Source organism: Kitasatospora sp. NPDC101108, assembly GCF_055584725.1.
This window is the reverse complement of the sequence record NZ_JBVJLM010000012.1, coordinates 208,821-252,089: the sequence shown is the minus strand read 5'-3', so window position 1 is coordinate 252,089 and position 43,269 is coordinate 208,821. Positions and strand designations below refer to the sequence as shown.

The 43,269-nt window shown below is 73.1% G+C and carries 43 protein-coding genes, 1 pseudogene and 1 riboswitch (1 of these 45 cut by a window edge); of the genes and pseudogenes, 12 read left to right on the top strand and 32 right to left on the bottom strand.

Features of this window, described 5'->3' with window-relative positions; genetic code table 11:
- Nucleotides 1-159 precede the first annotated feature (159 nt).
- The 7 genes from ACZ6Z8_RS25735 to ACZ6Z8_RS25705 all read left to right on the top strand — a co-directional run bounded on the left by ACZ6Z8_RS25735 (nt 160) and on the right by ACZ6Z8_RS25705 (nt 4,528).
- The gene (locus ACZ6Z8_RS25735; protein ID WP_465612408.1) at nt 160-381 is read left to right on the top strand and encodes a hypothetical protein; all 222 of its coding nucleotides are present in this window, start codon (nt 160-162) and stop codon (nt 379-381) included.
- Nucleotides 382-543: 162 nt separating this feature from the next.
- Nucleotides 544-1,791, top strand: coding sequence for a serine hydrolase domain-containing protein (locus ACZ6Z8_RS25730; protein ID WP_465612407.1), 1,248 nt, complete (start codon nt 544-546; stop codon nt 1,789-1,791).
- Nucleotides 1,792-1,987: 196 nt separating this feature from the next.
- The gene (locus ACZ6Z8_RS25725) at nt 1,988-2,350 is read left to right on the top strand and encodes a DUF6204 family protein (protein WP_465612406.1); all 363 of its coding nucleotides are present in this window, start codon (nt 1,988-1,990) and stop codon (nt 2,348-2,350) included.
- 72 nt (nt 2,351-2,422) lie between these two features.
- Complete coding sequence (locus tag ACZ6Z8_RS25720) at nt 2,423-2,917, top strand: MarR family winged helix-turn-helix transcriptional regulator (RefSeq protein ID WP_465612405.1); 495 nt, start codon at nt 2,423-2,425, stop codon at nt 2,915-2,917.
- Between the two features lie 137 nt (nt 2,918-3,054).
- Entirely contained in the window at nt 3,055-3,303 is a 249-nt protein-coding gene (locus ACZ6Z8_RS25715; RefSeq protein WP_465612404.1) for a hypothetical protein, read from the top strand.
- Between the two features lie 65 nt (nt 3,304-3,368).
- Complete coding sequence (locus ACZ6Z8_RS25710) at nt 3,369-3,770, top strand: sulfurtransferase TusA family protein (protein WP_465612403.1); 402 nt, start codon at nt 3,369-3,371, stop codon at nt 3,768-3,770.
- 305 nt (nt 3,771-4,075) lie between these two features.
- Complete coding sequence (locus tag ACZ6Z8_RS25705; RefSeq protein ID WP_465612402.1) at nt 4,076-4,528, top strand: hypothetical protein; 453 nt, start codon at nt 4,076-4,078, stop codon at nt 4,526-4,528.
- Between the two features lie 28 nt (nt 4,529-4,556).
- On the opposite strand, the gene ACZ6Z8_RS25700 is transcribed toward ACZ6Z8_RS25705, so the two are convergent.
- From ACZ6Z8_RS25700 to def, 4 genes are all read right to left on the bottom strand, one after another.
- Nucleotides 4,557-5,564: a MerR family transcriptional regulator gene (locus ACZ6Z8_RS25700; RefSeq protein ID WP_465612401.1), complete on the bottom strand. Its 1,008-nt coding sequence runs from the start codon at nt 5,562-5,564 to the stop codon at nt 4,557-4,559.
- Between the two features lie 46 nt (nt 5,565-5,610).
- The gene (locus ACZ6Z8_RS25695) at nt 5,611-7,089 is read right to left on the bottom strand and encodes an RsmB/NOP family class I SAM-dependent RNA methyltransferase (protein WP_465612400.1); all 1,479 of its coding nucleotides are present in this window, start codon (nt 7,087-7,089) and stop codon (nt 5,611-5,613) included.
- A 108-nt stretch (nt 7,090-7,197) separates the two neighbouring features.
- The gene (gene fmt / locus ACZ6Z8_RS25690) at nt 7,198-8,136 is read right to left on the bottom strand and encodes a methionyl-tRNA formyltransferase (RefSeq protein WP_465612399.1); all 939 of its coding nucleotides are present in this window, start codon (nt 8,134-8,136) and stop codon (nt 7,198-7,200) included.
- Between the two features lie 138 nt (nt 8,137-8,274).
- Nucleotides 8,275-8,820 (bottom strand): peptide deformylase, encoded by a 546-nt coding sequence (gene def / locus ACZ6Z8_RS25685; protein WP_465612398.1) that lies wholly within the window; start codon nt 8,818-8,820, stop codon nt 8,275-8,277.
- Nucleotides 8,821-9,119: 299 nt separating this feature from the next.
- Here def and ACZ6Z8_RS25680 point away from each other — a divergent pair.
- A pseudogene (locus ACZ6Z8_RS25680) lies at nt 9,120-9,590 on the top strand (hypothetical protein); the annotation flags it as partial.
- A 252-nt stretch (nt 9,591-9,842) separates the two neighbouring features.
- On the opposite strand, the gene ACZ6Z8_RS25675 reads toward ACZ6Z8_RS25680, so the two are convergent.
- The 14 genes from ACZ6Z8_RS25675 to pyrR form a co-directional block, all read right to left on the bottom strand.
- Nucleotides 9,843-11,927, bottom strand: coding sequence for a primosomal protein N' (locus ACZ6Z8_RS25675; RefSeq protein ID WP_465612397.1), 2,085 nt, complete (start codon nt 11,925-11,927; stop codon nt 9,843-9,845).
- A 96-nt stretch (nt 11,928-12,023) separates the two neighbouring features.
- Entirely contained in the window at nt 12,024-13,232 is a 1,209-nt protein-coding gene (metK, locus tag ACZ6Z8_RS25670) for a methionine adenosyltransferase (protein WP_402816430.1), read from the bottom strand.
- A 150-nt stretch (nt 13,233-13,382) separates the two neighbouring features.
- On the bottom strand, nt 13,383-14,612 hold the full coding sequence (gene coaBC / locus ACZ6Z8_RS25665; protein WP_465612396.1) for a bifunctional phosphopantothenoylcysteine decarboxylase/phosphopantothenate--cysteine ligase CoaBC: 1,230 nt from the start codon (nt 14,610-14,612) through the stop codon (nt 13,383-13,385).
- Nucleotides 14,613-14,850: 238 nt separating this feature from the next.
- Nucleotides 14,851-15,117 carry a DNA-directed RNA polymerase subunit omega gene (rpoZ, locus tag ACZ6Z8_RS25660; RefSeq protein WP_030056185.1) on the bottom strand — a complete coding sequence of 89 codons (267 nt, stop codon included), beginning with the start codon at nt 15,115-15,117 and terminating at the stop codon, nt 14,851-14,853.
- 37 nt (nt 15,118-15,154) lie between these two features.
- Nucleotides 15,155-15,712, bottom strand: a complete 558-nt coding sequence (gene gmk, locus ACZ6Z8_RS25655; protein ID WP_402816428.1) for a guanylate kinase — start codon at nt 15,710-15,712, stop codon at nt 15,155-15,157.
- A gap of 49 nt (nt 15,713-15,761) precedes the next feature.
- Nucleotides 15,762-16,088: an integration host factor, actinobacterial type gene (gene mihF / locus ACZ6Z8_RS25650; RefSeq protein ID WP_030290269.1), complete on the bottom strand. Its 327-nt coding sequence runs from the start codon at nt 16,086-16,088 to the stop codon at nt 15,762-15,764.
- Nucleotides 16,089-16,449: 361 nt separating this feature from the next.
- Nucleotides 16,450-17,283 (bottom strand): orotidine-5'-phosphate decarboxylase, encoded by an 834-nt coding sequence (gene pyrF / locus ACZ6Z8_RS25645; RefSeq protein ID WP_465612419.1) that lies wholly within the window; start codon nt 17,281-17,283, stop codon nt 16,450-16,452.
- A gap of 112 nt (nt 17,284-17,395) precedes the next feature.
- A complete protein-coding gene (locus ACZ6Z8_RS25640) occupies nt 17,396-18,499 on the bottom strand; it encodes a quinone-dependent dihydroorotate dehydrogenase (RefSeq protein WP_465612395.1) in 1,104 nt (367 codons plus the stop codon).
- Nucleotides 18,500-18,637: 138 nt separating this feature from the next.
- Nucleotides 18,638-21,946: a carbamoyl-phosphate synthase large subunit gene (gene carB, locus ACZ6Z8_RS25635; RefSeq protein WP_465612394.1), complete on the bottom strand. Its 3,309-nt coding sequence runs from the start codon at nt 21,944-21,946 to the stop codon at nt 18,638-18,640.
- A complete protein-coding gene (carA, locus tag ACZ6Z8_RS25630; protein ID WP_465612393.1) occupies nt 21,939-23,096 on the bottom strand; it encodes a glutamine-hydrolyzing carbamoyl-phosphate synthase small subunit in 1,158 nt (385 codons plus the stop codon). The genes carB and carA overlap by 8 nt, the downstream gene beginning before the upstream one ends.
- Nucleotides 23,093-23,659 carry a PH-like domain-containing protein gene (locus ACZ6Z8_RS25625; protein WP_465612392.1) on the bottom strand — a complete coding sequence of 189 codons (567 nt, stop codon included), beginning with the start codon at nt 23,657-23,659 and terminating at the stop codon, nt 23,093-23,095. The genes carA and ACZ6Z8_RS25625 overlap by 4 nt, the downstream gene beginning before the upstream one ends.
- Nucleotides 23,659-24,963 (bottom strand): dihydroorotase, encoded by a 1,305-nt coding sequence (locus tag ACZ6Z8_RS25620; RefSeq protein ID WP_465612391.1) that lies wholly within the window; start codon nt 24,961-24,963, stop codon nt 23,659-23,661. Before ACZ6Z8_RS25620 ends, ACZ6Z8_RS25625 begins: the two co-directional genes overlap by 1 nt.
- Nucleotides 24,960-25,964: an aspartate carbamoyltransferase catalytic subunit gene (locus ACZ6Z8_RS25615; RefSeq protein ID WP_465612390.1), complete on the bottom strand. Its 1,005-nt coding sequence runs from the start codon at nt 25,962-25,964 to the stop codon at nt 24,960-24,962. The genes ACZ6Z8_RS25620 and ACZ6Z8_RS25615 overlap by 4 nt, the downstream gene beginning before the upstream one ends.
- A 5-nt stretch (nt 25,965-25,969) precedes the next feature.
- Nucleotides 25,970-26,593 carry a bifunctional pyr operon transcriptional regulator/uracil phosphoribosyltransferase PyrR gene (gene pyrR / locus ACZ6Z8_RS25610; protein ID WP_465612389.1) on the bottom strand — a complete coding sequence of 208 codons (624 nt, stop codon included), beginning with the start codon at nt 26,591-26,593 and terminating at the stop codon, nt 25,970-25,972.
- A gap of 333 nt (nt 26,594-26,926) precedes the next feature.
- Between pyrR and bldD the strand changes: the two genes are divergently transcribed.
- Nucleotides 26,927-27,430: a transcriptional regulator BldD gene (bldD, locus tag ACZ6Z8_RS25605; RefSeq protein WP_030056198.1), complete on the top strand. Its 504-nt coding sequence runs from the start codon at nt 26,927-26,929 to the stop codon at nt 27,428-27,430.
- Between the two features lie 90 nt (nt 27,431-27,520).
- Here bldD and ACZ6Z8_RS25600 read toward each other — a convergent pair whose 3' ends face one another.
- The 6 genes from ACZ6Z8_RS25600 to ACZ6Z8_RS25575 form a co-directional block, all read right to left on the bottom strand.
- Nucleotides 27,521-28,447 carry a hypothetical protein gene (locus ACZ6Z8_RS25600; RefSeq protein WP_465612388.1) on the bottom strand — a complete coding sequence of 309 codons (927 nt, stop codon included), beginning with the start codon at nt 28,445-28,447 and terminating at the stop codon, nt 27,521-27,523.
- 154 nt (nt 28,448-28,601) lie between these two features.
- A complete protein-coding gene (locus ACZ6Z8_RS25595; protein WP_465612387.1) occupies nt 28,602-29,423 on the bottom strand; it encodes a thioesterase family protein in 822 nt (273 codons plus the stop codon).
- 124 nt (nt 29,424-29,547) lie between these two features.
- Nucleotides 29,548-29,985, bottom strand: a complete 438-nt coding sequence (nusB, locus tag ACZ6Z8_RS25590; protein ID WP_350508646.1) for a transcription antitermination factor NusB — start codon at nt 29,983-29,985, stop codon at nt 29,548-29,550.
- A gap of 4 nt (nt 29,986-29,989) precedes the next feature.
- Complete coding sequence (efp, locus tag ACZ6Z8_RS25585; RefSeq protein WP_465612386.1) at nt 29,990-30,553, bottom strand: elongation factor P; 564 nt, start codon at nt 30,551-30,553, stop codon at nt 29,990-29,992.
- A 78-nt stretch (nt 30,554-30,631) separates the two neighbouring features.
- Nucleotides 30,632-31,738 (bottom strand): M24 family metallopeptidase, encoded by a 1,107-nt coding sequence (locus tag ACZ6Z8_RS25580; protein WP_465612385.1) that lies wholly within the window; start codon nt 31,736-31,738, stop codon nt 30,632-30,634.
- 86 nt (nt 31,739-31,824) lie between these two features.
- Nucleotides 31,825-32,397, bottom strand: coding sequence for a helix-turn-helix domain-containing protein (locus ACZ6Z8_RS25575; RefSeq protein ID WP_465612384.1), 573 nt, complete (start codon nt 32,395-32,397; stop codon nt 31,825-31,827).
- Nucleotides 32,398-32,560: 163 nt separating this feature from the next.
- On the opposite strand from ACZ6Z8_RS25575, the gene ACZ6Z8_RS25570 reads away from it, so the two are divergent.
- Nucleotides 32,561-33,412 carry an EamA family transporter gene (locus ACZ6Z8_RS25570; protein WP_465612383.1) on the top strand — a complete coding sequence of 284 codons (852 nt, stop codon included), beginning with the start codon at nt 32,561-32,563 and terminating at the stop codon, nt 33,410-33,412.
- Between the two features lie 3 nt (nt 33,413-33,415).
- Here ACZ6Z8_RS25570 and nicT read toward each other — a convergent pair whose 3' ends face one another.
- Nucleotides 33,416-34,534 carry a Nickel transporter NicT gene (nicT, locus tag ACZ6Z8_RS25565; RefSeq protein ID WP_465612382.1) on the bottom strand — a complete coding sequence of 373 codons (1,119 nt, stop codon included), beginning with the start codon at nt 34,532-34,534 and terminating at the stop codon, nt 33,416-33,418.
- 32 nt (nt 34,535-34,566) lie between these two features.
- Nucleotides 34,567-34,761: riboswitch (cobalamin riboswitch) on the bottom strand.
- 81 nt (nt 34,762-34,842) lie between these two features.
- On the opposite strand from nicT, the gene ACZ6Z8_RS25560 reads away from it, so the two are divergent.
- Both ACZ6Z8_RS25560 and ACZ6Z8_RS25555 read left to right on the top strand, forming a co-directional pair.
- Complete coding sequence (locus ACZ6Z8_RS25560) at nt 34,843-35,226, top strand: ArsR/SmtB family transcription factor (RefSeq protein ID WP_465612381.1); 384 nt, start codon at nt 34,843-34,845, stop codon at nt 35,224-35,226.
- A gap of 86 nt (nt 35,227-35,312) precedes the next feature.
- A complete protein-coding gene (locus ACZ6Z8_RS25555) occupies nt 35,313-36,983 on the top strand; it encodes a hypothetical protein (protein ID WP_465612380.1) in 1,671 nt (556 codons plus the stop codon).
- Here ACZ6Z8_RS25555 and ACZ6Z8_RS25550 read toward each other — a convergent pair.
- The 7 genes from ACZ6Z8_RS25550 to aroC all read right to left on the bottom strand — a co-directional run.
- Nucleotides 36,980-38,971 (bottom strand): AAA family ATPase, encoded by a 1,992-nt coding sequence (locus ACZ6Z8_RS25550; protein WP_465612379.1) that lies wholly within the window; start codon nt 38,969-38,971, stop codon nt 36,980-36,982. The genes ACZ6Z8_RS25555 and ACZ6Z8_RS25550 overlap by 4 nt on opposite strands.
- Before the next feature lie 70 nt (nt 38,972-39,041).
- On the bottom strand, nt 39,042-39,851 hold the full coding sequence (locus ACZ6Z8_RS25545) for an Fpg/Nei family DNA glycosylase (RefSeq protein ID WP_465612378.1): 810 nt from the start codon (nt 39,849-39,851) through the stop codon (nt 39,042-39,044).
- An 81-nt stretch (nt 39,852-39,932) separates the two neighbouring features.
- Nucleotides 39,933-40,874 carry an AAA family ATPase gene (locus ACZ6Z8_RS25540; RefSeq protein WP_465612418.1) on the bottom strand — a complete coding sequence of 314 codons (942 nt, stop codon included), beginning with the start codon at nt 40,872-40,874 and terminating at the stop codon, nt 39,933-39,935.
- A 141-nt stretch (nt 40,875-41,015) separates the two neighbouring features.
- Nucleotides 41,016-41,444, bottom strand: coding sequence for a type II 3-dehydroquinate dehydratase (gene aroQ, locus ACZ6Z8_RS25535; protein ID WP_380421788.1), 429 nt, complete (start codon nt 41,442-41,444; stop codon nt 41,016-41,018).
- A gap of 8 nt (nt 41,445-41,452) precedes the next feature.
- Nucleotides 41,453-42,544 carry a 3-dehydroquinate synthase gene (aroB, locus tag ACZ6Z8_RS25530; RefSeq protein WP_465612377.1) on the bottom strand — a complete coding sequence of 364 codons (1,092 nt, stop codon included), beginning with the start codon at nt 42,542-42,544 and terminating at the stop codon, nt 41,453-41,455.
- Nucleotides 42,537-43,058, bottom strand: a complete 522-nt coding sequence (locus ACZ6Z8_RS25525) for a shikimate kinase (protein WP_465612376.1) — start codon at nt 43,056-43,058, stop codon at nt 42,537-42,539. Before ACZ6Z8_RS25525 ends, aroB begins: the two co-directional genes overlap by 8 nt.
- Nucleotides 43,055-43,269, bottom strand: the final stretch of a protein-coding gene (aroC, locus tag ACZ6Z8_RS25520; protein ID WP_465612375.1) for a chorismate synthase. The gene runs 970 nt beyond the window's last position; only the last 215 of its 1,185 coding nucleotides appear in the window; its start codon lies off the right edge, out of view; it ends in the stop codon at nt 43,055-43,057. Before aroC ends, ACZ6Z8_RS25525 begins: the two co-directional genes overlap by 4 nt.

Genomic DNA, 43,269 nt, shown 5'->3' with positions numbered 1-43,269 from the left:
ACGCTGCGGCCCGAGGCCGGAACGCTCCGCGCCTCGGGCCGCACGGGCTATCCCGGCCCTGAAGGACCGGGCTTGCGCCCGAATCAGGTGGGTCAGCGATCAGCCTTGGAGTCACCGAGACGGCGGCCACCGGGGCCGCCGGAGAAGGGAGTCTCCACCATGTTCCGCATCGCCCGTACAGCCCGTGCCGGCCGCATCGCCCGTGGCACCCTGGACCGCCTGGGCTACTCCTGGGGCGTGGGCAACATGGACGTCGACAAGGACGGCAACCCCTACCAACCCGTCGTCGGCACCTGCATGGCGATAGCCCCCTTCGCTCCCGTCACCGCCGGTGGGTTCACCGTCAACCCCGTCGAACTGACGCCCCCGCCCACCCCCTGAGCGAACCCGAAACCGGTCATCAGCCCGGAACCCCGTGAGGTGAACCATGCTCCGCACCAGTCAACACGCCCGCCGCCGCCAGGGAACTGATTGAGCGTCATACATGTGTTCTCCAACGCGGCCCACTCCGCACCCGCCCGACCCACCCATCTCGGAGACCACATGGCCATCGCCAAGCCCGCCGCCCTCGCCCTCGCCGGACTGCTCCTCGCCGCCGCCTCCGCACCCGCCCTGGCCGCCGGCAGCGGCAGGCCGACCAGCGACCCCGACAAGGCCGCCCTGAACGCAGCCATAGCCTCCCGACCAGGCGACCCCACCGCGGGCGTCATCGCCCGAGTGACGGTCGACGGCCAGACCTGGCGAGGGTCCGACGACGACCCGGTCAGCGGTCAGCCGGTAGCGCCGAACGCCGCCTTCCGGATCGGCAGCATCAACAAGACCTTCGTGGCCGCCGTGCTGCTGCAACTCGCCGCCGAGCAGCGGGTCGACCTGGACGGCACCGTCCAGCAGTACCTGCCGGGCGTCCTGCCCAACGGCAGCGGCGGCAGCGGCGGCAGCGGCGGCAGCGGCGGCAGCGGCGGCAGCCCGGCCTACCAGCCGATCACCGTCCGCCAACTCCTCGACCACACCAGCGGGCTGCCGCCGGTCGTGGAAGGTCCGGGGAACGTCTCCAACAGCGAGCTGATCGCCCAGCGATTCGGCGTCGAGACCTTCGAGGAAGTCGTCCAGCGCACTCTTCGCCCCACCGGCAGCAGCCCGGACTCCTGGCCCAAGCCGGTCTTCGCACCCGGTACCGAGCAGCAGTACAACAACTTCAACTACCGCCTCGCCGGCCTGCTGATCGAACGCGTCACCGGCCACTCGCTCCAGCAGGAGGTGACAGCCCGCATCCTCGGACCGCTCCACCTCCGGCACACCGAACTGACCGACGGCGCCCCGAAGATGCCCGAACCCCACCTGACCGGCTACTTCCCCGACGACTCCAACACCCCGACCGACGTCTCCGAACAGGGCGGCAACCCCGAGTCGATGGTCTCCACCCCGGCCGACCTGGACCGCTTCCTGCGTGCCCTGCTCGACGGTGAACTCCTGCCGCCGCAGCAGCTGCACGACCTGCTCACCCTCCCGCGCGACACCTCAGGAGAGCTGCTGCCCTACCACGGCTCCGACGACTGCCAGTTGGGGCCCGACAAGGGCAAGGCCTGCTACAGCGTCGGACTGCTGGCCATCCCGCTGCAGGACGGCACGACGCTCTGGGGCAAGACCGGGCACGACCTCGGCTACTCCGACGGAATCTTCGCCACTGCGGACGGGCGCAAGCGCCTGGTCTACTCCGTCGGAATCGGCGCCGGAGCTCCGGCCCCAGCCCTCCGCCTGGCCGCGACCACCTTCGGACCCTTCGCCCGCTGAGGCCGACCACAAAGGGGCCGGCCCCCTCACCCCGCTCGCCCGGCGCCCGGCGCCCGGCCGTCGAGCCAGGGCGGGTCTTTCGGATCACGGCCGCCCGGCGTGATCCGGAAGACCCGTCCCACCCCCGTCCGCCGGGCGCGTCCCGCCCGCGAAATCGCATTGGCGGTCCACCGTCCCTCCTGCCTATCGTCTGAGCATGACCACCCGAACCTTCCGCATCATGGTGCGCGGCGTCTTCGACGGCCTCAACGACGAGCAGCGCGCCGAACTCCTCGCGGCCGCACCCGAACACGAGGTACTGCGCGCCGCCTTCACCCGCGAGGGCCACCTCAGCTACGACCTCAACGCCCGCGCCGCGTTCACTTTCCGCTTCCTCGACGAGGGCGAGGCGGAGGAGGACATCCTGGAGGCCACCGAGCGGGCCGAGCAGGCCGCTCAGTCCTGGCTGGCCGACCGTGGCTACGGCTACAAGAACCTCCGCTCCCAGGCCGAGGACCTCTCCCAGGCGCCCCTCGGCAAGCGGCAGCGCCGCGCCGCCAACGGCTCCGCCACCAACTGACCGACCCCCCTCCCCCGCCACCTCCTTGACGGCTCCGCCCGTGCATATACTTGAGCAGTCAAGGAGGTGGCAATGACAATCCCGGCGAACAGCCCCACGAGCGACTCCCGCCCCGACCCGCTCGACACCGCCCTGCGCCTGGTCCGAGCGCAGACGGCCGTGGTCAAGCGCTTCGACGCGGGCCTCAGCAGCCTGCACGGCGTGAGCCTGTCCGACTTCACCCTGCTCCTGCACCTCGCCCAGGCTCCCGGCGGCCGGATGCGCCGGGTCGACCTCGCCGAGGCCCTCGGCCTCACCGCCTCCGGCGTCACCCGAGGCCTCGCCCCGCTGGAGCGGATCGGCCTGGTGACCCGCGAGGCCGCCGCCCGCGACGCCCGGGTCGCCTACGCCGCCCTCACCCCGACCGGTCGCGACCGACTGGCCGAGATGCTGCGCACCGCCCGGCAGATCGCCGCCGACCACTTCGCCCGCGAGCAGTGGAGCAGCGAGGACCTCACCCAGCTGTCCGCCCTGCTCACCCGCCTCGGCGGCACCGCCCCCGAACACCGCCACCTCCCGAGGCCGTGACCGGTCCCACCCCACCCAACTCCTCGCGCCACCCCACCCCCTAGGCTGAACCCGCACCACCGCACCACCGGCACGCCCAGCATCACCGGCACCCCCAGCATCACCCGCACCACGGCACACCCCGCGAAGGCAGCACCATGACCCGCACCCCCGGCCCGACGCCCGCCGCGTCGCACCGCCGGGAGCCCGCCCTCGCGGACGTCCCGCACGCGCACCGGCCGCAACAGACCTACCGCGCCGACCCGGGCCTGTACGACGAGCAGCCGTCCGGCCCCGCGCGCCACGCCGTCCGGGCCTTCGCCACCGCCGACGCCGACCAGCTGCTGGAACTCGGCACCGGCGACGCCCGCTACGGCGCCGGCACCGGCCACGGGGGCGACATCTGAGCCCACCCCTTTGAGGAGGGCGAACTGCCCCGCCGCCTCCGGCGCATCACCCAGGAGACCCCCCGATGACCACCCCTGACAGCACCGCCCCCGACAGCACCGCCCCCGAGCCCACCGCCCCCGACCTCACCGTCGACGGCACCGGCCTGCTCTGCGTCCAACTCCTGCTCCGCCTGCGCGCGCAGATCGCCCACCTCCCGGCCGGCGCGGTGGTCCACATCCACACCACCGACCCCGCCGCCCCGCTCGACCTGCCCGCCTGGTGCCACCTGACCGGCCACGAGTACCTCGGCCCGGTCCCCTCCCCGGCGCCGGACCGCGAGGTCTACGCCCTGCGCCTCACCTCCGCCCCCGTCCGGACCCGCCCCGGCCGCCCGTGGCACCCGGCCCCCGCCGAGAGCACCCCCACCCCCGCCGAGAGCACGCCCGAAAGCACGCCCGACGGCACCTCCGAGCGCACCGACTGACTGACCCGCCCACCTGGGTATCCCCGCGCGCCCGCCGCGTCCCCCGGTGAAGACTGCCCCCCTGCCCCCTGCCCACCGCAGCAGCCCCACCCGTGACCGAGTGCCCTCCCTCCTCGCCCCCACCGGAGAGCTGTACGCCCACCCCCGTCCCTGGAGGACAAGCCGGCCCACCACGCCTATCCGCTCGCCGCCCTCCCACCGGGCTTGGCCGAGTGGGCGGTCCACGCCGGGCTCCCCGCGGCCACCGGGTGTGCCACGATGAGGAGAGAGCGTAACGGCCGGACTCCACAGGGAGGTTGACCACCATGGATCCGATCCTCAGTTGCCACTGGCGCGATCAGGACGGCGAGTGGGAACTGACCGTCCGCCACAACGGCTCCGACTGGGAACTGCTCGCCGCCGCACCGCTCTGGTCGGAGTCGCTGCCCTTCGCCGGCCCGGACGAGGTCCGCCGACTGGCCCAGGCCCTGCTCGACCTGCCCTCCGACCCCGAGCCGTACGAGTGCGAATGGGAACTCTCCCGGACGGAGTTCGCCCGCACCGAGAAGGAGCGCACCCACTTCGCGACCTTCGCCGTCGGGCTGGACCCCACCGACGACCACCGCCCGTACCTGGCCTACCAGTCGTACCACCACCTGGGCCAGGCCACCGGGCTCGGTCTGGAGGTGATCTGCGAGGACCCTCCGGTCGACCACCTCCGCGCCCAGGCCCACGCGTTCCTCACCAACTGCCCCGGCCCGCCGCCCCGCCGGCCGTAGACGCCCGACGGCAGGCCGCCGAGCCACCTCAGCCCACGGCTCGCACCGCCCACTCCAGCACCTCGGCCGAACTCTCCGGCGCCGCCCAGCCGTTGACCACCGCCAACGGCGTGAGGTACCGCTCCCGTCGGGGGTCCGCCATGGCCCTCAGCCGCCCCGCCAACCGAACCCGCAGCACCGCCCCGCCCACCCCGACCCCGGCCGCACCCAGCAGCCGGGCGTACCGCTCCAGCAGCACGTCGCCCACCCGCGCCGCCTCCGCCGATTCCGGCGCCACGCCGGACGCAACCGCCGGACCGGCCAACTCCCGGACCAGTGCGGCCAGTCCGGGCCGGGGAACAGAGCTCGCGCCGGCCGCCTCCCTGGCCTCGTCCTCCGCCAACCCCCGCAGCAACGCACGGAAGCCGGTGTCCTCGGCCAGTAGCGCCAGCTCCACCCAGGCCTCGACCTGTTCGCCCGACGGCTCCTCCGGAAGCTCCGGCGTCAGCGACCGGGCGACCCCTTCGAACCGATCGCCTCCTCCAACCCGGCCGCCCCTTCCGAACCGACCGTCCCCTCCGAACCGACCGTCCCCGGGAGCATCCGAGCCGAACACCTCCGCAAGGAACTCCCCGACCAGGCGCCCCCGTTCGTCCTCCGTCAAGCGGGCCAGGCGGTGCACGAGCGTCAGCTCCTCTGCGGTAGCCCCACGCGCGGCCACCGTCCGCAGCACCGCCTGCCGCAGCCGCAGCACCCGGATCCGGACGTCGAGCGCCGCGGCGTGCGCCGCCGCGATCTCGGACAGCCCGCTTTCGCGCTCCAGCACCTGCCGGACCTCGGGCAGTCCGAGGCCGAGTTCGCGCAGGGTGCGCACCAGTTCCAGGCGTGCGACGGCGTCCACGCCGTACTGCCGGTGGCCGGCCGGGTTGCGGTCGGCCGGCGACACGATCCCCTGGTCCGAGTAGAACCGGACGGTCTTCACCGTCAGCCCGGTCCGCCGGGCCAGCTCCCCGATGGTGAGGAGCGGACCGGTCGTGGGGAGCGCATCGCCGTTCATGCCCACCACCCTGCCGCCTCCCCCTACGGGAGGCGCAAACCCATCCTCAGGCCGTGCGCCGCAGCAGCGCCAGGTACATCGCGTCCGTGCCGTGCAGGTGCGGCCACAGCTGCACGTCCGGGCCGTCCCCGAGCGCGGGCACGCCGGGCAGCAGCGGCCGCGCGTCGATCCACTCGACCCGGCCGCCCTCGCCGCGCAGCACGTCGTCGACGACCGCCCGGGTCTCGGCGAGGTGCGGTGAGCAGGTCGCGTAGCCGACCACGCCGCCGACGCGGGTGGCCTCGATCGCCGAACGCAGCAGGTCGCGCTGGAGCGGCCCGAAGGCCGCGACGTCGGCCGGCCGGCGCCGCCAACGGGCCTCCGGACGGCGCCGCAGCGCGCCCAGGCCGGAGCACGGCACGTCCACCAGCACCCGGTCGAAGCCGCCGGAGCGCCAGGCCGGGCGCGTCCCGTCGGCCGCGATCACCGTGTAAGGGCCGGGGTTGCCCTCCAGCGCCCGCGCCACCAGCCGGGCCCGGTGCGGCTGCTTCTCGCTCGCGACCAGCCCCGCGCCGCGCTCGGCGGCCAGCGCGCCGAGCAGCGCGGCCTTGCCGCCCGGTCCGGCGCAGCCGTCCAGCCAGAGCCGGTCCGGGCCCTCCAGCGGCGCCGCGGCCAGGGCGAGCGCGACCAGCTGGCTGCCCTCGTCCTGCACGCCCGCCCGGTTCTCCCGGACGGCGGTCAGCGCGCCCGGGTCGCCGCCCTCGGCGAGCCGCAGCGCGAACGGGGACCAGCGCCCGGGCGCGGCCTCCGGCAGGGCGTCGGCCAGTTCGCCGACGGTGGCCCGGCCGGGCCGGGCGACCAGGGTGACCTCGGGCCGCTCGTTGTCGGCCCGCAGCAGTTCCTCCATCGCGGTGCGCCCGGAGGCGTCCGGCTGCCAGCGGCCGAGCGAGTCCCAGAGCGCGGAGACCACCCAGCGCGGGTGGGAGTGCACGACGGCCAGGTGGTCCTCGGCGTCCTTGTCGTACGGCGGGGCGACCTGCTCGATCCAGCCGTCCAGGTCGTGGGCGCTGATCCGGCGCAGCACGGCGTTGACGAACTTGGCCTTGCCGTCGCCGAGCACCACCCGGGCCAGCTCGACGGTCGCCGAGACGGCCGCGTGGCTGGGGATGCGGGTGGTGAGCAGCTGGTGGGCGCCGAGCGAGAGGACGTCCAGCACCGGCGGGTCGACCTTGCTCAGCGGCCGGTCGATGCAGGCCGCGATGATCGCGTCGTAGGTGCCCTGCAGGCGCAGAGTGCCGTAGACGAGCTCGGTGGCGAGGGCGGCGTCGCGCCGGTCCATGCCCTTCTGCTCGGCCTCGCGCAGCAGGGACGGCAGGATCAGGTTGGCGTACGCGTCCCGCTCGTCGACGGCGCGGAGGGCGCGGAACGCCACGATCCGCGCCGGGTCCTTCTTCGGCCGCCGGTGCGGACGCGGCGCACGCTTGGCGCCAGCCGCGCCGGAGTTGCCGGACGCGCCGGAGTTGCCACGGGTACTGGGGGTGCTCACAAGTGCCTCAAAGTGCTGCGATGGTTATCAGAAGATCTCGAACGAACAGTAACGCCAAACCCGGCGGTCAGCCCCATGGGGCCGTCCCGAACCTCCGCCGGGCGGCGCTCACGCCCCGAAGCGCTCCCCCGCCTCCAGCCGCGCCCCGCGCGCCCAGTCGGCCGCCCGCATCTCCTTCTTCCCCTGCGGACGCACCTCGCCCAGCTCGATGTCGTGGCTCCCGGTGCCGACCCGCACGCTGTTCTTGCCGACCATCGCGACCTCGCCCGGTGCCAGCTCGGCGGTGTCCGGCAGCAGCTTGACCGGCCCGGTGACCTTCAGCCGCTCGCCCCGGAACTCCGTCCACGCGCCCGGTGCCGGCGCGCAGCCGCGCACCACCCGGTCGATCCGCAGCGCCGGGTGGTTCCACTCGATCCGCGCGTCCTCGACGCTGATCTTCGGCGCGAGGGTGACGCCCTCGGTCGGCTGCGGCACGGCGTGCAGCGAGCCGTCCTCGATGCCGTCCATGGTGGCCACGAGCAGCCGGGCGCCCGAGAGCGAGAGCCGGGTGAGCAGTTCGCCGCTGGTGTCGCTCGGGCGGATCTCCTCGGTGATCACGCCGTAGACCGGGCCGGAGTCCAGGCCCTGTTCGATCAGGAAGGTGGACGCGCCGGTGACCTCGTCGCCGGCCAGCACCGAGTGCTGGACCGGGGCCGCGCCGCGCCAGGCGGGCAGCAGCGAGAAGTGCAGGTTGACCCAGCCGTGCACCGGGATCTCCAGGGTGCCGGGGCGCAGCAGCGCGCCGTAGGCGACCACCGGGCAGCAGTCGGGGGCGAGTTCGGTGAGCCGGGCGACGAAGTCCGGGTCGCTGGGCTTCGCCGGCTTGAGGACCTCGATCCCGGCCTCCTCGGCGCGCTGGGCGACGGGGCTGGCGACCAGCTTGCGCCCGCGCCCGGCGGGGGCGTCGGGGCGGGTGACCACCGCGACGACCTCGTGCCGGTCGGAGGCGATCAGCGCGTCCAGGGCGGGAACGGCGACCTCGGGGGTGCCGGCGAAGACGAGACGCATCAAGTGCCTTTCTGCAAACGAATCTGCGAACAAATCCGCAAACAAGTCGCGCGAACAAATCCGCGAACGAAGAACGAAGGAGCGGAGAGCGGAGAGCGGAGGAGCGGAGGACGGGGAGACGAGGACCGGAGGACGGACTCAGCGCGCCGAGCCGAAGGTGCTGTGCGGCGATATCTTGACGACCGGCGCCGGACCGGCGCCCCAGTCGCTCTCCCGGATCGCCTTCAGCGCGGCCTTGCGCTGCTCCCGGTCGAGCCGGTCGATGAAGATGATGCCGTCCAGGTGGTCGGTCTCGTGCTGGATGCACCGGGCGAGCAGTTGGGTGCCCTCCACCGTGACCGGATCGCCGTACATGTTGAAGCCCTTGGCCACCACGCCGTAGGCGCGCCTGGTGTCGTAACGCAGCCCGGGCAGCGAGAGGCAGCCCTCCGGGCCCTCCTGCTCGTCCTCGCTGAGCGACAGGTCCGGGTTGATCAGGTGCCCGGTGACGCCGTCCACGTGGTACGTGAACACCCGCAGCGAGACGCCGAGTTGGGGTGCGGCGAGGCCGGCGCCGGGGGCGTTCAGCATGGTGTCGGTGAGGTCGCTGACCAGGTTGCGCAGTTCCTTGTCGAAGGTGGTCACCGGCTGGGCGGTGGCCCGCAGGACGGGGTCTCCGAAGAGACGGATCGGCTGGATCGCCACGGGGTACGGGCTCCTGTCCGCGAGGGCACGGGTTTTCGGGCAACGACTGGTTCCCCGCAAGTCTATGCAACTCCCCCGGGCGCTCCGACGGGTCGTCCTCGCCCGCCCGAACCGCCTCCCGGCGACGACGGCACCGCCTCCCCACGGCACCCGCACCCGCTTCTGGCATATCCCGAGTCGCCGGGCCGCGTTACCCCGGCCCCCGCTTCGGCGTTGGTCAAGAGAGATTGACCGGGGCCGGGCGCACGGGACACCGAGCTCCGGCCGAGCTGAACCGTACGGAAGGTGGCACGTAGGCCATGGCCGAGCAGATCAACCACGACGCCCGGGCGCGGGCGAGCCTGCACCTGCTGGTGCGGGACATCGAGCGGGTGAGGCGCCAGGTCGACGCGCTGCGGACGCTCACCGCCCAGCTGGGCAACGTGTACCGACCGCGCCGCCCGAGCACCTCGGCCGGTTTCGTGGTGTACGGCCGGGCGCCCGCGCCGACCGTGCGCCTGGCGCAGGAGCTGCGGGAGAGCGTGGAGACCCTGGTGGCGGCGGCGGTCGAGTTCGACCGCGCGCTGGGCTTCTCCTGGGACTCGGTGGGCTCCGCCCTCGGGGTCACCAAGCAGGCCGTGCACCGCCGTTACGGCATGCGCCGCCCGACCAGCGAACTCCTCGCCGCCAGCGGCGCCGTCCCGGGCCCCAGCCGCCCGGACCGCTCCGAGGAGATCCCCGCGCCCGCCGAACGCAGCGGCCTGGCCGCCACCGTGCCCGCCGCCCGCCAGGGCGGCCTGGACCGCGCCGCCCTGGAGCGCAACTCCCTCGACCGCACCCCGATCGACCGCAGCACCATCGACCGAACGGGCATCGACCGCAGCACCCTCGACCGAACCGCCCTCGACCGCAGCACCATCGACCGAACCGCCCTCGACCGCCCGCAGCCGGACCGCACCAACCTCCCCCTCCGCGGCTGACCGACCCCGCCACGACGGGCCGTCCCGGGGCGGGGTGGCCCACTCACCCCGCCCCCGGCGACCTCACCCGATGTCCGTCGGATCCACCCGCACCCGCACCGCCTCCGGCGTCCGCAGCGCGATCCGCGCGATCTGCGCCGCCTTGAGCGCCGCCGCCAGCGCGGCCCCCTGCCCGGGCGCCACCCGCAGCAGCGCCCGCTCCTGCTCCTCCCCCCGCAGCGCGGGCGCCGGCACCGGCCCGAGCACGTCCGCGCCCTCCGGCAGCCGGATCAGGTTCAGCAGGTCGGCGACGGCCGCCGGGCTGCCGCTCACCGAGGCCATCCGCGACACCGGCGGGAAGTGCAGCTGCGCCCGCTCGTCCCGTTCCAGTCCGGCGTGCCCCAACGGGTCCCAGCGCACCAGCGCCTGCACCGGCCGGGCCGACGGCTCGGCGACCACCACCACCGTCCCGCCCTCCCCGGACGGCCGGGCGAGTGCGGCCGCCGCCAGCCAGAGCCGCAGCGTCTCCTCCCCGGCCCGCAGGTCGGGCCGGCTGAGCAGCGCCCAGCCGTCCAGCAGCAGTACGGCCCCGTACCCACCGCCGCCCTCGACCACCGGCTCGGCGCCGGGGGTGGAGATCACCAGCGAGGGCTCGTCCGGCACCGTGTCCAGCACCGCGTCCCGGCCCGAGGTCCGCACCGGGATCCGCGGGAAGGCCTTGCCGAGTTCCTCCGCCGTGCGCCGGGCCCCGACCACCTGCGCCCGCAGCCGGAAGGAGCCGCACTCGGGGCAGTGCCAGTCGTTCTCCGCCTCCCCGCACCAGCCGCAGCGCAGCGAGGCGTCCGCCGAGGGCGCCTCCAGCGGCCCCTCGCAGCGCCGGCAGCGGGCCGGGGTGCGGCAGCGCCCGCAGGCCAGCCGCGGTACGTAGCCGCGCCGGGGCACCTGGATGAGCACCGGGTGCCCGGCCGCCAGCGACTCCCGGGCGGCCTCCCAGGCCACCGAGGGCAGCCGGGCGGCCTGGGCGGCGGCGTCCCGGTGCTGGTCCTGGTCGGTGACGGTGCGCACCCTGGGGGCGACCTGCCGGACGGTCTCCCGGTCGGCGACCAGCGGCCGCGCCCAGCCGGTGCTGACCAGTTGCGCGCCCTCCACCGTCACCGCGTGCCCGCCGAGCAGCACCGCGGCGCCCTCCTCGGCGGCGCGCAGCAGCGCGACCTCTCGCACGTGCGGGTGCGGGGCGCGCGGGTCGCTGTGGCTGCTGTCGCCGTCGGACCAGACCACGACCAGCCCGAGGTCGCGCACCGGCGCGAACATGGTGGCCCTGGTCCCGATGGCGGCGTGCACCGAGCCGCGGCTGACCGCGAGCCAGCGCCGGTAGCGCTCGCGCGGGCCGAGCTCGGCCTCCAGCGCCACGTGCAGGCCCGGTCCGAGCAGTTCGGTCAGCGCCTGGTCGACCCGGGCCACCGACCGCCGGTCGGGCAGCACGACCAGCGCGCCGCGCCCGCCCGCGAGCGTCGCCGCCACGGCCCGGGCGATCTCGTACGGCCAGCCGGGCCCGGGCAGCGCCGCCCACACCGCGCGCGGCGAGCCGCCGGCCGCCAGCGCGGTGAGGAAGTCGGGTCCGGCCGGGTAGCGCTGCCAGCCGCCGGGCGCCGGGGCCTGGGGGCGCGGCAGCGGCGGCGGCGAGGGCTCGGCCTCGGCCTTGGCGTGCCGGGGCGGTACGGCCAGTTGCAGCACGTCCGCCAGGGTCCCGGCGTACCGGTCGGCGACGGTGCGGCACAGCCGGAGCAGCTGGGGTGAGAGCACCGGCTCGGGCGAGAGCACCTGGGCGAGCGGCGCGAGCGGGCCCGCGAAGTCGCTCTTCTCCAGCCGGGCGACGATGAACCCGTCGTGCAGTTCCCCGCCCTCGCGCTGGCCCTTGACCACCCGCGCCCCGAAGCGCACCCGCACCCGCGCCCCGGGCCGGGCCTCCTCGGCCATGGCGGCCGGCACCTCGTAGTCGAAGAACTTGTCGATGGTGAGCACGCCCTTGTCCACCACGACCCGGGCCACCGGCAGGTGCTCCGCCCGCTTGGCGCCCTTCCACGTCCGGGGTTTGGCCCGCTTGACCGTCTCCCGGATGAACGCCAGCTGCTCCGGCTCGGCGGCCCCGTTCTCCCCTGTGCTGCTCATCGCTCCCAAGTACTACCAGGTCACACCGACACCGCGCACAAAGCGGAGCGGCGCCCACCCCCCGAACCGGGGGTGGGCGCCGCTCCGTACACCAGGTCAGTCCTGGACGGCAGCCTTCAGCTGCTCGACCCGGTCGGTGCGCTCCCAGGTGAAGTCCGGCAGCTCACGGCCGAAGTGGCCGTACGCGGCGGTCTGGGAGTAGATGGGCCGCAGCAGGTCCAGGTCGCGGATGATCGCGGCCGGACGCAGGTCGAAGACCTCGGAGACGGCCTTCTGGATGGTGAGGACCGGCACGGTCTCGGTGCCGAAGGTCTCCACGAACAGGCCGACCGGCTCGGCCTTGCCGATCGCGTACGCGACCTGCACCTCGGCGCGGGCGGCGAGGCCGGCGGCGACGATGTTCTTCGCCACCCAGCGCATCGCGTACGCGGCCGAGCGGTCCACCTTGGACGGGTCCTTGCCCGAGAAGGCGCCGCCACCGTGACGGGCCATGCCGCCGTAGGTGTCGATGATGATCTTGCGGCCGGTGAGGCCGGCGTCGCCCATCGGGCCGCCGATCTCGAAGCGGCCGGTCGGGTTGACCAGCAGGCGGTAGCCGTCGGTGGTCAGCTTGATGCCCTGCTCGGCCAGCGCCTTCAGCTCCGGCTCCACGACGAACTCGCGGATGTCCGGGGTCAGCAGCGACTCCAGGTCGATGTCGCTGGCGTGCTGGGTGGAGACGACCACCGTGTCGAGGCGGACGGCCTTGTCGCCGTCGTACTCGATGGTGACCTGGGTCTTGCCGTCGGGGCGCAGGTACGGGATGGTCCCGTTCTTGCGGACCTCGGTGAGGCGGCGGGAGAGGCGGTGCGCCAGGGTGATCGGCAGCGGCATCAGCTCGGGCGTCTCGTCGGACGCGTAGCCGAACATCAGGCCCTGGTCGCCGGCACCCTGCTTGTCCAGGTCGTCCTCATCACCCTCGACCCGGGCTTCGTACGCGGTGTCGACACCCTGCGCGATGTCGGGCGACTGGGCACCGATGGACACCGAGACGCCGCAGGAGGCGCCGTCGAAGCCCTTCTTGGAGCTGTCGTAACCGATCTCCAGGATCTTGTCCCGGACGAGCTGGGCGATCGGCGCGTACGCCTTGGTGGTCACCTCGCCGGCCACGTGCACCTGGCCGGTCGTGATGAGCGTCTCCACGGCGACCCGGGACGTCGGGTCCTCCCGCAGGAGAGCGTCAAGGATGGTGTCGCTGATCTGGTCAGCGATCTTGTCGGGGTGTCCCTCGGTCACGGACTCCGAGGTGAACAGGCGGCGAGACACAGCGCTCCCTGGGGTTGCAGCGGCTGCTGACTGAAGGCCCCCGGCGAACCGGGGACATCCGGAAAGACTTGATTCCTGGAGTCTAACCGGCTGGTTCCGTCGAACGTCACCCGCTTCGGGAAATCAAGAACGTTCTCGATCGGAACTCGATCAGTTCCGCCCCGGTTCCAACCGCTTTGCGACCAGATCCCAGACGACGTCCGCGAGCGCCTCCTTCGGGCCCACCGGTACGGGGGTCTCGCTGCCGTCCGAGCCAAGCACCACGGCCTCGTTGACGTCCTGGCCGAAGGCCTTGCCGTTGCCGACCTCGTTGACCACCAGCAGGTCGCAGCCCTTGCGCGCGAGCTTGGCGCGGCCGTTGGCGAGCACGTCGTCGGTCTCCGCCGCGAAACCCACCACGAGTTGAGCCGAACGGGGGCGGTGCGCCGACAGCTCGGCCAGCACGTCGGGGTTGCGGACCAGCGCGACGGGCGCCGGCTCGACGCCCTCGACCTTCTTGATCTTGCCGGTCGCGTACTCGGCGGGCCGGAAGTCCGCCACCGCCGCGGCCATCACCACGGCGTCCGCGTCCTCGGCCGCCTTCAGCGCCGCCTCGCGCAGCTCCAGCGCGGTCGAGACGTGCACCACGTCCACCCCGGCCGGGTCGGGCAGCTCGGCGTTGGCCGAAACCAGGGTCACCCTCGCCCCGCGCGCCGCGGCGGTCACGGCGAGCGCGTAGCCCTGCTTGCCGGAGGAGCGGTTGCCGAGGAAGCGCACCGGGTCCAGCGGCTCCCGGGTGCCGCCGGCCGAGACCACCACGTGCCGGCCGGCCAGGTCGGTCGGCACCGCACCGCCGCGGCGCAGCACGGCCCGGCAGGCGTCGAAGATCGCGGCGGGGTCGGGCAGCCGCCCCTTGCCGGTGTCCGCGCCGGTCAGCCGCCCGACGGCGGGCTCCAGGACGATCACGCCCCGGCGGCGCAGCGTGGCCACGTTCTCCTGGGTGGCCGGGTGCTCCCACATCTCGGTGTGCATCGCGGGCGCCAGGACGACCGGGCAGCCGGCCGTGAGCAGGGTGTTGGTCAGCAGGTCGTCGGCGAGCCCGTGGGCGGCCTTGGCCATCAGGTCCGCGGTGGCGGGGGCGACCACCACCAGGTCGGCCTGCCGACCGATCCGCACGTGCGGGACCTCGTGCACGTCCTCCCAGGTCTCGGTCGCGGCCGGGCGGCCGGACAGCGCCGCCCAGGTGGCCTCGCCGACGAAGTGCAGCGCCGCCGCGGTGGGCACCACGGTGACCTGGTGGCCGGACTCGGTGAACCGGCGCAGCAGCTCGCACGCCTTGTAGGCGGCGATCCCGCCGCTGACGCCGAGGACCACACGGGGGGCGTCCGCACTCGCGCTCATGTACCGGCCTCTCTCCGCATCGGAAACCTGACCACCGCCGGGAACCTGATCATCCCGGGGAACCCGCTCACCCTACGGCCCCTCGACCGCCACCCGCACGGTGCCCCACCTCCCAGCGAACACCCTCGACGGGCACCCGCATGTACGGGTACCCGCGGCGGGCATCCGTGGCAGCGAACACCGGAGGGCCCGGCGGAATCGTTTCCGCCGGGCCCTCAGGTGAAGGTACGGGTCTGCCTCAGGCAGCCTCGACCGCCTCGGCGGTCAGCATGCCCGCGTTGATCTCGCGCAGCGCGATCGACAGCGGCTTCTCGTGCACGTGGGTGTCGACCAGCGGGCCGACGTACTCCAGCAGGCCCTCGCCGAGCTGGGAGTAGTACGCGTTGATCTGGCGCGCGCGCTTGGCGGCGTAGATCACGAGGCTGTACTTCGAGTCGGTGGCCTCAAGCAGCTCGTCGATCGGCGGGTTGATGATGCCCTCGGGCGCGGTCATGGAAGAGGACACGCGAAAACCTTCCGAAAGGGTGGAAAAGACTGACAGGTCAGGCTACACCGAGCAAGGCTAGCAGTTCGGCCGCTACCTGCTCGACGGAGGTGTTGACAAGGGTCGTGTCGAACTCGGTCTCGGCCGCGAGCTCGACCTTGGCCGCCTCCAGCCGCCGCTCGATCACGTCCTGCGGCTCGGTGCCCCGGCCGGTCAGCCGGCGGACCAGCTCGTCCCAGCTCGGCGGGGCCAGGAAGACCAGCTGGGCCTCCGGCATCGACGCGCGCACCTGACGGGCGCCCTGCAGATCGATCTCCAGCAGGACGGGCTCGCCACGCTCCAGCTTCTCCAGCACGGCCGCGCGCGGGGTGCCGTAGCGGTTCCCGGCGAACTCGGCCCACTCCAGCAGCTCGCCGTTGGCGACCAGCTTGTCGAACTCGTCGTTGTCGACGAAGTGGTACTGGACCCCGTTCTTCTCGCCGGGCCTCGGGTGCCGGGTGGTGGCCGACACCGAGAGCCAGACCTCGGGGTACATCTTCCTCATATGAGCGACGACCGTGCTCTTGCCGACCCCCGAGGGGCCGGAGAGCACGGTCAGCCGCGGACGCTCACTCATGCACCGATTATCCCGGATCGCGGACGATCCCGGGACCACGGGGGCACGGTCAGGCGGCGCCACCGCCGAACTCCCGCTCCAGGGAGGCGATCTGGTTCGTGCCGAGACCGCGGACACGGCGGCTCTCGCTGATGCCGAGGCGCTCCATGATCTGCTTGGCACGGACCTTGCCGACGCCCGGAAGGGACTCCAGCAGGGCCGACACCTTCATCTTGCCGATGACGTCGTTGTCATTCTTGCCGGCCTTGATCACCTCGTGCAGGGAGGCGCCGGAGTGCTTGAGCCGGTTCTTGACCTCGGCGCGCTCCCGGCGAGCCTCGGCGGCCTTGGCGAGCGCGGCGGTGCGCTGTTCAGGGGTAAGGGGCGGAAGAGCCACGCCGTTCACCTCAGGGTGTGGAAGGAAGGGATTGAGCTATGACTGGTTCGGTACCTAGGACACCGTCCGCAAGAGGAGCCCAATGGAGAACCACAGGGCCCTGACCTGCGGGAGCTACGGGTTCGCGGCTCGCCGATGACCTATCGCCGGACACTACCCGTATTGCGGCGCCACGTCAGGAAAAGAACACGAAAAGTCCTGGTCAGCCAAGGCCGACCAGGACTTTCCAGGGCAAAATGACCGCGATTGCGAGACTTCGGCGGGGCCGATGTGACGGCGCTCACGTCAACTCCGGTGCCGCGCCGCCGTCCTGCGGACACTGCGCACGGTCACCGGACGGCTACTGGCCGGATGCCTTCCGCTACTTGACGGCGTCCGCGAACTCCCCGACGAAGCGCTCCGCCGCCTCCCGCAGGGCCGACACCGACGGACCGTGCTTGAGCACGTCGCGGCTGACGCTCGGCACCACGTTGAGCACCGAGGCGCCGAACACCCGCGGCAGGTCCGCCATGGTCGCGCCCTGGGCGCCGATCCCGGGGGCCAGCAGCGGGCCGTTGATGGCCAGGTCCACGCCCGCGTCGGCCAGCGTCGCGCCGACCACCGCGCCGAAGGAGCCCAGCGGCGCCGCGTCCGCGTTCTCGGCCGCCAACTGCCGCAGCACCGACGCCGCGACCGGCTCGCCGTCCGCGCCGACGGCCCGCTGCACCTCGGCGCCCTCCGGGTTGGAGGTGAGCGCCAGCGCGAACACCCCGCAGCCCTGCTCGCGGGCCAGGTCCAGGGCCGGGCGCAGCGAGCCGAAGCCCAGGTACGGGCTGACCGTGACGGCGTCCGAGAACAGCGGGCTGCCGGGCGACAGGAAGGCCTCGGCGTAGGCGGCCATGGTGGAGCCGATGTCGCCGCGCTTGGCGTCCATCAGAACGAGCGCGCCGGCCGCCCGGGCCTCCTCGACGCTCTTCTCCAGCACCGCGACGCCCTTGCTGCCGAAGCGCTCGAAGAAGGCGGCCTGCGGCTTCAGCACGGCGACCCGGTCGGCCAGCGCCTCCACCACGGTGCGGCTGAAGGTCTCCAGCCCGGCGAGGTCGTCGCCGAGGCCCCAGGCGGAGAGCAGGGAGGCGTGCGGGTCGATGCCGACGCAGAGCTGGCCGCGGGTGTCGAGGGCCTGGCGAAGCCGGGTGCCGAACGGGGCGAGGGTCATGGCGTCCTTTCCGAGGGTCATGCGGGCGTTCCGAGGGTCGTGCGGGCGTCCCGGGGGCCGGGCGGGCCGGTCCGGGGGCGGGCGATCGTTCAAGGGGTGCGGGCGGCGTCGCTCAGGCGCCGCGGACGGCGCTGCCGACGGCCGCCGCGAGGTCACGGAAGCCGGCGGCGCGGATCCGGGCCGACAGGCCCTTGTGGATCCGGCGGCACCAGAACGGACCCTCGTAGATGAAGGCGCTGTAGCCCTGCACGAGGTCGGCGCCGTGGATGATCCGCTGCCAGGCGTCCTCGGCGGTCTCCACGCCGCCGACCGAGACCAGCGTCAGCCGGCCCCCGGTACGGGCGCGCAGCCGCTGCAGCACCTCCAGGGCCCGGGCCTTCAGCGGGGCGCCGGACAGGCCGCCCATGCCGATCTCCTCGACCCGCTTCGCGTCGGCCCGCAGGCCCTCGCGCCCGATCGTGGTGTTGGTGGCGATGATGCCGTCCAGGCCCAGTTCCAGGGCGAGGTCGGCGACCGCGTCGACGTCCTCGTCGGCCAGGTCGGGGGCGATCTTGACCAGCAGCGGCACGCGGTGCGCGGTGGTGCGGTCGGCGGCCTCGCGCACCGCGGCGAGCAGCGGGCGCAGGTGGTCGACGGCCTGGAGGTTGCGCAGCCCGGGGGTGTTCGGCGAACTGACGTTGACCACCAGGTAGTCGGCGTACTTGGCCAGCCGCTCGGTCGACTTGACGTAGTCGGCGACGGCGTCGGCCTCCTCGACCACCTTGGTCTTGCCGATGTTGACGCCGATCACCGGGGTGGAGCTGGTGTGCGGACGGGCGGCCAGCCGGGCGGCGACCCGGGCCGAGCCCTGGTTGTTGAAGCCCATCCGGTTGATCAGCGCGCGGTCCTCGACCAGGCGGAACAGCCGGGGCGCCGGGTTGCCGGGCTGGGGCTCGCCGGTGACGGTGCCGATCTCGACGTAGTCGAAGCCGAGCATCGCCAGGCCGTCGATGCCGACGCCGTTCTTGTCGAAGCCGGCCGCGAGGCCGAACGGGCCGGGCAGGTCCAGCCCGAGGGCCCGGGTCCGCAGCGCCCGGTCGCGCGGGGCGAGGACCAGCCGGACCAGGGTGCGCAGGCCGGGAACGGAGGAGGCGAGGCGGATCCAGAAGAAGGCCAGGTGGTGGGCCTTCTCGGGGTCCATCTTCTTGAAGACGAGGTCGAACAGAAGCTTGTACAAAGGGGGTCAACTCCCGCAGCGAGAACCGTAATTAAGGGCCCGGGCGCAGCCCGTCGAAAGAAGGGTGGTGGTGGGCGACGGGTGGGCATACGAGTGGGGGGCACCAATGCGACTCCGGTGCCCCCCACTGCGGTGGTGCTACTTGCGGCCGGCGTTGATCAGCTCGGCGTGCTCCTGGAGCGACATCACTCCGACCTCGTCGCGCAGCAGCGCGTCCATGCCCTGGACCGCCGCGCCCATCGCCTGGACGGTGGTCAGGCACGGCACCCCGCGGGAGACCGCGGCCGTGCGGATCTCGTAGCCGTCGAGGCGACCGCCGGTGCCGTACGGCGTGTTGATGATCAGGTCGACCTCGCCGTCGTGGATCAGCTGGACGATGGTCTTCTCGCCGTTCGGGCCCTCGCCCTCGCTGTGCTTGCGCACCAGCGTGGACGGGATGCCGCCGCGGTGCAGCACCTCGGCGGTGCCGGCGGTGGCGAGCACCTCGAAGCCGAGGTTGACCAGCGCCCGGGCCGGGAAGACCAGGTTGCGCTTGTCCCGGTTGGCGACCGAGACGAAGACCTTGCCCCGGGTCGGCAGCGCGCCGTACGCGCCGGCCTGCGCCTTGGCGTACGCCGTGCCGAAGACCCTGTCGATGCCCATGACCTCACCGGTCGAGCGCATCTCCGGGCCGAGCACGGTGTCCACGCCGCGGCCGTGGATGTCGCGGAAGCGGCTCCACGGCATCACGGCCTCCTTGACCGCGATCGGGGCGTCGGCCGGCAGCGTGCCGCCGTCGCCCTCCGCCGGGAGCAGGCCCTCGGCGCGCAGTTCGGCGATGGTGGCGCCGAGCGAGATCCGGGCGGCGGCCTTGGCCAGCGGCACGGCCGTGGCCTTGGAGGTGAACGGGACGGTGCGGGAGGCGCGCGGGTTGGCCTCCAGCACGTAGAGGATGTCCCCGGCCAGCGCGAACTGGATGTTGATCAGGCCGCGGACGCCGACACCGCGGGCGATGGCCTCGGTGGAGGTGCGCAGGCGCTTGATGTCGTAGCCGCCGAGGGTGATCGGGGGCAGCGCGCAGGCGGAGTCGCCGGAGTGGATGCCGGCCTCCTCGATGTGCTCCATGACGCCGCCGAGGTAGAGCTCGGTGCCGTCGTAGAGCGCGTCGACGTCGATCTCCACCGCGTCGTCGAGGAAGCGGTCGATCAGCACCGGGTGCTCGGAGATCAGACCGGCGTGCCGCTCCAGGTAGGAGGCGAGCGAGGCCTCGTCGTAGACGATCTCCATGCCGCGGCCGCCGAGCACGTAGGACGGGCGGGCGAGGACCGGGTAGCCGATCTCGTCGGCGATCGCCTTGGCCTCCTCGAAGGAGAAGGCGGTGCCGTGCTTGGGGGCGGGCAGGCCGGCGTCGCGCAGCACGCGGCCGAAGGCGCCGCGCTCCTCGGCGAGGTCGATCGCCTCGGGCTGGGTGCCGACGATCGGCACGCCGTTGTCCTTGAGCGCCTGGGCCAGGCCCAGCGGGGTCTGGCCGCCGAGCTGGACGATCACACCGGCCAGCGGGCCGGCCTGCTGCTCGGCGTGGACGATCTCCAGCACGTCCTCCAGCGTGAGCGGCTCGAAGTAGAGCCGGTCGGAGGTGTCGTAGTCGGTGGAGACGGTCTCCGGGTTGCAGTTGACCATGACGGTCTCGTACCCGGCGTCGGCCAGCGCGAAGGAGGCGTGCACGCAGGAGTAGTCGAACTCGATGCCCTGGCCGATGCGGTTCGGGCCCGAGCCGAGGATGATCACGGCCGGCTTGGTGCGCGGGGCGACCTCGCTCTCCTCGTCGTACGAGGAGTAGAAGTACGGGGTCTTGGCGGCGAACTCGGCGGCGCAGGTGTCGACGGTCTTGAACACCGGGCGGATGCCGAGCGCGTGGCGCACCTCGCGGACGACGTCCGGCTTCAGGCCGCGGATCTCGCCGATCTGCTGGTCGGAGAAGCCGTGCCGCTTGGCGTGGCGCAGCAGCTCGGGGGTGAGCTCGGCGGCCTCGGCCAGCTCGACGGCGATCTCGTCCAGCAGGAAGAGCTGGTCGACGAACCACGGGTCGATCCTGGTGGCCTCGAACACCTCCTCCGGGGTGGCGCCGGCCCGGATGGCGTCCATCACGGTGTTGATCCGGCCGTCGGTCGGCACGACCGCCTTGGCCAGCAGCTCGGACTTGTCGCCCAGCGGGCCGGTCCAGCTGAACTGGGAGCCCTTCTTCTCCAGCGAGCGCAGCGCCTTCTGCAGCGCCTCGGGGAAGTTGCGGCCGAGCGCCATGCCCTCGCCGACGGACTTCATGGTGGTGGTCAGCGTCGCGTCGGCGCTCGGGAACTTCTCGAACGCGAACCGCGGCACCTTGACCACGACGTAGTCGAGGGTCGGCTCGAAGGAGGCCGGGGTCTCCTCGGTGATGTCGTTGGGGATCTCGTCCAGGGTGTAGCCGACGGCCAGCTTGGCGGCGATCTTGGCGATCGGGAAGCCGGTGGCCTTGGAGGCGAGCGCCGAGGAGCGGGAGACGCGCGGGTTCATCTCGATGACGATGACCCGGCCGTCGTCGGGGTTGACGGCGAACTGGATGTTGCAGCCGCCGGTGTCGACGCCGACCTCGCGGATGACGGCGATGCCGATGTCGCGCAGGATCTGGTACTCGCGGTCGGTGAGCGTCATCGCCGGGGCGACGGTGATCGAGTCACCGGTGTGCACGCCCATCGGGTCGAAGTTCTCGATGGAGCAGACGACCACGACGTTGTCGTTCTTGTCGCGCATCAGCTCCAGCTCGTACTCCTTCCAGCCGAGGATGGACTCCTCCAGGAGCACCTCGGTGGTCGGCGAGAGGGCCAGGCCCTGGCCGGCGATGCGGCGCAGGTCCTCCTCGTTGTGGGCGAAGCCGGAGCCGGCGCCGCCCATGGTGAAGGAGGGGCGCACCACGACCGGGTAGCCGCCGAGCTCGTCGACGCCGGCCAGCACCTCGTCCATGGTGTGGCAGATGACCGAGCGGGCGGACTCGCCGTACCCGATCTTGGCCTTGACGGCCTCGACGACGCCCTTGAACAGGTCGCGGTCCTCGCCCTTGTTGATCGCCACCACGTCGGCGCCGATCAGCTCGACGCCGTACTTCTCCAGGGTGCCCGCGTCGTGCAGCGAGATCGCGGTGTTCAGCGCGGTCTGGCCGCCCAGGGTCGGCAGCAGCGCGTCGGGGCGCTCCTTGGCGATGATCCTCTCGACGAACTCGGGGGTGATCGGCTCGACGTAGGTGGCGTCGGCGATCTCCGGGTCGGTCATGATCGTGGCCGGGTTGGAGTTGACCAGCACGACCCGCAGGCCCTCGGCCTTGAGGACACGGCAGGCCTGGGTGCCGGAGTAGTCGAACTCGGCGGCCTGGCCGATGACGATCGGGCCGGAGCCGATCACCAGGACGGACTTGATGTCAGTGCGCTTAGGCACGCTGGCCCTCCATGAGCTTCACGAAGCGGTCGAACAGGTAGGCGGCGTCGTGCGGGCCGGCGGCCGCTTCGGGGTGGTACTGCACGCTGAAGGCGGGCACGTCGAGCGCCTGCAGGCCCTCGACCACGTCGTCGTTGAGGCAGACGTGGGAGACCTCGACCCGCCCGTAGGGGGTGTCGCTCACCTGGTCCAGCGGTGCGTTCACGGCGAAGCCGTGGTTGTGGGCGGTCACCTCGACCTTGCCGGTGGTGCGGTCCTGCACCGGCTGGTTGATGCCGCGGTGGCCGTACTTGAGCTTGTAGGTGCCGAAGCCCAGGGCGCGGCCGAGGATCTGGTTGCCGAAGCAGATCCCGAAGAACGGGGTCCTGCGCTCCAGCACGCCCTGCGCGAGGGCGACCTGGTGGTCGGCGGTGGCCGGGTCGCCCGGGCCGTTGGAGAAGAAGACGCCGTCGGGGTTGACCGCGTAGACGTCCTCCAGGGTGGAGTCGGCCGGCAGCACGTGCACCTCGATGCCGCGCTCGGCCATCCGCTGCGGGGTCATCGCCTTGATGCCGAGGTCCAGCGCGGCGACGGTGAACCGCTTCTCACCGACGGCGGGGACGACGTACGGCTCGGTGGTGGCCACCTCGGCGCACAGGTCGGCGCCCTTCATCTCGGGCGACTGCTGCACCCGGGCGAGCAGGGCGGCCGGGTCGGCCAGCGCCTCGCCGGAGAAGATGCCGCAGCGCATCGCGCCGCGCTCGCGCAGGTGGCGGGTCAGCGCGCGGGTGTCGATGCCGCTGATGCCGACGATGCCCTGGCGGGTGAGCTCCTCGTCCAGCGAGCGGCGGGAGCGCCAGTTGGACGCCACCCGGGCGGGGTCGCGCACGACGTAGCCGGCGACCCAGATCCGCTTGGACTCGTCGTCCTCGTCGTTCCAGCCGGTGTTGCCGATCTGCGGGGCGGTCATCACGACCACCTGGCGGTGGTACGACGGGTCGGTCAGGGTCTCCTGGTAGCCGGACATGCCGGTGTTGAAGACCGCCTCGCCGAAGGTCTCGCCGGTCGCGCCGTAGGCCTGGCCGCCGAAGGTCCGGCCGTCCTCCAGGACGAGCACGGCCGGGATGCGCTCCCGCCGTTGGCGCTGCGTGGTGGGGGCAGGTGCGGTCATTGCGCGGCCTCTTCCGTCTTCTTCGTCTTCGTACGTGTTGCGACCTGGGCGATCGCCTCGACCCAGGCGGTGTGCTCATCGGGGTGGTCGGCCCGGAAACCGGAGTCCAGTTCGGTGCCCTCGTGCGTCCAGCTGACGACGAGCAGCCCGGAGGGGACGACCTTGCCGGCGATCCCGGAGTCCGTACGGGCACCGGTCAGGTGCTCGGCCGGGATCCAGAAGTCGACGTCGCCGGGGCGCTGCACCAGCAGGCCGTCCTCGCCGAGGGTGAGGTCGGCCCGGCTGCGGGTGCCCAGGCCGTGCGCGACGACCCGGTCGAGCCAGTTCCCGGCGGTGGTGGTGCCGTGGTAGCGCCCGCTGGTCTCCAGGATGGTCCGGCCGGCGCGGGCCGGCACGGCGGGCAGCGGCGGGATCCCGGACTGCAGGGTGCGCCGCCAGTTCCAGCCCTGGCGCATCAGCCAGTAGACCAGGCCGATGACGATCAGCAGCCCGATCGACCAGCCGATGTAACCCGGCCAGTTGGTGACCTTCGCCTGCTCCCTGGCGAGTGCGGCGTGGTCCATCACTCCAGCCCGCCCTGCTCGGCCAGCTCGCCGGCCAGCACGGTGGCGCGGCCGCGCAGGAAGGTGGCGTGCACCCGTCCGGGCAGGTCCATGCCCTTGTAGGGGGTGTTGCGGCTGCGGGTGGCGAAGCTGTCGGGGTTCACGGCCCCACGGTACGCGGGATCGAAGAGCACCAGGTTGGCCGGCTCACCCACCGAGATCGGCCGGCCGTGGCCGGTGAGACGGCCGATCCGGGCCGGGCGGTGCGACATCCGGTCCGCGACGCCCTCCCAGTTCAGCAGGCCGGTGTCGACCATGGTCTGCTGCACGACCGACAGCGCGGTCTCCAGGCCGACCATGCCCATCGCGGCCACGGCCCACTCGCAGTCCTTGTCCTCGGCCGGGTGCGGCGCGTGGTCGGTGGCGACGGCGTCGATGGTGCCGTCGGCGAGCGCCTTGCGCAGCGCCTGGACGTCCTCGGCGGTGCGCAGCGGCGGGTTCACCTTGTACACCGGGTCGTAGGAGCGGACCATCTCGTCGGTCAGCAGCAGGTGGTGCGGGGTGACCTCGGCGGTGACGTCCCAGCCCTTGGACTTGGCCCAGCGGACGATCTCGACCGAGCCGGCGGTGGAGAGGTGGCAGACGTGCAGCCGGGAGCCGACGTGCGCGGCGAGCAGCACGTCGCGGGCGATGATCGACTCCTCGGCGACGGCCGGCCAGCCGCCGAGCCCGAGCTCGCCGGAGACCTGGCCCTCGTTCATCTGGGCGCCCTCGGTCAGCCGCGGCTCCTGGGCGTGCTGGGCGACGACGCCGTCGAAGGCCTTGACGTACTCCAGGGCGCGGCGCATCAGCACCGCGTCGTCGACGCACTTGCCGTCGTCGGAGAAGACCCGGACGTTCGCGGCGGACTCGTGCATCGCGCCGAGCTCGGCGAGCTTCTTGCCCTCCAGGCCGACGGTGACGGCGCCGACCGGCTGCACGTCGCAGTAGCCGGCCTCCTGGCCGAGCCGCCAGACCTGCTCGACCACGCCGGCGGTGTCGGCCACCGGGGTGGTGTTGGCCATCGCGTGCACGGCGGTGAAGCCGCCCATCGCGGCGGCCTGGGTGCCGGTGAGCACGGTCTCGGCGTCCTCGCGGCCGGGCTCGCGCAGGTGGGTGTGCAGGTCGACCAGGCCGGGCAGCGCGATCATGCCGGAGGCGTCGATCTCGATGTCGGCCTCGACCGCCAGGCCGGTGCCGATCGCCCGGATCACGCCGTCGGCGAGGTGGAGGTCCTGCGGGGCGCCGCCCAGGACCTTGGCGTTGCGGATCAGGTAGCTGGTCACTGGACGTTCTCCACGGAGTCGGTGCGGGCGGCGGTGTCGGCGAGGGTGGCTCCGCCGAGCAGCAGGTACAGGACGGCCATCCGGACGGAGACGCCGTTGGCGACCTGCTCGACCACGGTGCAGCGCGGCGAGTCGGCGACCTCGGCGGTGATCTCCATGCCGCGGACCATCGGGCCGGGGTGCATCACGATGGCGTGCTCGGGCAGCTGGGCCATCCGGGTGCCGTTCATCCCGTAGCGGCGGCTGTACTCGCGCTCGGTCGGGAAGAACGCGGCGTTCATCCGCTCGCGCTGCACCCGCAGCATCATCAGCGCGTCGGTCTTGGGCAGCACGCTGTCCAGGTCGTAGCTGACCTCGCAGGGCCACCCGGCTGCGCCGGTAGCGGGGTTGGGTTCGATGCCGATCGGCAGCAGGGTCGGCGGGGCGACGAAGGTCACCTGGGCGCCGAGGGTGGTCAGCAGGTGCACGTTGGAGCGGGCGACCCGGCTGTGCAGGACGTCGCCGACGATGGTCACCCGCCGGCCGGCCAGGTCGTTGCCGAGCCCGGCGTTGAGGTGGCGGCGCATGGTGAACGCGTCGAGCAGCGCCTGGGTGGGGTGCTCGTGGGTGCCGTCACCGGCGTTGATCACGCTGCCGTGCAGCCAGTCGGACTGGGCCAGCCGGGCCGGCGCGCCCGAGGCGTGGTGGCGGATGACGACGGCGTCGGCCCCCATCGCCTGGAGGGTCAGCGCGGTGTCCTTGAGGCTCTCGCCCTTGGAGACCGACGAGCCCTTGGCGGAGAAGTTGATGACGTCCGCGGACAGCCGCTTCTCGGCGACCTCGAAGGAGGTCTTGGTGCGGGTGGAGTCCTCGAAGAACAGGTTGACGACGGTGCGGCCGCGCAGCGTGGGCAACTTCTTGACGGCCCGGCCGGAGAGCTGGGCCAGCTCCTCGGCGGTGTCCAGGATCAGCAGCGCGTCGTCGCGGCTGAGATCGGCGGCGGAGACGAGGTGGCGCTTCACGCGGGTTACTCCGGGAGGTGCGGTTCGGTGGGCTGGGAGGCCAGGGCCTGCGAGCTGCGGGCGGTGTAGTCGCGGTCGCCGACCAGGACGGCGTCCACGCCGTCGGTGTCGGAGAGGCGGACCTGCACGGCCTCGCGCAGCGAGGTGGGGAGGTTCTTGCCCACGTAGTCGGCCCGGATCGGCAGCTCCCGGTGGCCGCGGTCGACCAGCACGGCGAGCTGCACGGCGCGCGGTCGGCCGATGTCGTTCAGCGCGTCGAGCGCGGCGCGGATGGTGCGGCCGGAGAAGAGCACGTCGTCGACGAGGATGACGAGCTTGCCGTCGATGCCGCCGGGCGGGATCTCGGTGTGCTCCAGGGCCCGGGCGGGCTTCAGCCGCAGGTCGTCCCGGTACATGGTGATGTCCAGGGTGCCCAGCGGGATCTCGCTCCCGGTGATCTGGGCCAGCCTGTCGTGCAGGCGGCGGGCGAGGTGGACGCCCCTGGTGTGGATGCCGAGCAGCACGACGTCCTCCGCGCCCTTGGCGCGCTCGACGATCTCGTGCGCTATCCGGGTGATGACCCGGGTGATGTCCGTGCCGTCCAGCACCTGGTGCGGCGGCCGCGGCGTCGGTTCCTGGTGTGTGGTCATGCCGAAGCGGACCTCCTTCCCCGCCTCACGGGACGGGCCTTAAAGGATGTCTGGGAATCTGCCCCCGCCGACCGGGCGTGGGCTTCGGGTCATCCTACCAGCGCCCCGGAGTGGCAAACGGACCTGCGTCATTCCGCTTCGCCCGGTTAACGCCCCGGACGCGCCGACGATGCGGGCCATTCGCACGACTGCCCCATTCGGCTTGACGCAACTACCTTACTCTACGTAACCTCACAGTGAGTTACGAGACAGGCGTCGAACCCACCGGTAGCGACGTCGGCAATCGCCCGTGACCCACCACTGAACGCGAAGCAATCTCGTCCGGGGAGATCAATGTCCAGCGACTACGCGAAGCAGCTCGGAGGCAAACTCCGAGCGATCCGCACCCAGCAGGGGCTCTCCCTGCACGGTGTCGAGGAGAAGTCCCAGGGGCGCTGGAAGGCAGTCGTCGTCGGCTCGTACGAGCGCGGCGACCGTGCGGTCACCGTGCAGCGGCTGGCCGAGCTCGCCGAGTTCTACGGCGTTCCGGTGCAGGAACTCCTGCCCGGCGGCACCCCGGGCGGCGCGGCCGAGCCGCCGCCGCGCCTGGTCCTCGACCTGGAGAGACTGACCCAGGTCCCGTCCGAGAAGGCCGGCCCGCTGCAGCGCTACGCGGCGACCATCCAGAGCCAGCGCGGCGACTACAACGGCAAGGTCCTCTCGATCCGCCAGGACGACCTGCGCACTCTGGCCGTGATCTACGACCAGTCGCCGTCGATCCTCACCGAGCAGCTGATCTCCTGGGGAGTGCTCAACCCCGACGCGCGCCGCGCGGTGCGCGAGGAGGACGCGAGCTGAGGCTCGCCGACCAGCAACAGCAGGCAGAAACGTCACGGCGCGGTCCCGGACTCCGGGGCCGCGCCGCGGCGTTTCCCGAGCCGGGCGGGTTCAGCAGACCGTGCCCAGGCTGTAGCCCGGCTGCGCCGCCACGCCGTCCAGCCGCACCGGACGGGCGGCCGGCGCCCAGTCCGGACCGCCGCTCGACCAGGCCCAGGCGGCCGGCAGGTACTCCCCGCAGGAGGCCGCCGAGCCCTGGGAGCCGTGCAGCACCGCGACGGCCGGCAGCTCCAGCGCCAGCCCGGCGCACAGCACCGCGCAGACCAGCTCCAGCTCCTCGTCGTTGATCCGCACCACGCCGTCCTCCCACTGGAGCACCCGGGCCGCCGCGGTCAGCCGCCCGCCCGGCGCCTCCACCCGCAGCCGCAGCTCGTACACCCCGGCGCCCGCGCCGACCAGCATCCGGCGGAACACCTCGCTCCCGCGCTGGTGAGCGGCGCGCACCCAGCGCACGTGCTCCTCGTCCGCCTCCGCCCGGTCCGCGCCGCCGAGCAGCGCGCCGTCCAGCAGCAGGTCGGCATGGCGGAGCGTCAGCCCGTTCTCCCGGGCCCGGACCAGCCTCGGCACGAAGTCCCCGGCCAGCTCCTCGCCCTGATAGGCCAACAGCTGGGTCTGCAGCGGCGGGTTGACCAGGTAGCGGTCGCGGGCGGCGGGCTCGGCCGGGTCCAGCCCGTGCAGCACGCAGAACTCCTCGAAGTCCTGCGGGTGGAACATCCGGGCCCGGACCGTCTCGAAGCGCTCCAGCGCGTCGGCCAGCAGCTCGGCGGTGTCGGCGAGGTAGCGCTCGTAGTCGGGCGCGTCGCTGACGCCCCAGGCGCGGGCCCGCGCGAAGTCGGCCCCGTTGGTGAGCACCCCGATGACGAACGCCTGCTCGGCCCCCTCGTCCCGTCGCGGCCGGTGCGGCGCCCGCAGCGCGGGGCGCAGGCCACCGGCGGTGCAGTCGGAGTTGCGGCGGGCGCGGCCCTTGCGGCTGGTCATCGGAGGCTCCTGGCATCGGCGGACGGCCGTCGACGGTGACGGTCAGCGGCGGGGCTCGCCGCTGACCGTGTTACTCCCCAGTTCCGCGCGCCGCACACGTACGGCGTGTCACAGGAATGTAACCACCGGTAATACCGCTGCGGTGCGGGTGTCTCTACCGCGGCGCCCGGGCCAGCTGGCGGGACTGGGCGACGAGACGGCCGGCCTCGTCCCAGATCTCGGCGTCCTCCTCGAAGTAGCCGCCGGCCAGGTTGCGGGTGGAGTGGACCACCCGCAGCCAGCCCGGGGCCGGCTTGGCCCGCAGGTGGACGGTCAGCTCGATGGTCGGGGCCCAGCCGGGCAGGCCGAGGTCGAAGGTGACCGGCGGCAGCGCGTCGGCGACCAGCAGGAGCAGCAGCGGGTCGGGCTCGCGGCCGTCGGCGAGCCGGAACCAGCCCTGGATCCGGCCCCGGCCGGAGGGCTGCCCGAGCGCCCAGCCGACGGTGTCCGGGTCGAGCCGCAGGTCGAAGCGCTCCAGCAGGGCGGCCTGCTCGATCAGCTGCTTGGGCGCGTGCTCGACGCCGATGCACTGGTCCGGCGGCGGCAGCTGCGGCGGGGTGGCGCTGGTGCGCACCTCGCCCTCGACGGCGCCGAGGTCGCCGTGGCTGGCCACCACGCGCAGGCGTTCGACGCCGCCCTGGCTGAGCGAGGCGGTGCCGGTGGACAGGCCGCGGCCGGTGCGCAGCACCTCGGTGCGGACGGTGGCCGGGCCGGGGGTGGAGGCGGACAGGTAGTAACCGCTGATCGACACCGGGTCCGGGTGCTGCCCGTGCTCCAGCGACAGCGCGTGTCCGGCCACGGCGAGCAGCAGTCCGCCGTTGACCCCGCCGCCGATCTGCCAGCCGGCGCCGAGCTCGGCCTCGTAGCGGCCGGCCTCCTCGGGATGTCCGGTCAGGGCGATGCCCAGGTCGAACTCGCTGCGGGTCGCGGTGGTCATGGGGGTGCCTGCCCTTCAAGTTACTGGCGAGTAGGGAACCCACCCTACGCCTGCCCCGGGAAACGCGGAATGGCCGTCGGATCCGAGATCTCGGATCCGACGGCCATTGCGCAGGGCGTCACCGTTACCGGCGGATGCTCGGCTTCAGCTCCAGGAAACGGGCGAGCATGCCGTTGACGAAGGCCGGGGAGTCGTCCGTGGAGAACTCCTTGGCGATCTCGACGGACTCGTCCAGGACGACCGCGTCCGGGACGCCGTCCTCCCAGATCAGCTCGTAGGCGCCGAGCCGCAGGACGTTGCGGTCCACGATCGGCATCCGGTCGAGGGTCCAGCCCACCGCGTACTGCTCGATGAGGTCGTCGATGCGACGGGCGTGCTGGACGTACCCCTCGATCAGCTCCATCGTGTACTCGCCGACCTGCGGGGTGCCCTCGTCGGGCTTCGGCTCACGGGCGCGGGCCACCCAGTCGGCGAGGACCTGCTGCGGGTCGACCCCGCGGTGGTCGGCCTCGAAGAGGATCTGGAAGGCCCGGGTACGGGCCTTGCTACGTGCGGCCGACACGGACTTACTTCACCCGGCCGAGGTAGCTGCCGTCGCGGGTGTCGACCTTGACCTTCTCACCGGTGGTGATGAAGAGCGGCACCTGGATCTCGGCGCCGGTCTCCAGGGTCGCCGGCTTGGTGCCACCGGTGGAGCGGTCGCCCTGGACGCCCGGCTCGGTGTTGGCGATGACCAGCTCGACCGAGGTCGGGAGCTCGATGTACAGGACCGCGCCCTCGTTGGTGGCGACCAGGGCCTCGAAGCCCTCCAGGAGGTAGTTGGCGGCGTCGCCGACGACGTCCTTCTCGATCGTGATCTGGTCGTAGGTGTCCATGTCCATGAACACGAAGTTCTCGCCGTCCTTGTACGAGAACTGCATGCCGCGCTTGTCGACGTTGGCGGTCTCGACCTTGGTGCCGGCGTTGAAGGTCTTGTCGACGACCTTGCCCGTCAGGACCTCCTTGAGCTTCGTACGCACGAAGGCCGGGCCCTTGCCGGGCTTGACGTGCTGGAACTCGACGACGGACCAGAGCTTGCCGCCCTCCAGCTTGAGGACCATGCCGTTCTTGAGATCGTTCGTGGAAGCCACGGGCGCACTTACTCCTGGATATAGCTGTCAAGGAACCAAGGGATCGCGTCCTGCCGTCGACGGCCTTCGGGGCCGCCGTCACAGGGCGAGGAGCTCCTTGGTGGTGATGGTGAGCAGCTCGGGCCCGCCCTCTTCGAGGGGGCGCACGACGAGCGTGTCCTCGATCCGGACCCCGCCCTTGCCCGGGAGGTGGACCCCCGGACCGACGGTGACCGGTACGCGGCTGTCCAGTTTACCCATGTCCGACGGACCGAGACGCGGCGCCTCCCGGATCTCCAGCCCGATGCCGTGGCCCACCGGGTGCGGCGAGGCCTCGGTGTGGCCGGCCGCCTCCAGGACCTGCCGGGCCACCCGGTCGGGCACGCACTGCTCGACGCCCGGGCCGAGCGCCTCCCGGCCGGCCCGCTGGGCGCGGAAGACCAGCCGGTGCAGCTCGACCTGCCAGGGCGCGGGAGCGGCGCCGATCACGAAGGTCCGGGCGGTCGAGACCCGGTAGCCCCGGTACTGGGCGCCCATCACCACGGTGAGGAAGTCACCCTCCTCCACCCGGCGGTCGGTCGGCTGGTGGGCGGGCTGGCCGGAGTGGCTGCCGGTGCCGACCGAGACCGGGAAGGCCGCCCGGTCGGCGCCGTGGTCGATCATCCGGCGCTCCAGCTCCATCGCCAGGTGCCGTTCGGTGCGGCCGACCAGGATCGACTCCAGCAGCTCGCCGAGCGCCTGGTCGGCGATCTCGGCGGCGATCCGCAGGTCGGCGATCTCGTGCTCGTCCTTCACCACCCGCAGCCGCTCCACCACCTGACCGAGGTCCCCCAGCCGGGCCCCCTCCACCAGCTCCGCGACCGCCCGGTGCCGGGTGACGGTCAGGTCGTGCTCCTCCACCGCGAGCTTCCGCACCCCGAGCCGCCCGGCCGCGGCCGCCGCCGCCAGCGCGGTGTCCGCCCCGGCCGGCACCGGCACCTGGGTGACCTCGCCGTCGATCAGGTGCTCCCCCGAGTCGTCCGGCGGCAGGTCGTCCGGCAGCGACAGCAGCGCCCGCTCCCCGGTCAGCAGCAGCGTCGCCCCGCAGGGCGCGCAGCCCGTCAGGTACCGCACGTTCGCCGCCCGGGTGACCAGCGCCGCATCGGCCCCGGCCGCACTGCAGTGCGCCCTCACCCGCTCCCGCCGCCCCGCGTACGCATCCACCATGCGTCGAGCCTACGAACCCCCGGCCCGAACCGCCCGCCGAGCGCCCGCGAAGAGCGCCGAACGCCCCCTGGCGGGGACTTCCGGGTTCAGCGCGGCGGGGGGACCGACACCACCATGGTGAGGCGCAGTTCCCGCTCGCCCGCGTTGCGGTAGACGTGCGCGTGGGAGGCGTCGAAGGAGACCGTGCTGCCGGCCGGGACCGTGTGGAGCCGTTCGCCGTGCATCAGGGTCAGCTCGCCGTCGACGACGCGCAGGATCTCCACCGTGCCGGCGGGGTGCGGCTCGGCCGAGTACTCCTCGCCCGGCTTCATCCGCCAGTCCCACAGTTCCAGCGGGCCGGGCGCCTCGATGCCGTGGAGCAGGGTGCCGGTGCCGCCGTGCGGGCCGGTCCAGAGCGGGACGGCCTGGTCGGCGGGCACGATCCGGACGTCCGGGCCCTCCTCGTAGTCGAGCAGCGTGGCGATCGAGACGCCGAGGGCGTCGCCGATCCGGACCACGGTGGCCACGCTCGGGTTGGTGCGGCCCTGTTCGATCTGGACGATCATGCCGCGGCTCACCCCGGAGCGGGCGGCGAGGGCGTCCAGGGTGTGGCCGCGCTCGGTGCGCAGCCGCTTGACGTTCCGGGCAAGGGCCCGGGAGACGAGGTCGGGGTCCGGCACGCGGGCAGTCCTCCGGTGTCCACCGTACGAGACGTACAGAATATTGTTCGGTCGAGTTCAGTTCATTGCACTACGCTGCGGTTCCGGCAACGAGTCCATCCGACTGTACTTCGGAGTGCATTGTGCTGTCCTCCAGCCTGTCCTCGATCGGCAGGCCCCTCCCATGACCGTCCTGCTCGCCCTGTCCGCCAGCCTGCTCACCGGCCTGGGCGACTTCGGCGGCGGCGTCCTCACCCGCCGGCTGCCCGCGCTCGCCGTCGTGGTCGTCTCCCAGGCCGCGGCCACCGTCGTCCTGCTCCTCGCGGTCCTGGCCACCGGCGGCTGGGCCGATGCCTCGCCCGCGCTCTGGAACGCCGTCGCCGCCGGGGTGATCGGCCCGTTCGCGATGCTCGCCTTCTACCGGGCGCTCGCGCTCGGCCCGATGGGCGTGGTGTCCCCGCTGGCCACCGTCGGCGTCGTGGTCCCGGTCGGCGTCGGGCTCGCGCTCGGCGAGCGACCCGGCCTCGGCCAGCTGGCCGGGATCGCGGTGGCGGTGGCCGGCGTGGTGCTGGCCGGCGGCCCCGAACGCGGCGGGCCGTCCGCCGCCCGCACGGCCCTGCTGCTCACCCTGGCCGCCGCGTTCGGCTTCGGCGCCAACATGTCCCTGCTCTCGCAGGCCTCGGCCGGCGGCGGACTGCTGCTCGTGCTGTGCGTCCAGCGGCTGGTCAACGTCGTCGTGGGCGGTGCCGCGCTGCTGGTCGGCCCGCGCGGCACCGACACCTCCGGGCTGCTGCCGGAGCTGCGCTCCCGACTGCCCCTGCTCACCGGCGTCGGCCTGGTCGACGTGGCCGGCAACGCCACCTACGCGCTGGCCTCGCACGGCGGCTCGGCGGCGGTGGCCGCCGTGCTCGCCTCGCTCTACCCCGTGGTCACCGCGCTGATGGCGCGCGGGGTGCTCAAGGAGCGGCTGCGCCCGGTCCAGGTGGTCGGCGCCGGGCTCGCCGTCGCGGGCACCCTGCTGCTCGCCGCGGCGTGACCGCTACTTCGGCGGCTCGGCGGGCGTCCAGCGCTTCTCGACGCCCGCCAGCTTCCAGTACGCGATGGCGATCGCCCACACCACCACGAACAGCCCCGCGATCGCGTAGCCGACGTTGTCCAGCGAGATGTCCGCGATGAACCCGGTCACCGGGTCGGTCAGGTCGAGCTTCTCGTGCAGCACCCCGACCAGCTCGATGGTGCCGATGATGAAGGCCACCGCGATCGACAGCCCGGTGATGGTCAGGTTGTAGTACACCTTGCGCACCGGGTTGGAGAAGGCCCACTGGTACGCGAAGTTCATGAACGTCCCGTCCAGGGTGTCGAACAGGCTCATCCCCGCCGCGAACAGCAGCGGCAGGCAGATGATCGCGTACCAGGGCAGCCCGGCCGCCGCGCCCGAACCGGCCATCACCATCAGGGTCACCTCGGTCGCGGTGTCGAAGCCCAGGCCCAGCACCATGCCGACCGGGAACATCTGCCCGGGCCGGGTGATCGAGCGGGTCGCCCGGTTGAGGATCCGGGCCATGAGGCCGCGCGAGTTGAGGTGCTCCTCCAGCTCGGCCTCGTCGTACCTCCCGGCCCGCATCGAGCGGAACACCTTGAGGATGCCGAGCAGCGCCGCCAGGTTGAGCGCGCCGATCAGGTAGAGGAAGGCGCCGGAGGCCGTGGTGCCGACCACCCCGAGCCACTTGTGGGTGGCCGAGTCGTCGTCCATCAGGGTGTTCGCCAGCTGGGCGCCGCCCGCCACCAGGGCGGCCATGATGACCACCATCGAGGAGTGGCCGAGCGCGAACCAGAAGCCCACCGAGACCGGGCGCTTGCCGTCCGCCATCAGCTTGCGGGTGGTGTTGTCGATCACCGCGATGTGGTCGGCGTCGAAGGCGTGCCGCATGCCCAGGGTGTACGCGGTGATGCCGAGGCCGACCCCGAAGACCTGGGTGCCGACGGCGTAGTCGTGCGGGGCGACCAGGAAGACGAGCGTCCCGAACGCCACCACGTGCATGGCCAGGATCACCCCCATCAGCCCGGCGGTACGGATGGTGTCCTCGCGCTTCCACCGGAAGGTGGGCAGGACGGAGGGGGCCGCCTCAGCAGGAGTGGCGGTTTCGGGCAGGGTCATCTTCGGATCACGCTCCAGCACCTCGTGGAATGACTTCGTGAGATGCCGTGGCCGGTCTCCTGGCTTACGGGACTTCCGGACCCGCCTTCCCAGGCGCACGAGGCGCCCAGTGGCACGTGGGTCCGGACAAACCACCCCCCGATCACAGTGGCGAGGGCCGCTCCGGACTGGGACCTGTTGATGGTCCGTCACCGGTCTTCCCGAGCACCACGGCGGGGAACACCGTAGGGGCAGGACCGCACCCTCGCAAGGTTGCGCACCTGTGCAGGTGTTCAGGATCACAGGTCGTGAGCTGCCAGAATGTCCGCATGCATCTCGTACCGGCCGACCGCGCGGGCCACCGCACCATCGACGGACACCGGGTCTGCGAAGCCATCGCCGCCATCGGTGACACCGAGCACGTCCGCTCCTGGGCCGAGCGGTTCTCCCTGCTCTCCGACCCCGGACGGCTCGCCCTGCTGCTCGCCCTCCACCGGGCCGGCCCGCTCGCCGTCAGCGACCTGGCCGTGGCCACCGGCATGCGCGACCCCGCCGTCTCCCAGGCCCTGCGCCTGCTCCGCACCGCGGGAGTGGTCACCGGTGACAAGGACGGACGCGTGGTGCGCTACCGGCTCGTGGACGACGGCATGCGCCCCCTCCTCGACGAGTGCGCCGCCGCCGAGCACGAGGAGCCGGCCGCAGCCGCGGGCTGACCGGCACCGCGAACCGCCCCGGACCGCGGACTGACCGACACTCGGCGAACCACGCCGCAGCGCGGCCGGATGAGTACGATCACGATGTGCCGTCCCACCCCCACGTCTGGCCCGCCGACCGCTGGAACACCCGCCCGGTCAGGGCCCGCGTGCTGGCGGTCGCCCGCACCCTCACCTCGGCCACCAGGGTCCTGGACGTCCTCACCCTGCTCGACCCGGACGGCATCGAGCGGTACTTCACCGTCAACCCCGGCTCCGCCTTCGCCGACCGCGCCCTGGACGACTTCCTCCACGGCCTGCCCGGCTACACCGTGCTGGACTGGGAGGACGCCGTCCGGCGCCGCTTCGACCTGGCCGTCGCCTGCGCCGTCCACGCCTCCATGCACCGCCTGGACGCCCACCTGGTCGTACTGCCGCACGGCGCCGGCTACAACCGCCTGGTCACCGAGTCCACCGGCGACACGGTCAGCGCGGCCGGCCTCTCCCGCCGTGAACTCACCCACCAGGGACGGGTGTTCGTCGACGTCCTCGGCCTCTCCCACCCCGAACAGCTGGACCGGCTGCGGGTCTCCTGCCCCGAGGCGCTGGACGTCGCCCGGGTCGTCGGCGACCCCTGCTTCGACCGGATCCTGCGCAGCGAACGCTCCCGCGACGGCTACCGCGCCGCGCTCGGCGCCGTCGACGGCCGCCGGCTCGTCGTCGTCAACTCCACCTGGAGCGAGCACTCGTTATTCGGCCGCCACCCCGACCTGCCCCAACGGCTGGTCCGGCAACTGCCCGCCGACGAGTACACCGTCGCCCTCGTGCTCCACCCCAACGTGTGGAGCCGGCACGACCCCGAAGCCCTGCTCGACGACGCCCGCCGGATGGGCCTGCGTCTCGTCCCGCCCCACCAGGGCTGGCAGGCCGCCCTCGTCGCCGCCGACTGCCTGATCGGCGACCACGGCTCGGTCTCCGTCTACGGCGCCGCCCTGGAACGCCGCACCCTGCTCGTCGCCACCGGCGCCGCCGAACTCGACCCGCGCTCCCCCAGCTACGCCTTCGGCCAGCACGCGCCCGCCCTCGACCCGGACGGCGACCTCGCCGCCCAGATCGAACTCGCCCTCGCCCAGGACCCGGCCGACCTGAGCGATCTCACCGACCGTTCGCTCGCCCACCGTGGCCGGTCCGCCCGGGTGCTGCGACCGCTGCTCTACTCCTTCCTCGACGCCCTGGACGAGCCCGCCGACGAACCGGTGCTGCCGCCCTACCCCAGGCCGGCACCCAGCCCGACCTGCGAGGGGCCCACCGCGTACGACGTCGAGGGCAGGAGCGAGGGCACCGAGGTCAGCCTCCGGCGCTACCCCTTCCACCCGGCCGACCACACCCCGCGCGGCTTCCACGCCCTCACCGACGACCACCCCGGCGACGCCCTGCGCTACACCGCCGAGGTCCTCGCCCGCACCGAGGCCCGCGCCGAACGGCCCGCCACCCGCTGGCTCGCGGACACCGCCCTCGAACTGCCCGGCCTCGCCGTCGCCGTGGCCGCCCTCGGCCCGGCCCGCCACCTGCTCCGGCTGCACGGCGGCCAGCTCCTCGAAGCCCGCGCCGAACGGGACTTCGGCTGCCCCGACCCCAGCCTCGACCCGCTGCTGCTCGGCTCCGCCGTGGCCTGCTGGCTCGCCGACGGAGGCGACCCGGCCGGCCTGCCCGACCACGGCCTCACCGTCCGCACCGGCGAGCACCGCACCCGGGTGTCCTTCACCACCGGGCCTTAGCCCTCCAGCTCCGCCAGCCTGGCCCGGCTGCGCTCGGCCAGCTCGGCGTCGTCCAGCTGTTCGGCGAGGGCGAGCAGCAGGGTGTGCGCCTGGGCCTCCTTGGCGTACTGCTTGCGGCTCCTGGCCCGGTCGGCGCAGGTGCCGGCCTGCTCGACCGCGAGGGCGAGCTGCCCGAGCGCCCGGTGGGCCCGGGCGTGCACCAGCGGCAGCTTCATCAGCATGTCGTGGTCCTCGGTGGCCGCGGCCAGGGCGGTGGCCTCGGCCAGTACGGCCAGCGCGTCGTCCGGGCGGGCGTCGGCGATCAGCGCCTGCGCCAGGTGGTAGCTCTGCACGATCTCGCCGTGCGTGTCGCCCTCGTTGGCCTCCCGGGCCAGCGTGAACTTCCCGACCGCGTCCGCCGGCCGGCCGTCGGCCAGGCACAGCAGGCCGTCCGTCTCGTGGAGCACGCCCACCACCTGGCGATTGGCCACCAGCGGCAGCTGCTCCGCGGCGAGCGCCAACTGCTCGGCCGCCGACGGGAAGTCCGCCCGCTCGTAGTGGGCCCGGGCCAGCTGGTTGTGCATCCGGACCACCGCGTCCGGGTTGTTCGCCCACCGGGCCGACTCGATGCCGAGCTCGTGGGTGGCGATCCAGTCCGAGTACAGCTTGCGGCCGTGGTACAGCGGCCAGAGCGACTCGCACAGCCGCCACACCTCGTCGTGCCACCCCCGCTCGGCCGCCGCCTCCACCACCGCGCGCAGGTCGGCCCGTTCGGCGTGGAGCCACTCCAGCGCGGCCGCCCCGGAGGGGAATCCGGGCAGTCCCTCGCCGCTCGGCTCCTGGAGGCGGAGCCGCGGGCCCATCGCCCGGTCCGCCAGCGAGGCCCTGCCCCGGTAGTAGGCCACCACCCGGGCCAACAGCCCGTCCCGGTCCGGCAGTTCGCGGGAGCGGGCGTAGGCGTGCGTCCGCACCACGTCATGGGCCTGGAAGCGCTCGCCCGGCCCCTGGTCGACGACCACGTCCAGCAGGTGCGCGGCGCACAGCTCGTCCAGGGCCTCCTCCGCCCGCTCGACGCCCGCCGCCCCGGCCAGTTCGGCCGACACGAAGGGCCCCGGGTGCACGCCGATCAGCCGGTAGAGCGACCGGCCGTACGGGGAGAGCCGCTCGTACACCGGGTCGTAGGTCTCGTGGAGGTTCCCCTCCTCGTTGTTCAGGATGGCCAACCTGCCTTCCCGGTCGGACAGTTCCGCCACCACCTGGCCGACGGACAGCCGGTCCCGGCCCAGCAGCTGGCTCCCGACGGCGTTCAGCGCGAGCGGCAGTCCCTCGCACCGCTCCACCAGGGCCGCCACCTCGACGTCGGTGCCGCGCCCGGCGCTCAGCCAGCCCCGGACCAGCGCCGCACCCGCCGCCGCGCTGAGCCGGTCCAGCCGCAGCACCTCGGCGCCGTCCATCCGCAGCGCGTCCAGCCGCCGCCGGCCCGCCGCCACCACCAACCCGCTGGACGGCAGCAGGGCGCGGACCTCGGCGGCGTGCTCGACGTTGTCCAGGAAGACCAGGCAGCGCTGGTCCGCGGTGGCGGTGCGGAACTCCCCGAACCGCTCGGCCTCCACGTCCGGCGGCCGGACGCCGAGGGCGCGCAGGAAGCCCTCCAGCACCCCGGCGAGGTCCACCGCGGACCGGTGCCGGTAGGCCTTGAGGTCGGCGTACAGCACACCGCCCGGGAAGTGCGCCGCCCGCTCGGCGGCGAACTTCGCCACCAGCTCGGTCTTGCCGACGCCGCCCAGGCCGGTGAACACGACGATCGCCGGCGCGCCGCGGTCGGACCGGGCCAACGCGGCCGTGAGCGCCGCGAGTTCACGCTCACGGTTGACGAAACCCGCTCGCGGCGGACGCACCTGGTGCGGACTCCGGTGCTTCGGCGGCAGGTGGACCGTGACGTTCCGCCCCTGGACCACGCTCCCGTGCACCGTGCCCGACACGCTGTTGGACACCTCGTCGCCGTCCACCCGTCCGCTCCCTCCGACCGGCCCGGGCCCCAGCCTACGGCGTGGGTCCGCCGCCGGGGCCGGAACCGCCTCAGGCCGCCTGGCAGGTCGGGCACCAGAACAGGTTGCGCGCCGCGTGCTCCTCCGTCCGCACCTCGGTGCCGCAGACCAGGCAGGGCATCGCGGCGCGGCGGTAGACGTACACCTCGCCGCCGTGGTCGTCCACCCGGGGCGGGCGGCCCATCGCCTCGGGGGTGTGCTCGGGGCGGACGGTGTCGATCCGGCCGGCGGCGACGCCCTCGTGCATCAGGGCGACCAGGTCGGCCCAGATCGCGTCCCACTCGGCGCGGGTGAGGTCGCGGCCGGCCCGGTGCGGGTTGACGTGGTGGCGGAACAGCACCTCGGCGCGGTAGACGTTGCCCACCCCGGCCAGCACCTTCTGGTCCATCAGCAGCGCGGCGACCGTCGTCCGGCTGCCGGATATCCGGCGCCAGGCGGCCTCCGGGTCGGCGTCGGCACGCAGTGGGTCGGGGCCGAGGCGGGCGGCGACGGCGGCCTTCTCGGCGTCGGTGACCAGGGCGCAGGTGTTGGGGCCGCGCAGGTCGGCGTAGCCCTCGTCGTTGGCCAGCCGCAGCCGGACCAGGCCGACGGGCTCGGGGGCGGGGCCGGTGCCGAAGCCGAAGCCGCCGTAGAGGCCGAGGTGGATGTGCACCCAGGCGCCCTCCTCGAAGCCGAGGAAGAGGTGCTTGCCGGTGGCCTCCGCGCCCGTGAGCAGCTGCCCGTCGATCGCCTTGGCCTCGTCGGCGAAGCGGCCCTGCGGGCTGGAGACCTGCACCGGCCGGCCGCCGAAGGCCTTCCGGTTCTGGCCGGCGAGGCGGTGGATGATGTGGCCTTCCGGCACGGGCGTCAGCTCCCCGGGGGTGGTTCTGGCGGGACCGGTCCATCATCGCAGCCGCCACCGACAGGGCCGCGAATCCGCAGGTCAGCGGACCGGCATCCCCATCAGCCGGGCCAGGATGACGCGGTCCAGCTCGGCCGCCGTACCGGCGACGTCCAGGTAGGAGTTGTCGATGATCGGCAGCCCGGAGTTGTACCAGCCGGCCATCCGCCCGTGGATGCGCGCCACCTCCTCGTCACCGAGCCGCCTGGTCCCGCTGCGGCGGGCGTTGCGGCGCAGCACCGAATCCAGACTGGGTAGCAGCACGACCGGGATCATGCCCGGGCCGATGTGCCGCTTCCAGCCGCCGAGACCGATCGCCGGGCGGTCCGGGAAGACGGCGTCGTCGATGATGCAGGAGATGCCGTTGGCCAGGTAGTTGCGGCAGGCGAAGCCGCAGGTGCGGCGGGCCAGCCGGTACTGGGCCTCGGAGGCGTTGTTCCAGCCGGACTGCGGGTTGGCGAAGCCCGACTGCACCCACTCCCGGACGTCGTCCAGGCTGATGTGCGCGGTCGGGGTGGCCCGGCGCTCGGCCCAGTACCGGGCGACGGTGGTCTTGCCCGCCCCGGCCGGTCCGATCAGCAGGACGGCGATCGGCCCGGCGGGCGCGTGCCGCTGCGGCGGGTGGGCGGGGAGCTGGACGGGCGTCCCGGCGGGCAGCACGAAGTGCCCGGTGCCACCGGCCGGTACGGGCACGCTGGGCCCGGACGGCGGCGCGGCGGCCGGTGCCGGTGCCGGTGCCTGGGCGGCTGCAGCAGGCGGGACGGGCATCGGTGCCGGAGCCTGCGCGGGCGCCGGAGCCTGAGCGGGCGCCGCAGGCGGAGCGGGCGCCGCAGGCGGAGCGGGCGCCGCAGGCGGAGCAGCAGCCGGCGTCGGCCCCGGGGCGGTGGCGGGGGCGACCGCGGGCCGAACCGTCGGCGGCGGCGGCGAGGGCGGCGGAACCGGCGCCCCCGACGGGGACACCCCCGTACCGCCCCCCGGCGGCACCGGCGGAGCGGCGGGACGCGGCGGGACCTGCCCACCTCCGGCGTACTGCGTCACGGCACCTCCTCCCGACACCTCTCAGCGGGGACACTACACGGCGGCCCGGCAGCGGGCACAGTCCGCCGCCGGGCCACTGACCAGCAGTCAGCGCGAGGTCAGCTGCTCCGCCAGCGCCCGCAGCGCCAGCTCGTACGACCCGATCCCGAAGCCCGCGATGGTCCCGGAGGCCACCGCCGCGATCACCGAGGTGTGCCGGAAGGTCTCCCGCGCGTACGGGTTGGAGATGTGCACCTCGATCAGCGGCGCGGTGCGCTGCGCCGCGGCGTCCCGCATCGCGTACGAGTAGTGGGTGAACGCGCCCGGGTTGATCACCACGGGCACCTTCCCGTCGGCCGCCTCGTGCAGCCACTCCACCATCTGCTGCTCGGAGTTGGTCTCGTGCACCTCGACCTCGAAGCCGAACTCCTTGCCCAGCGCGGTGCAGCGCTCGACCAGCCCGGCGTACGAGGTGGCGCCGTAAACGTCCGGCTCCCGGCTGCCCAGCCGGCCGAGGTTGGGGCCGTTGAGCACCATCACCCTGGTCACGCCGAGACCTCCGCGTACGCGGCGACCAGCAGCGACGGGTCGGGGCCCTCCAGCACGGAGGTCTTGCCGAGGCCGTCCAGCACGATGAAGCGGATCAGATCGCCGCGCGACTTCTTGTCGATCTTCATCGCGTCCAGCAGCTTCGGCCAGGCGTCCGCCCGGTAGGTCAGCGGCAGGCCGACCGAGGCCAGCACGGTGCGGTGCCGGTCGGCCGTCTCGTCGTCCAACCGCCCGGCCAGGCGGCCGAGTTCGGCCGCGAAGACCATGCCGATGGAGATCGCCGCGCCGTGCCGCCACTTGTAGCGCTCGTTGCGCTCGATGGCGTGGCCCAGGGTGTGGCCGTAGTTGAGGATCTCGCGCCGGCCGGACTCCTTGAGGTCCCCGGAGACGACGTCGGCCTTGACCTGGATGGCCCGGCGGATCAGCTCGACGGTGTGCGGGCCGGCCGGCGACTTGGCGGCCTCCGGGTCCGCCTCGATCAGGTCGAGGATGACCGGGTCGGCGATGAAGCCGCACTTGATGACCTCGGCGAGGCCGGAGACGTAGTCGTGCTTGGGCACGGTCTCCAGGGTGCCGAGGTCGGCCAGCACGCCCACCGGCGGGTGGAAGGCGCCGACCATGTTCTTGCCCTCGGCGATGTTGATGCCGGTCTTGCCGCCGACGGCCGCGTCGACCATGCCGAGCAGCGTGGTGGGCATGGAGATCCAGCGCACCCCGCGCAGCCAGGTGGCCGCCACGAAGCCCGCCAGGTCGGTGGTGGCGCCGCCGCCGAGGCCGACCACGACGTCGCTGCGGGTGAACCCGGTCTGCCCGAGCACCGACCAGCAGTACGCGGCGACCTCGGCGCTCTTCGCCTCCTCGGCGTTGGGCACCTGGAGCGCGATCGCCTCGTACCCCTCGCCGGCCAGGTCGTCGCGGATGGCGTCGGCGGTGGCGGCCAGCGCCTCGGGGTGGATGATCGCGACCCGCTTGGCCCGCGTCCCGATCAGCGGCGCCAGCTCACCGAGCAGCTGGTGCCCGATCAGCACGTCGTACGGGTCGTGGCCGGCGCTGCCGCCGACGTGGATCCTGACGGTGGTGTCAGTCATGGGGGGTCTTCAGCTCCAGTGCTTCCAGTACGGCGTCCGCGACCTGCTCGGGGGTGCGGTCGGCGGTGTCGACGACGGCGGTGGCCACCTCCAGGTAGAGGGGGCGGCGGGCGTCCATCAGCTCGCGCCAGCGGGCCCGCGGGTTGACGGCCAGCAGCGGGCGCGGGGCGTCCAGGCCGACCCGCTTGACCGCGTCGCCGAGCGGGACCTCCAGGAAGACCACCGGCAGCTCGCGCAGCAGCTCACGGGTGGCCTCGGCCATCACCGCCCCACCGCCGAGCGCCAGTACCCCGTCGTGTCCCTCGGCGGCCGCGCGCACGGCGCGGACCTCCAGCTCGCGGAAGTGCGGCTCGCCCTCGTCGATGAAGATCTCCGGGATGGGCTTGCCGGCCAGCGCCTCGATGTCGGCGTCGGTGTCCCGGAACCCGACTCCCAGGCGCTCGGCCAGGGCCCGCCCGACGGTGGACTTGCCACTGCCGGGCGGGCCGACCAGCACCACGACGGGTGTCGTCATCGGATGATCAGGTTGTCGAGGTAGCCCTGCACGTTGCGACGGGTCTCGGAGACGTTGTCGCCACCGAACTTCTCGCTCACCGCGTCGGCCAGCACCAGCGCGACCATCGCCTCCGCGACGATGCCGGCGGCCGGCACCGCGCAGACGTCCGAGCGCTGGTGGTGCGCCTTGGCCGGCTCGCCGGTGCGCACGTCCAGGGTCTGCAGCGCCC

What these genes read in the sequence shown, in the direction of transcription:
- ACZ6Z8_RS25735 (WP_465612408.1), top strand. Translation starts at nt 160, where the DNA reads ATGTTCCGCATCGCCCGTACAGCCCGTGCCGGCCGCATCGCCCGTGGC.
- ACZ6Z8_RS25730 (WP_465612407.1), top strand. Translation starts at nt 544, where the DNA reads ATGGCCATCGCCAAGCCCGCCGCCCTCGCCCTCGCCGGACTGCTCCTC.
- ACZ6Z8_RS25725 (WP_465612406.1), top strand. Translation starts at nt 1,988, where the DNA reads ATGACCACCCGAACCTTCCGCATCATGGTGCGCGGCGTCTTCGACGGC.
- ACZ6Z8_RS25720 (WP_465612405.1), top strand. Translation starts at nt 2,423, where the DNA reads ATGACAATCCCGGCGAACAGCCCCACGAGCGACTCCCGCCCCGACCCG.
- ACZ6Z8_RS25715 (WP_465612404.1), top strand. Translation starts at nt 3,055, where the DNA reads ATGACCCGCACCCCCGGCCCGACGCCCGCCGCGTCGCACCGCCGGGAG.
- ACZ6Z8_RS25710 (WP_465612403.1), top strand. Translation starts at nt 3,369, where the DNA reads ATGACCACCCCTGACAGCACCGCCCCCGACAGCACCGCCCCCGAGCCC.
- ACZ6Z8_RS25705 (WP_465612402.1), top strand. Translation starts at nt 4,076, where the DNA reads ATGGATCCGATCCTCAGTTGCCACTGGCGCGATCAGGACGGCGAGTGG.
- ACZ6Z8_RS25700 (WP_465612401.1), bottom strand. Translation starts at nt 5,564, where the DNA reads ATGAACGGCGATGCGCTCCCCACGACCGGTCCGCTCCTCACCATCGGG.
- fmt (WP_465612399.1), bottom strand. Translation starts at nt 8,136, where the DNA reads ATGCGTCTCGTCTTCGCCGGCACCCCCGAGGTCGCCGTTCCCGCCCTG.
- ACZ6Z8_RS25675 (WP_465612397.1), bottom strand. Translation starts at nt 11,927, where the DNA reads ATGAGCAGCACAGGGGAGAACGGGGCCGCCGAGCCGGAGCAGCTGGCG.
- coaBC (WP_465612396.1), bottom strand. Translation starts at nt 14,612, where the DNA reads ATGAGCGCGAGTGCGGACGCCCCCCGTGTGGTCCTCGGCGTCAGCGGC.
- gmk (WP_402816428.1), bottom strand. Translation starts at nt 15,712, where the DNA reads ATGAGTGAGCGTCCGCGGCTGACCGTGCTCTCCGGCCCCTCGGGGGTC.
- pyrF (WP_465612419.1), bottom strand. Translation starts at nt 17,283, where the DNA reads ATGACCCTCGCCCCGTTCGGCACCCGGCTTCGCCAGGCCCTCGACACC.
- carA (WP_465612393.1), bottom strand. Translation starts at nt 23,096, where the DNA reads ATGACCGCACCTGCCCCCACCACGCAGCGCCAACGGCGGGAGCGCATC.
- ACZ6Z8_RS25625 (WP_465612392.1), bottom strand. Translation starts at nt 23,659, where the DNA reads ATGGACCACGCCGCACTCGCCAGGGAGCAGGCGAAGGTCACCAACTGG.
- pyrR (WP_465612389.1), bottom strand. Translation starts at nt 26,593, where the DNA reads ATGACCACACACCAGGAACCGACGCCGCGGCCGCCGCACCAGGTGCTG.
- bldD (WP_030056198.1), top strand. Translation starts at nt 26,927, where the DNA reads ATGTCCAGCGACTACGCGAAGCAGCTCGGAGGCAAACTCCGAGCGATC.
- ACZ6Z8_RS25600 (WP_465612388.1), bottom strand. Translation starts at nt 28,447, where the DNA reads ATGACCAGCCGCAAGGGCCGCGCCCGCCGCAACTCCGACTGCACCGCC.
- ACZ6Z8_RS25595 (WP_465612387.1), bottom strand. Translation starts at nt 29,423, where the DNA reads ATGACCACCGCGACCCGCAGCGAGTTCGACCTGGGCATCGCCCTGACC.
- ACZ6Z8_RS25580 (WP_465612385.1), bottom strand. Translation starts at nt 31,738, where the DNA reads ATGGTGGATGCGTACGCGGGGCGGCGGGAGCGGGTGAGGGCGCACTGC.
- ACZ6Z8_RS25570 (WP_465612383.1), top strand. Translation starts at nt 32,561, where the DNA reads ATGACCGTCCTGCTCGCCCTGTCCGCCAGCCTGCTCACCGGCCTGGGC.
- nicT (WP_465612382.1), bottom strand. Translation starts at nt 34,534, where the DNA reads ATGACCCTGCCCGAAACCGCCACTCCTGCTGAGGCGGCCCCCTCCGTC.
- ACZ6Z8_RS25560 (WP_465612381.1), top strand. Translation starts at nt 34,843, where the DNA reads ATGCATCTCGTACCGGCCGACCGCGCGGGCCACCGCACCATCGACGGA.
- aroQ (WP_380421788.1), bottom strand. Translation starts at nt 41,444, where the DNA reads ATGGTGCTCAACGGCCCCAACCTCGGCCGGCTGGGCAGCCGGGAGCCG.
- aroB (WP_465612377.1), bottom strand. Translation starts at nt 42,544, where the DNA reads ATGACTGACACCACCGTCAGGATCCACGTCGGCGGCAGCGCCGGCCAC.
- ACZ6Z8_RS25525 (WP_465612376.1), bottom strand. Translation starts at nt 43,058, where the DNA reads ATGACGACACCCGTCGTGGTGCTGGTCGGCCCGCCCGGCAGTGGCAAG.